Origin of the sequence: Bacteroides sp. 519 (assembly GCF_010500955.1) — a bacterium.
In the GTDB taxonomy this organism is placed as follows: domain Bacteria; phylum Bacteroidota; class Bacteroidia; order Bacteroidales; family Bacteroidaceae; genus Bacteroides.
Window position 1 is genome coordinate 173015 of sequence record NZ_QVMJ01000007.1, and the last position, 57671, is coordinate 230685.

The 57671-nt window shown below is 40.0% G+C and carries 35 protein-coding genes, 1 other RNA gene and 2 pseudogenes (2 of these 38 running past the window's edge); 14 read left to right on the forward strand and 24 right to left on the reverse strand.

Annotation, left to right across the window (positions count from 1 at the left end):
* Nucleotides 1-600 carry the 3' end of a two-component regulator propeller domain-containing protein gene (locus D0T85_RS08980; protein WP_163212406.1) on the forward strand. Its footprint begins 3345 nt before the window's first position, so only the last 600 of its 3945 coding nucleotides appear in the window; the start codon falls outside the window, past its left edge; its stop codon occupies nucleotides 598-600.
* A 94-nt stretch (nucleotides 601-694) separates the two neighbouring features.
* Here the strand turns inward: D0T85_RS08980 and D0T85_RS23045 are convergent, their stop codons facing one another.
* Both D0T85_RS23045 and D0T85_RS23050 read right to left on the reverse strand, forming a co-directional pair.
* Nucleotides 695-829 carry a hypothetical protein gene (locus D0T85_RS23045; protein WP_255495690.1) on the reverse strand — a complete coding sequence of 45 codons (135 nt, stop codon included), beginning with the start codon at nucleotides 827-829 and terminating at the stop codon, nucleotides 695-697.
* An 86-nt stretch (nucleotides 830-915) separates the two neighbouring features.
* The gene (locus tag D0T85_RS23050) at nucleotides 916-1041 is read right to left on the reverse strand and encodes a hypothetical protein (RefSeq protein ID WP_255495691.1); all 126 of its coding nucleotides are present in this window, start codon (nucleotides 1039-1041) and stop codon (nucleotides 916-918) included.
* 289 nt (nucleotides 1042-1330) lie between these two features.
* Between D0T85_RS23050 and D0T85_RS08985 the strand changes: the two are divergent.
* The 7 genes and pseudogenes from D0T85_RS08985 to D0T85_RS09015 form a co-directional block, all read left to right on the forward strand.
* Nucleotides 1331-1726 (forward strand): annotated as a pseudogene (locus D0T85_RS08985) (multiprotein-bridging factor 1 family protein); the annotation flags it as partial.
* Between the two features lie 272 nt (nucleotides 1727-1998).
* Nucleotides 1999-4485, forward strand: a complete 2487-nt coding sequence (locus D0T85_RS08990) for a hypothetical protein (protein ID WP_163212408.1) — start codon at nucleotides 1999-2001, stop codon at nucleotides 4483-4485.
* 42 nt (nucleotides 4486-4527) lie between these two features.
* The gene (locus D0T85_RS08995; protein ID WP_370459944.1) at nucleotides 4528-7485 is read left to right on the forward strand and encodes a SusC/RagA family TonB-linked outer membrane protein; all 2958 of its coding nucleotides are present in this window, start codon (nucleotides 4528-4530) and stop codon (nucleotides 7483-7485) included.
* A 45-nt stretch (nucleotides 7486-7530) separates the two neighbouring features.
* The gene (locus D0T85_RS09000; RefSeq protein WP_163212410.1) at nucleotides 7531-9108 is read left to right on the forward strand and encodes a RagB/SusD family nutrient uptake outer membrane protein; all 1578 of its coding nucleotides are present in this window, start codon (nucleotides 7531-7533) and stop codon (nucleotides 9106-9108) included.
* Nucleotides 9109-9164: 56 nt separating this feature from the next.
* Nucleotides 9165-10826, forward strand: coding sequence for a DUF5114 domain-containing protein (locus tag D0T85_RS09005; RefSeq protein WP_239060681.1), 1662 nt, complete (start codon nucleotides 9165-9167; stop codon nucleotides 10824-10826).
* A 28-nt stretch (nucleotides 10827-10854) separates the two neighbouring features.
* Entirely contained in the window at nucleotides 10855-11889 is a 1035-nt protein-coding gene (locus tag D0T85_RS09010) for a glycosyl hydrolase 53 family protein (RefSeq protein WP_163212414.1), read from the forward strand.
* 137 nt (nucleotides 11890-12026) lie between these two features.
* Complete coding sequence (locus tag D0T85_RS09015; protein ID WP_163212416.1) at nucleotides 12027-14477, forward strand: DUF4982 domain-containing protein; 2451 nt, start codon at nucleotides 12027-12029, stop codon at nucleotides 14475-14477.
* A gap of 272 nt (nucleotides 14478-14749) precedes the next feature.
* Here the strand turns inward: D0T85_RS09015 and D0T85_RS09020 are convergent, their stop codons facing one another.
* The 12 genes and pseudogenes from D0T85_RS09020 to D0T85_RS09075 all read right to left on the reverse strand — a co-directional run bounded on the left by D0T85_RS09020 (nucleotide 14750) and on the right by D0T85_RS09075 (nucleotide 37515).
* On the reverse strand, nucleotides 14750-18721 hold the full coding sequence (locus tag D0T85_RS09020; protein ID WP_163212418.1) for a hybrid sensor histidine kinase/response regulator transcription factor: 3972 nt from the start codon (nucleotides 18719-18721) through the stop codon (nucleotides 14750-14752).
* A 476-nt stretch (nucleotides 18722-19197) separates the two neighbouring features.
* A pseudogene (locus D0T85_RS09025) lies at nucleotides 19198-20628 on the reverse strand (sialate O-acetylesterase); the annotation flags it as partial.
* A gap of 75 nt (nucleotides 20629-20703) precedes the next feature.
* The gene (locus D0T85_RS09030) at nucleotides 20704-22326 is read right to left on the reverse strand and encodes a sialidase family protein (protein ID WP_163212422.1); all 1623 of its coding nucleotides are present in this window, start codon (nucleotides 22324-22326) and stop codon (nucleotides 20704-20706) included.
* Nucleotides 22327-22487: 161 nt separating this feature from the next.
* Nucleotides 22488-23960: a Gfo/Idh/MocA family protein gene (locus D0T85_RS09035; RefSeq protein ID WP_203558441.1), complete on the reverse strand. Its 1473-nt coding sequence runs from the start codon at nucleotides 23958-23960 to the stop codon at nucleotides 22488-22490.
* A 24-nt stretch (nucleotides 23961-23984) separates the two neighbouring features.
* Complete coding sequence (locus D0T85_RS23185; protein WP_370459945.1) at nucleotides 23985-25448, reverse strand: family 16 glycoside hydrolase; 1464 nt, start codon at nucleotides 25446-25448, stop codon at nucleotides 23985-23987.
* 46 nt (nucleotides 25449-25494) lie between these two features.
* Nucleotides 25495-27615 carry a hypothetical protein gene (locus D0T85_RS09045; protein ID WP_203558442.1) on the reverse strand — a complete coding sequence of 707 codons (2121 nt, stop codon included), beginning with the start codon at nucleotides 27613-27615 and terminating at the stop codon, nucleotides 25495-25497.
* A gap of 4 nt (nucleotides 27616-27619) precedes the next feature.
* Complete coding sequence (locus D0T85_RS09050) at nucleotides 27620-28366, reverse strand: endonuclease/exonuclease/phosphatase family protein (RefSeq protein WP_239060682.1); 747 nt, start codon at nucleotides 28364-28366, stop codon at nucleotides 27620-27622.
* A gap of 100 nt (nucleotides 28367-28466) precedes the next feature.
* On the reverse strand, nucleotides 28467-30200 hold the full coding sequence (locus tag D0T85_RS09055) for a RagB/SusD family nutrient uptake outer membrane protein (protein ID WP_163212424.1): 1734 nt from the start codon (nucleotides 30198-30200) through the stop codon (nucleotides 28467-28469).
* 18 nt (nucleotides 30201-30218) lie between these two features.
* Nucleotides 30219-33365: a TonB-dependent receptor gene (locus D0T85_RS09060; protein ID WP_163212426.1), complete on the reverse strand. Its 3147-nt coding sequence runs from the start codon at nucleotides 33363-33365 to the stop codon at nucleotides 30219-30221.
* Between the two features lie 352 nt (nucleotides 33366-33717).
* On the reverse strand, nucleotides 33718-34896 hold the full coding sequence (locus D0T85_RS09065) for an AGE family epimerase/isomerase (RefSeq protein ID WP_163212428.1): 1179 nt from the start codon (nucleotides 34894-34896) through the stop codon (nucleotides 33718-33720).
* A 139-nt stretch (nucleotides 34897-35035) separates the two neighbouring features.
* Complete coding sequence (locus D0T85_RS09070) at nucleotides 35036-36433, reverse strand: sugar porter family MFS transporter (RefSeq protein ID WP_163212430.1); 1398 nt, start codon at nucleotides 36431-36433, stop codon at nucleotides 35036-35038.
* Between the two features lie 2 nt (nucleotides 36434-36435).
* On the reverse strand, nucleotides 36436-37515 hold the full coding sequence (locus D0T85_RS09075; RefSeq protein WP_163212432.1) for a DUF4434 domain-containing protein: 1080 nt from the start codon (nucleotides 37513-37515) through the stop codon (nucleotides 36436-36438).
* Between the two features lie 274 nt (nucleotides 37516-37789).
* On the opposite strand from D0T85_RS09075, the gene D0T85_RS09080 reads away from it, so the two are divergent.
* Together D0T85_RS09080 and D0T85_RS09085 are read left to right on the forward strand one after the other, a co-directional pair.
* Complete coding sequence (locus tag D0T85_RS09080; RefSeq protein WP_163212435.1) at nucleotides 37790-38995, forward strand: ROK family transcriptional regulator; 1206 nt, start codon at nucleotides 37790-37792, stop codon at nucleotides 38993-38995.
* A gap of 149 nt (nucleotides 38996-39144) precedes the next feature.
* Nucleotides 39145-39705, forward strand: a complete 561-nt coding sequence (locus D0T85_RS09085) for an RNA polymerase sigma-70 factor (RefSeq protein WP_163212437.1) — start codon at nucleotides 39145-39147, stop codon at nucleotides 39703-39705.
* Nucleotides 39706-40096: 391 nt separating this feature from the next.
* On the opposite strand, the gene D0T85_RS09090 is transcribed toward D0T85_RS09085, so the two are convergent.
* On the reverse strand, nucleotides 40097-41863 hold the full coding sequence (locus D0T85_RS09090) for a DUF4091 domain-containing protein (RefSeq protein WP_163212439.1): 1767 nt from the start codon (nucleotides 41861-41863) through the stop codon (nucleotides 40097-40099).
* A 129-nt stretch (nucleotides 41864-41992) separates the two neighbouring features.
* Here D0T85_RS09090 and D0T85_RS09095 point away from each other — a divergent pair, with 129 nt between their 5' ends.
* Complete coding sequence (locus tag D0T85_RS09095; RefSeq protein WP_163212441.1) at nucleotides 41993-42232, forward strand: GlsB/YeaQ/YmgE family stress response membrane protein; 240 nt, start codon at nucleotides 41993-41995, stop codon at nucleotides 42230-42232.
* Between the two features lie 150 nt (nucleotides 42233-42382).
* Nucleotides 42383-43597: an FAD-binding oxidoreductase gene (locus tag D0T85_RS09100; protein WP_163212443.1), complete on the forward strand. Its 1215-nt coding sequence runs from the start codon at nucleotides 42383-42385 to the stop codon at nucleotides 43595-43597.
* 96 nt (nucleotides 43598-43693) lie between these two features.
* Here the strand turns inward: D0T85_RS09100 and D0T85_RS09105 are convergent, their stop codons facing one another.
* Entirely contained in the window at nucleotides 43694-45892 is a 2199-nt protein-coding gene (locus tag D0T85_RS09105; protein WP_163212445.1) for a patatin-like phospholipase family protein, read from the reverse strand.
* A 61-nt stretch (nucleotides 45893-45953) separates the two neighbouring features.
* Nucleotides 45954-46796, reverse strand: a complete 843-nt coding sequence (locus tag D0T85_RS09110; RefSeq protein WP_163212447.1) for a lysophospholipid acyltransferase family protein — start codon at nucleotides 46794-46796, stop codon at nucleotides 45954-45956.
* Nucleotides 46797-46958: 162 nt separating this feature from the next.
* Between D0T85_RS09110 and rnpB the strand changes: the two genes are divergently transcribed.
* Nucleotides 46959-47316, forward strand: an RNA gene (gene rnpB / locus D0T85_RS09115) — RNase P RNA component class A.
* A gap of 104 nt (nucleotides 47317-47420) precedes the next feature.
* Nucleotides 47421-48740: a YihY/virulence factor BrkB family protein gene (locus tag D0T85_RS09120; protein ID WP_163212449.1), complete on the forward strand. Its 1320-nt coding sequence runs from the start codon at nucleotides 47421-47423 to the stop codon at nucleotides 48738-48740.
* A gap of 5 nt (nucleotides 48741-48745) precedes the next feature.
* Here the strand turns inward: D0T85_RS09120 and D0T85_RS09125 are convergent, their stop codons facing one another.
* The 7 genes from D0T85_RS09125 to D0T85_RS09155 all read right to left on the reverse strand — a co-directional run.
* Nucleotides 48746-49210: a hypothetical protein gene (locus D0T85_RS09125; RefSeq protein ID WP_163212451.1), complete on the reverse strand. Its 465-nt coding sequence runs from the start codon at nucleotides 49208-49210 to the stop codon at nucleotides 48746-48748.
* Nucleotides 49211-49221: 11 nt separating this feature from the next.
* On the reverse strand, nucleotides 49222-49806 hold the full coding sequence (locus D0T85_RS09130; RefSeq protein ID WP_163212453.1) for a Panacea domain-containing protein: 585 nt from the start codon (nucleotides 49804-49806) through the stop codon (nucleotides 49222-49224).
* Nucleotides 49807-49852: 46 nt separating this feature from the next.
* On the reverse strand, nucleotides 49853-50629 hold the full coding sequence (locus D0T85_RS09135; protein WP_163212455.1) for a hypothetical protein: 777 nt from the start codon (nucleotides 50627-50629) through the stop codon (nucleotides 49853-49855).
* 44 nt (nucleotides 50630-50673) lie between these two features.
* On the reverse strand, nucleotides 50674-53601 hold the full coding sequence (locus tag D0T85_RS09140) for a hypothetical protein (RefSeq protein WP_163212457.1): 2928 nt from the start codon (nucleotides 53599-53601) through the stop codon (nucleotides 50674-50676).
* 20 nt (nucleotides 53602-53621) lie between these two features.
* Nucleotides 53622-54530, reverse strand: a complete 909-nt coding sequence (locus D0T85_RS09145; protein ID WP_163212459.1) for a FimB/Mfa2 family fimbrial subunit — start codon at nucleotides 54528-54530, stop codon at nucleotides 53622-53624.
* A gap of 93 nt (nucleotides 54531-54623) precedes the next feature.
* A complete protein-coding gene (locus D0T85_RS09150) occupies nucleotides 54624-55997 on the reverse strand; it encodes an Mfa1 family fimbria major subunit (protein WP_163212461.1) in 1374 nt (457 codons plus the stop codon).
* Between the two features lie 57 nt (nucleotides 55998-56054).
* On the reverse strand, nucleotides 56055-57671 hold the 3' portion of the coding sequence (locus D0T85_RS09155; RefSeq protein WP_163212463.1) for a hypothetical protein. The gene runs 177 nt beyond the window's last position; the window shows 1617 of its 1794 coding nt (coding positions 178-1794); its start codon lies off the right edge, out of view; its stop codon occupies nucleotides 56055-56057.

Below are 57671 nucleotides of genomic sequence, written 5' to 3' on the forward strand. Positions count from 1 at the left end.
AGCGATATAATGATGCCGGTTATGGATGGTATGGAATTGTGCAGGGAAATTAAAACTGACATCCGGTATTCTCATATCCCTGTTATACTCCTTACAGCCCGTACTGCTAGTGAGCATGTGGTCAATGCTTTAAAAGAAGGTGCCGACGATTATATAACCAAACCATTCAATCTGGATATCTTATTATTACGTATTCAAAAGATTCTTGCATGGACAGAAAATAATCACCGAAAGTTCAACACAATGGATATTTCTCCGGGTGAAATTACCATCAGCAGCCTCGATGAACAACTTATAGAAAAGGCTATTCAAATTGTTGAAAAGAACATGGATAATTCGGAATTTTCCGTATCCGACTTAAGTGAAAGTATAGGAATGAGTCGTGGACATCTTTACCGGAAACTGACATCCATCACAGGAAAGACTCCTATTGAGTTTATTCATACTTTAAGAATAAAACGTGGTAAGCAGTTATTGGAACAGAGTCAAATGAATATTTCACAGATTTCTTATCAGATAGGATTGTCTCCAAAACAGTTTACCAAATATTTTAAGGATGAATATGGTTGTCCACCTTCTGAATATAAAAAAGGAAGCTAAAAGCTTCCTTTCCCCGGTCATTTTGTTTTCTAAACAACCAAAAATAACCCCCGACCGAAAAGTTATTTCCAGCACTCATTGAATAATAGGCTTGTTAAAGTGAAACCGTCGGATTTATTGATTTTTTATCACCAAATAATCCTGTTTCTATTTGTTCATAATACACTTCTTTCTTTTCTACCTCTTCATGTGGAAACAATGCCGCCTGTACACATCGTTTGTTTTTCAAGTTACAAAAAATTGTTCCCATATCAATTAAAATCTCAACTTGAATTTCATCTTTAAATGAATTTACGTTGGCATGTGGATACGAATTCAACAAACATCTAAAGCTAATCCTTCAAGTTCTTTTATTGGAATGTGATATTCTTCAGACTCGTCTAAAACAGCGGCGATTTTAAGCGCATCTTCAATATCCTTTGTATTAAGTTTGTCGTTCATTATGCCGTGAGTTTTTAAGTATCGGTGCAAAGGTAAAGCTTTTTCCTTATTTACAAAAACAATCAACAATATTTTATATATAACTGAATATCAAATAATTATATTATTACATAGATTTTACAATAGTTTCACGGTGCATTTACTGGAAATATTTACAAAAATATTTGTCTGCGCTTAGAAATGAAAAAGAAAAGAAATTAGGATAAAACAATTATGGAAGAGAACAAAAAAAAGGAGATAATTTCAAAAGAAAGAATCCCAATCACGGTCAAAACATAAATGGTTTAGAAAAACGATAGGGTATTCACAAGAATGTCTGGCAGAAATGATTGGTGAAAAACAACAAACCATTTCCGATTGGGAAAAATGCGAACATCTGGATAATACAATTTTAGAAAGAGTTGCTAAAGCTCTGGAAATTGGTGTGATTTGGTTAAAAGATATCGTAATGGATTCTAGTAACAATCAATATTATGTTCAAAATTCAGGGACTAGTTTTATTGAAACCGAACATGTTGCTTATGCCATTCATAATCCATTGGAAGCGATGGATGAAATATACCAAAATAGTATAACTACTATCAAAAAGAATTGCGAAGATACTATTAAATCTCTGCAAGCCTCCTTAGATGCAGAAAGAGAAGATAAAAGAAGAATTCTGGATATACTTTTAGGGAACCTGTGAAAAGATACAATCAGATGATGACAGACAATCAGATTTTAAATGAAAGTCCTACCGAATATAAGACTACTAATCCTGATAAGCACACTGAAAAAGAATAGTATTATATAAAGGATAAGAGAGTGCCAAAAAACATTCTCTTTCCACATTGCTTCTCCTCGAGTGTATTAAGCAATGTCCGAAATCTATCCTTTTATGTCCGAAATGTGCTTTTACCCCTCCTTAACGCCTCCTATCTTTGCATACATCAATTATAACCCCAAAATTTGGTACCTATGCAAAGACTTGTTTTAGCATTTGTTTTTTGTTTGATTACTGCTGGTATAGCAGCACAAAAAGCTCCCACAATCTATGTAGATAAAAGTGGAGTGATGCGTTGGAACAACACCCAACAAGAAGCATCGTTCTTTGGAGTAAACTACACCCTACCCTTTGCCCATGCATACCGGGCCATTGGATATCTGAACAAAGATCACAAAGAAGCCATCGACAAAGATGTTTACCACTTTGCCCGATTGGGTTTCAATGCCTATCGCATCCATATATGGGATGTAGAGATATCCGACAATAAAGGAAATCTGCTTGCAAACAACCATCTGGATTTGATGGACTACCTTATATATAAGCTAAAAGAGCGTAACATTAAAATTGTGCTCACTACCATGACCAACTTTGGGAATGGTTACCCCGAACGCAATCAGCCTACAGATGGTTTCTCTTATTTATATGATAAGTGCGAAATACACGATAACCCGCAAGCACAAAAAGCCCAGCAAACCTACATAGCCCAACTGGTAAAGCATGTAAACCCATATACAGGCAATGTCTATATGAACGATCCGGACATTGTTGGGTTTGAAATAAACAACGAACCATGCCACGCCGGCACCCGGCAGCAAACCCGTGAGTATATTAATGGTATGCTCTCAGCGCTTAAAAAGGCAGGAAACCGCAAACCTGTATTTTACAATGTAAGTCACAATATGCATCAGATTGAAGCATACTATGCCACAGATATACAGGGAACAACTTACCAATGGTACCCAATAGGACTCGTTGCCGGGCAAACCCGCAAAGGAAACTTTCTTCCTTATATAGATAATTTCCATATCCCGTTCAGCAATACAAAAGGGTTTGCTTCAAAAGCCCGGTTGGTGTACGAGTACGATCCGGCAGATATTACCTATTCTTATATGCACCCTGCCATGGCACGCAGTTTTCGCACAGCAGGATTCCAATGGATAACACAGTTTGCCTACGATCCTATTGACATGGCACGGTATAACACTGAGTATCAAACACATTTGTTAAACCTTGCTTATACCCCGCAAAAAGCCATCAGCATGAAGATTGCTGCCGAGGTTGCTTACAACGTTCCACGTAACCAATCATACGGAGTATATCCGGCAGATACCATCTTCAATGATTTTAGGGTAAGCTATATGCAGGATTTAAGCGAGATGAATAATAGTAAGAAGTTCTTTTATTCTAATCATACAACCACCTTACCTGCTGCCATAAACGAGCTGGAAGAGATTGTCGGATATGGCAATTCGCCTGTTGTATCTTACGAAGGAACAGGAGCCTATTTTCTTGATAAGTTAGAAGAGGGTGTATGGAGACTGGAAGTTATGCCCGATGCGGTTCAGATACGCGATCCTTTTGCCAAGCCTAATCTGGAAAAAGAAGTGATTACCATTATGTGGAATAAGTGGAACATGCAAATCAATTTGCCCAATCTGGGTAACAAGTTCAATATATCTGCTCTTAACAAAGGAAATAGTTTTAAAGCCTCGTCAACCAACGGGGTGATAGAGAATATAACCCCGGGCGTATATTTGTTGCAAAAGAGTAATCACAAAGCGCTACAGGTATGGGATGCAGATACGCACTGGAAAACAATTACGTTGGGCGAATATGTAGCACCCGAGGCGCATGCTGATACATATTTTGTATCGCATACAGCCAGCAAGGTTATTGAAAGCGACAAGCCATATATTGTTGAAGCCGAAATCACTGGTCCGGCACAACCGGATTCGGTTATCATCTACACCGATAAAATCTCTTTCTGGAATAATAACAACCCATATTATAAAATGGAAAGAGTACACGGATATACATACCGGGCAACCATACCCGCCAAAGAAATACAAAAAGGAGTTTTCAGGTATAACATCATCGTCTGCCGGGATAACAACTCGCATACTTTCCCTTCGGGAGTAAACAAAAACCCACTCGATTGGGATTATATTTCGACCGAATATTGGAATGCTAAGGTTGTTGACCCAGGCAGTGCGATAAAACTCTTCGAAGCATCTAATATGTTTTATACAGGAATGGAAACTTACTCTATCCCCGAAGGGAGCTGGCTAAAACAGGATAATAAAGAAGCATATACTTATTTCCTTAGAAAATATATTGTTGATGATATTTGTCAACGGAAGGAACGCCTTACAAACAGTACATTACTTTGCTTGAATATGCAAAAGGCTCCACTAAATATATCGGTGGGATTTGTAACCTGTATGGGATACACTTATAAAACCACCATTCAGCCTCAAAAGGGAATAAACAAGATTCCTTTAAATCAATTAGAGCAAACAGCTACGGCATTACTGCCACATCCATATCCGGTATTTCTTAAAGAGTATTTTGAGCCGGAAACTAATCTTCCTTTCCAACTAACGGATATTGAAAGAGTAGAAATTTCGTTCGAAAACAACGCTGGTGAAATAGAAATTGATAGTATATGGATAGAGTAACCAGCTGGAATTAAATAATTTTTCAAATAAATCAATACCATTATGAACAACAACTTCTTTTGCTGCCGTTTTATTATGATATGCATAATTCTAATTGGCAGTATGAAAACCTTTGCCCAAACAGGCGAACGTAGAGTTACCGGAACTGTTACCGACGAAACCGGTGAACCCATGATTGGTGTATCCATTTTGATTGTAGGAAGCACCACCGGAACCACTACCGATTTTGATGGTAATTATAACGTAAGTCTTCCGGCCGGAAGCACTCAACTGCAATTTTCGTACATCGGTTATAACGCTCAAACATTACAGGTTCCTACCAGCAATGTACTGAATGTAAAGATGCAACCGGATGCACTTACTTTGAGCGATGTGGTTGTAATTGGTTATGGAACTCAACGCAAAAGCGACCTTACCGGTTCGGTGAGCAATGTGAGTAGTAAAGACTTTAACATGGGACTAATCAGCTCGCCCGAGCAACTTATTAACGGAAAAGTATCCGGGGTACAAATTATGTCAACCAGTGGTTCGCCTACTGCCGGAAGCACAATCCGTATCCGCGGAGGTGCTTCTTTAAACGCCAGTAACGATCCGCTTATTGTACTCGATGGAGTACCTTTGGAAAGTGGTGGAATCAGTGGAAATTCGGGAAACTTCCTGAGCCTTATCAACCCTTCGGATATTGAAAGTATGACTATCCTGAAAGATGCTTCATCAACAGCAATCTACGGGTCGCGTGCATCAAATGGGGTTATTATCATTACCACAAAAAAAGGAACGGGCGATAAGTTGAAGGTGAGTTTCAATACCACCAACTCGTTTCAGACACGTGCCCGCGTAACCGATATGTTAAGCAGAAGCGAGTTTATTGATGTGATTAATGCAAATGGTACAGATGCCCAAAAAGCACTTATCGGAACGAGCAATACCGACTGGAACGACCAGGTATATCATACTGCATTCGGAACCGATAATAACCTGAGCCTTGCCGGACGCATCAACGAAAATTGGCCTATCCGTGTATCGGTTGGATATTACAATCAGGATGGTATTGTACGCACTGATAATGCCGAACGTTATACAGGAAGCGTAAACCTAACTCCTTCTTTCTTTAACGATCATTTAAAGATTGCATTAAATGCTAAAGCATCACACAACAACAACCGGTTTGCCAATGGAGATGCAATATGGGCGGCCTCAACTTTCAATCCTACGATACCTGTTTATTCCGGTAATAATCAGTTTGGTGGTTACTACGAAAGTGTTGATGCCAATGGTGGTCCGGTAAATGCAGGTGTACGCAATCCGCTTGGAGTATTGAAACAATACAACAGCACCAGTAAGGTATCGCGGTTTATCGGAAATGCTGATATCGACTACAAATTCCATTTTCTTCCTGAACTTAAGTTTCATGCAACGCTTGGTTATGATTATGCCAAAGGAAAAGGATCGGTATATGTACCTGCCGAGGCTGCTCAAAACTACACAACTAAAGGGCGCGATTACAACTATGGTCCACAGAAAAATACCAATCGCCTATTAACTACTTACCTCAACTACAACAAGTACTTTGAGACAATAAAAAGTAGTATTGATGCAACAATGGGATACGATTATCAGTTCTGGAAAAGTGTAAGTTCGCAATATAGTGAACTAAATACCGAAGGCGATGTTATGTCTACTTCTGCTGCTACCGACCAACGTCATGTATTGATATCGGGATATGCCCGTTTGAATTATACACTAGCCGACCGTTATATGCTTACCGGAACTGTTAGACGAGATGGTACAAGCCGTTTCCACAAAGATAATCGCTGGGGAACATTTCCATCGGTTGCTTTGGCCTGGAGGGTTAGCGAAGAGAGTTTCTTAAAGAACAATCCGGTTATCAGTAACCTAAAGTTAAGAGCCTCGTATGGTATTACCGGACAGCAAGATGGTATTGGCAACTACAACTATCTGCCTGTATATACCCAAAGTCAAACCGGTGCAGAAGCATTGATTAATGGTGGATGGATTTCGACTTACCGGCCCGAAGCGTATGTTGAAAACTTGAAATGGGAAACGACTACTTCATGGAATATTGGTTTCGATTTTGGTATCCTGAAAGATAAAATATCGGGTAGCTTTGACTTCTATACCCGCGAAACCAAAGATTTGCTGGCAACAGTGCCCAGTGCCGCCGGTACCAATTTCGACAAACGTATTCTTACCAATGTGGGAAATGTAGACAGCAAAGGTATTGAGGTAACATTAAACGCTACCCCAATAGATTTACCGGATTGGACATGGAATTTATCGTATAACTTCACCTGGCAGAAGATGAAAGTAAAGAACCTTTCGCTGGTTCAGGGAGGCGAAACAACCAATACACTTGTAGGCCCATCTATCGACGCATACCAATTCCAAATATTATCCGAAGGATATGAACCATACATGTTTTATGTGTACCATCAATTATACGACGAAAAAACCGGAAGACCAATTGAAGGCGCTTATGCCGATCTTAATGATGATGGTGTAATTAACTCTAACGACCTTTACCGTTATAAATCACCCTCGCCCGATTTTATTATGGGATTCTCAACTTCGCTGCGTTACAAGAAATGGACACTAAGCACTGCTTTGCGCGCTAACATAGGGAATTATGTATATAATGGTATGGGCATGAACACAGGTGCATGGAGTACAGTGAGCTACAATGCTTATCAATTGAATAACTTAAACCGCAGTTATTTAAAAACGGGCTTTGTGCAACGTCAACATCTATCCGATTATTATGTAGAAAATGCATCGTTCCTGAAAATGGATAACCTTTCGTTAAACTATAACTTTGGCAGGGTAAATAAATGGTTGGCACTTAATGTTAGTGCTATGGTACAAAATGTATTCTGCTGGACTAAATACACCGGTGTAGATCCTGAGGTGCCCAATGGTATGGACTCATCGTTTTATCCACGTCCACGCACTTTCAGCATGAGTATAGGACTTGAATTTTAATATTCAATCGTAAATTGTTTAATCGTAAACAGAAATTACATCACAATGAAAAAACTTATCATAGTATTATTGGCAGGTATGTTTGTATTCAGCTCCTGTCTGGGCGATCTGGATCAGATGCCAAATACCGAAACAACATCGAACGATGTATATGCCAAAGCCGAAAATTACAAAGCAGTATTAGGTAAACTTTATGTAGCATTTGTTATTAACGGACAAGAAAAAGGCGGTGGAAATTCCGACCTCGACAGCAATAACGGGTACGATTACCTTCGCTCTTATTTTAATTTACAGGAAAGCGGTACCGACGAACTGGCTCCAACCTGGCTCGAAGGAGACAAGGTTACCGACATAACTTATCTTACCTGGGATGCTAACGATCCTTGGGTAGCCGATATGTATTACCGCATATATTATAACATTGCATTGTGTAACGAATTTCTTCGCAATGCAACCGATGATAAGATATCGGGTTTTACCGAAAGCGAACAAGATGAAATCCGCACTTACCGTGCCGAAGCACGTTTTCTGCGTGCATTAGCCTATTATCATGCAATGGATTTCTACCGTAATATTCCGTTTATTACCGAAAACGATCCGGTAGGTGCATTTGTTCCCGACTGCTATACTTCGGCACAGATATTTGAGTACATTGAAAACGAACTTACTGATATTGAAGAAAGCTTACCTGCCCGTTCATCAACAGTGTATGGTCATGCCTCACAAGGTGCTGCTTTAGCTTTACTTGCCAAATTGTACCTGAATGCAGAAGTTTATACCGGAAAGCAATATTATACCGAATGTATCGGCACCTGCAAGAAGATTATTGCACAAGGTTATAGTTTGGAAAGCAATTATAAAAAACTTTTCAATGCCGATAATGATAAACGCACAAACGAAATCATTTTTGCTTTCCCGGTTGATGCTACACATGCTGTATCATGGGGAGCTACCACTCATATTATTTGTGGAGCTGTAAGTAATACATCCGATTATCAAAAACCGGCAGACTATGGTATTGCTTCGGGTTGGGGTATGTTCCGCGTACGCGGTGAAGTTCCTGATATGTTCGACGAAGAAGATGGCAGAGCACTCTTCTTTACCGAAGGACAAACACAATACCTGGATGCCATTGATAACCAAAGTTATGGATATTTTGTTGAGAAATGGACTAACCTGAATGATAATGGTGAAGCAGCATCGAACAGCGATGATGGTGGGGTAAATACCGACTTTCCGGTGTTCCGCTTGGCCGATGTGTATCTGATGGCCGGCGAAGCCATTGCCCGTGGCGGATCGGGCATGAGTAAAAGTGAAGTACTGATATATTTGAACGAACTACGCGAAAGAGCATTTGGTGATTCGTATCTAACAAAAGGAAAACTAACCGAAGCCAATCTGACTATCGATTTCTTCCTTGACGAACGTGCCCGCGAACTTTATTGGGAAGGTACACGCCGTACAGACCTTATCCGATACGATAAATTTACAACTGCCACATACTTATGGCAATGGAAAGGCGGCGTTAAAAACGGAATTGCAGTAGATAGCAAATACAATTACTATCCCATTCCGGCCACTGAGTTAACGGCTAATCCTAATTTGTCGAATCCTAATTATTAAGATACAAGAACAAAAGAATATATATGAAACCATACAAAAAAATTATATATAGTCTCATGGCAATCTTATTACTGGCTGCCTGCGAGAAAGATGGTGATAAAATATACCTGAACGGACACGAAAGCAATGAACTTATTGCTACCGAAAGTGATATAGTACTTCAACAGGAAGAAGCAAGTAAAGTTGTACTATCGTTAACATGGAGTAAAAGTACTCTTTCCGTAAGCAACCCTGCAATGGATGCTCCCGATCTTGAATTGGTTTACACACAGATATCTACTACAAACGATTTTTCGGCTAATGTAGTTGAAACATTGGAAACAGGCCTGTCAAAAGCATACACCGGTGCCGAACTAAATACTGTTGCCAAGAATCTGAGTATTGCTGCCGATGTTGCAACTCCGGTATATATCCGCCTAAAATCAACAATAGGTAATAATACGCAACCGCAGTATAGTAATGTAGTAACAGTAAACCTCACTGCATACGACATTGATATGACTGTTGGCTTTGTACTCGATAGCAAACAGGAAAGTACCTCCTGGACACTTATATCGCCCGAAGCTAATGGAATATACACCGGATTTATGGGTGCAACAAGCTGGTACAACTTCTATTTGCGCGAAGGCGATGGTACTGTTTGGGGCAACGATGGTGTAAACGGTAGTGCGTTCTTGCTTTCACAGGAAGATAGTAAGTGGAATTGCTGGTTCCCAGGTGTTGGCGGTTGCCATTATGTAGAATTTAACACTGTTAAGAAAGAGTGGTCAACAATCTATATCCCTGTATTAAATGTGAGCGGTGATATTGAAGGTGAAATGACTTTCGACCGTCCTAACAACAAATGGTATATGGTATTTGAAGCCTCTTCTGCCGGAAGCCTGAAGATAAAACTACAGGGAGATGCTAAACTGTATAACCTGTCAACAGGAGATGGAGACGATACAGCAATAGACACTTCTATAGCTTTTGAACAAGAAAACGGAAACATTGTACTTGCTCAACAAGCAGGAGAGATTACTGTTACAGTAACCGAAGCCGGAGAATATACACTAACTGTTGATTTAAGCGATCCCAAGAAATGGACATGTCAGGCATCAAGCGGTTTGGCAGAACCCGAACCAATTAACCCGTTTGTTTATTTACCCGGCATTGATGATGGTATAACCAATAGTGACTGGAACTTTGATCATACTCTTTCTCTTTATAACGAAGACGAACTGGCTTATGCAGGAGTTATTAATGTAAACTCATTATGGGGATACAGTATTAATACCGAAGAAAACAATTGGAATGATAAATATACGTTGGGCGAAGGCGATGCTTATGCAGGTACATTGGCATGGCAAGGCGAAAATAATCTTCCGGCTCCTGCCCCAGGTCTTTATTTATTCGAGGTGAAGTTGAAAGAACCAACCTATAACTTATTCAATATCACCGACAAAATATTCTTGTCTGGTATTAATGATGTTTGGGACTTTGAAACAGTACTCAATGCTACTGATACTCCTGGAATATATGCAGGTAATATAACAATCACTGTTGCTTCTGAATGGGGTTTTCAAATACATACCGATGATACATGGAATCACAAATTTGGTGGTAGCGAAGGTAAATTGTATTATCAGGGAAGCAATATTACAGATGATGATTCGTTAGAACCGGGCACATATACCATGACTGTCAATCTGATTGAGGGAACGTATATATTAAATTAAGAATTAGGAATTAAGAATGATCAGAGTTATGAATTTAAAATATTTCTTTATATATGCGCTGCTGATAGTTTCTATTTGTGCTTGCAGTGATGATGATAATCCATCTCCGGGCAAAGAACCTCCTGTTTATGATATGACAGGCTTTGCCAAAGGAGCTGATGTTAGCTGGCTTACCGAAATGGAAAAAGCCGGGAGAAAGTTCTACAGTGCAATAGGCCGCGAAACAGAGTGTATAACATTATTACGTGATTTGGGAATGAACTCTATACGCTTACGTGTATGGGTAGACCCTGCCGATGGTTGGTGCAACAAAGGTGATTTGTTGGTTAAGGCAATCCGTGCAAACCGTCTGGGTATGCGTTTAATGATAGACTTTCATTATAGTGACTCGTGGGCAGACCCCAGTCAGCAAACTAAACCAGCAGCATGGAAAGATCTTTCTTTTAATGAGTTGAAAGAAGCTGTATCAACACATACCAAAGAGATACTGTCCGAACTGAAATCTCATAATATCAGCCCTGAATGGGTTCAGGTGGGTAACGAAACAGGAAACGGTATGCTTTGGGATACTGGAAAAGCATCCGAAAACATGGAAAAATATGCCGGATTAAACAATGCCGGTTATGATGCTGTGAAAGAAATATTCCCGGAAGCTAAAGTTATTGTACATTTGCAAAACGGAAATGATAATAATCTGTTTCGCTGGTTGTTCGACGGTTTAAAGAACAACGGTGGAAAATGGGATATCATCGGCATGTCGCTTTATCCGGAAGTGGAAACCTGGCAAAACATGAATAATGATTGCATTACGAATGTAAATGATATGATTAACCGCTATAACACAGAAGTGATGATTTGCGAGGTTGGTATGCCTTATAGCGAAGCCGAGGCATGTAAATTGTTTCTCAGCGACTTGATTACAAAGGCTAAAGCTGTGGCAAACGATAAATGCCTGGGAGTGTTTTACTGGGAGCCACAATCGTATGCCAACTGGAAAGAATATACATTGGGGGCTTTCGATAATAACGGAATGCCAACTGTAGCACTGGATGCTTTTAAATAAAAAATAGACACGGATTGCGCGGATGACACGGATTTTATAACACGGATTTAATAACACGGATTAATACAATAAAATTAATCCGTGTATTTTAAATCCGTGCAATCCGCGCAATCCGTGTCTAAAATAATACAGATATTATGAAACTTAAAAACTTAATTATCCTTGTTATGCTTGTTAGTTCAGCCACTGTGCAGGCACAACGCCAACAAGTACTTCTGGATAAGGATTGGAAATTCACCAAGGAGGATAACCCGAACTCCAGTGAACCCGGATTCAACGATAGCAAGTGGCAACCTGTGAGTGTCCCTCACGACTGGGCTATTTATGGACCGTTCGATCGTAACAACGATCTTCAGAATGTTGCCGTAACCCAAAACTTTGAGCAGAAAGCCTCTGTTAAAACAGGGCGTACCGGTGGCTTGCCTTATGTAGGAACTGGTTGGTACAGAAGAAGCTTTGACGTTGAAAACTATACTCCCGGCAAACAAGCTACCCTATTATTCGATGGGGCCATGAGCGAAGCACGTGTTTATGTTAATGGAAAAGAAGTTTGTTTCTGGCCTTATGGCTACAACTCCTTCCATTGCGATGTTACTCCGTTCCTTACCGAAGACGGCCGTAATAATCAGTTATCGGTTCGTTTGGAAAACAAGCCACAATCTTCACGTTGGTATCCCGGAGCCGGATTATACCGCAATGTACACCTGATTGTTACAAACGAAGTACATGTACCTGTTTGGGGTACTTACTTAACTACTCCTCATGTATCGAGTGAACTGGCTTCTGTACGGTTACTAACTAACATTAAAAACACAGGCGACAAAGACATCCGGGTATATACGGAAATCATTGATCCTGATGGAAAAGTTATTGCCACCAAAGACAATACACGGAAAATAAACCACGGTTTACCGTTCGAGCAAAATATTCTGGTAGATAATCCTAAGTTATGGTCGCCCGAGACTCCATATTTATACAATGCTGTATCTAAGATTTATGTAGATAATAATCAGGTAGACGAGTACACCACCCGTTTCGGTATCCGCCACATTGAGATTATAGCCGACAAAGGTTTCTACCTGAATGGCAAACACCGTAAATTTCAAGGAGTATGTAATCACCACGATTTAGGTCCGTTGGGGGCAGCTATTAATACAGCCGCCTTGCGCCGCCAACTTACTATGCTCAAAGATATGGGATGCGATGCTATACGCACCTCGCACAACATGCCTGCACCGGAACTAGTTGCCCTTTGCGACGAAATGGGCTTCATGATGATGATTGAGCCTTTCGATGAGTGGGACATAGCCAAGTGCACCAACGGATACCATCGTTTCTTTAATGAGTGGGCCGAAAAAGACATGGTAAACATGTTGCATAATTACCGCAACAACCCATGTGTTGTAATGTGGAGTGTTGGAAATGAGGTACCTACCCAATGCAGTCCGCAGGGCTACAAAGTAGCTTCTTTTTTACAGGATATCTGCCACCGTGAAGATCCTACCCGTCCGGTAACCTGCGGAATGGATCAGGTGAGTTGCGTACTCAGTAATGGATTTGCTTCCATGCTTGATGTTCCCGGACTTAACTACAGGGCACACCGCTATCAGGAAGCTTACGAAAAACTTCCGCAAAGCATTATTCTAGGAGCAGAAACAACCTCTACAGTAAGTTCAAGAGGAGTTTATAAGTTCCCTGTAGAAAAGAAAGCAAGTGTTACTTATCCCGACCATCAATCATCCTCGTATGATATGGAGCATTGTTCATGGTCAAATTTACCCGATGATGATATGATTCTTGCTGATGACTTCAACTGGACCATCGGTCAGTTTGTATGGACCGGATTCGATTATCTGGGCGAACCGTCTCCTTACGATACCGATGCATGGCCCAACCACAGTTCATTATTTGGTATTATTGATTTGGCAAGCATTCCCAAAGACCGTTACTACTATTATCGTAGCATCTGGAATAAAGAGGAAAACACCTTGCACATACTTCCACACTGGAACTGGGAAGGACGCGAAGGAGAAATTACTCCGGTATTTGTATATACCAACTACCCAACTGCCGAACTGTTTGTTAATGGCAAAAGCTATGGTAAGAAGCAAAAAAGCAATGAGTCTCCCCAACATCGCTACCGTTTAATGTGGATGGATGTTACTTATGAGCCAGGCGAAGTTAAAGTTATTGCGTACGATAACAGCGGAAAAGCTGTAGAGGAAAAGATTATTCGTACTGCCTCCAAAGCAGATCATCTGGAAGTTATTGTTGACCGAAAAGAACTTGCTGCCGATGGTAAAGACCTTGCTTATATTACTGTTCGTGCAGTTGATAAGAACGGTAACCTTTGTCCGCTTGATAATCGTATGGTGAACTTCACTGTTAAAGGAGCTGGTAAATATCGTGCGGCTGCTAATGGTGATCCAACAAGTCTTGATCTTTTTCATCTTCCACAGATGCCACTATTTAGTGGTCAGCTTACAGCAATTGTGCAGGCTGGCGAAGTTGCCGGGGATATTACTTTTGAGGCAAAGGCTAAAGGGGTGAAAAGTGGGAAGGTTGTTTTGAGGGCAAAACTACACTGAAAGTCTGTAACTAAATTAAAGTTTTGACCCTTTCAGTTAAGCACTGAAAGTGCGTTCGATTTAGCCCAGGGTTTTTAACCCTGGGTATGTACGATATCTACCAATCAGAGTGCTGTAAGCACGAACGAATAGCCGAGGGTCGTGCTTACAGCACTTCATTGCTAGAGGGTGATAGCTTACCCAGGGTTAAAACCCTGGGCTAAATCGAACGGGCTTACAGCCCTTGATTACAAACTCACGGGGGCAACTGCTTACAATTCGTAACAAAAATATTATTTATTCTTCTGGATAAACTCCTTAGGCGACATACCATATGCCTTTATAAAAGCCTTGGTAAAGTAAGAAGCCGAGTTAAATCCCACATAAAAAGCAACCTCATTTATCCGCATTTCACCTTCCAGAAGTAGTTTGCAAGCATGCTTCAACCGATAGTTACGAAGATAATCGCCTGGAGTGGTTCCACAAATTCCTTTTAGTTTGCGTTGAAGGTTGGAACGGCTGATACTTAATATATCTGTTAACGACTCTACAGAGAATGTTTCATCAGAAAGATGTTTCTCTATTTCCTCGTTTAGCTTACTCAGGAATGTTTCATCGCTTTTATTGGTAACCAAAGTAGCGTACGATGCCAATGGAGAACGGTTAAAAGCCTCAAGTATAGTTTTCCTGTTTTCGAGTAAACTTACTATCTGGGCTTTCAGGAAGGAAGTTGAGAATGGCTTTTCCATAAACACTTCGGCTCCCGACCGCAATCCCTCTACTTTTACTACATTATCCGTTTTGGCTGATAAAAGAATCACAGGGATATGACTGTAATTTAAATCGGCCTTTATCTTCTTGGTAAAAGATATTCCATCAATATCGGGCATCATAATATCCGAAATAATAAGATCGAAATTCTTTTCTTCCAGTAATTTCATTGCTACAGTTGCATGCAAAGCTGTATCTACCTGATACTCGTTTTGCAAACAGTTTTTAATAAAAGAAGTGATATCCGGATTATCGTCGACAACCAAAATGCTGTTTTTATGCAGATTGTGGGTTTCTTTTGGCAATGTATCAACAAGCGTCTTCTTTTCTTCTTTACTTGCCTGTTCTATCGGAATAGAAATATCGGTAAAAACAAAACGAAACAGTGAACCACCCATGGCACCATCTTTAACTTCTATTTTACCTTCGAGCATTTTAGCCAGATTCTTAACTAAAGATAATCCAATACCAGACCCCTGTTTGTTGTTATCCGGTTGGATTTGATAAAACGGATCAAATATAATTGATTTAAGATCATCAGGAATTCCTTTCCCATTATCTTCTACACTCACAGTATAGAAATTATTATCTACCTCTAAGGTTAAGTTTATTTTATCTGTTGTAAACTTAATGGCATTGGTAAGCAAATTGTCTATTATCTTAGTCAAAGCATCCGGATCGGATACCACAAACAGTTCCTCGTTGGCAGGCAGATTCAATATAAAATCTATTTTATTACTCTGTGCAGTTTTCCTGAACCGATAACATAACTCACTGATATGTTCCTTCAAATTTATTCGTTCTACATTAAGTACATATTGCGAGGCATCCATCTTTCTGAAATCCAGCAACTGATTAATTAACACATTAAGCCGGTTACAGTTCCGTTCTATGATTGAAAGGTTTTGTTTGGTTTCTTTTCCACCTTCGCCCAACAGAATAACTTCTTCCAATGGTGCTTTAATTAAACTTACCGGAGTACGTATTTCATGAGCTATATTGGTAAAGAAATCAATTTTAGATTTAAATGCCAATGTTTCTTGTTCGGCCTTAAAAGTTTCCAGGTCTCTTTTTTGCTTCTCTTTGTTTTTGTTCCAGTAAAAAGAAAACAGGAAATAAGCAAATAATATAAACAACAACAGATAAAGTATCCGGGCCGACAGTGACCACCAAAACGGAGGCAGTATTTCTATCTCAATGCAACTACCTGTTTCGTTCCATACACCACTATTGTTGGATGCTTTTACTTTGAATAAATAGTTTCCTTGTGGCAAGTTTACATACGTCACATTTTTATTATTTCCGGCATATATCCATTTGTTATCGGCTCCTTCGAGCATATAAGCATATTCGTTCTTTAACTGCGATGGATAACTAAGGCTTACATACGAAATGGTAAACGAAGAGTTAGTATGAGGAAGCACTATTTTTTGTTTCTTATTGATCTGTGTCTGAATTTCGGTTTCTAACTCCGGGTCGGTATTACTCAACAATTTAAGATGTGTTATTTCTACTGAAGGAATTACCTGATTCTGAATGGCTGTGAGGTCTTGCGGATAGAAACAGTTAAAGCCGTTGATACCCCCAAAATAAAATTTCCCATCCCGGGTTTTATGGCACGACTTGTAATTGAACTGATTACTTTGCAATCCATCTTCTTTTGTATAGAGCCTACAAGCGGCCGGATTTTCTATGTCGAAGTTCACAATACCTTTGTTGCAGCTTAACCATAAATTTCCAAAAATATCATCCAACACACCATACACTACACTATTGGGCAAGCCGTCGGCTTCGGAAATGTTTGTGAAACTATCTGTTTGATGGTTATATAAGAAAATGCCTCTTCCTTCGCTGGAAAAAATCAACCGTTTGCGGCTATCAATATAAACATGGGTTAATTTACTGTCTACAACAGGATTATCTGGTGGCAGTATGGTTGAGTAATTTATCCATGATGCTGTAGAAACATTATACCTGATCACTCCCTTCCCATAAGAAGCTATCCACAAATCGCCCGTATCGTCTTCTTTCATATCATAAACAAAACCATTTACTTCATGAATCCGTTGAAATGTTCCGGTATCTTGGTTATATTTATTGAGTCCGGCAGGTGTTCCGGCATAAATATCTCCCGAACGTGTTTTATAAAGAGAAAAAACACAATCATCATTCAAGCTACTCGCATCGCCGGCATTATTCCGAAGATTTATAAGTTTATGGGTACGTGTATTATAAATATCAATTCCGCGCGAAAAGGTTCCTATCCATAAATTGTCTCCATCTAACAGCAAAGCATGGGTATTGTGATAGCTTGTTTTAATGGGTTGAGTTATCTGCTTGGACTTCACATTGAAATAGTTAACACCACCATCTTCTGTTGCAATCCACATATTGCCTTCTTTATCTTCGCAAAACTGGCTCACTGCTTTCCCCGAAAGCATTCCGGAACTTATATCGGAATAGTAAGTTTCAATGGGTTGTAAAGATACATTGAGATAGTTTATACCACCAAAATAAGTTCCTATCCAAATTCCTCCTTCTTTATCTTGTGCAATAGAGTATACATTCTGATCGCTCAGGCTACTTTTTGATTGTGGTATATCAATGCGGCGCGATGTTAATTGATCGGTATCAAACAAATAGAGTCCGTCGTCCGAACCCACAAGCAATGAATTGTCGGTATATTGAAACAAGGCTCTTACATGGGTTACATAATAAGATGAATCCTGTAAACCCAAGTAGGTTACATTATCGTACGATTGCTTATTATAGCACCGGATACCATTCAGCCAAGTGCCCAGCCAAAGATTTCCTTTTTTATCTTCCAACATTGTAAGCACTTCGTGTTCGGTATTTAGCGGACTAAACAGATTTTCAACTGCCTCAAGTTTATCTATATTAGAGTTGTAGCGTAGCAGCCCCAACCGGGTACCAACCCACATTGTTCCCGACCTGTCGCCGTATATATTCCAGATAGCGGTATTGTCCAGATTGTACCGTACAACCTCTACTTGCCTGAGTTCCCGGGTTTGTGTATTGTAGTAATATATTCCCTGATGTAGTGTGCCAATCCATATATTCTGTTGTTTGTCAATATATAAACTCGTTATTGCCGAAGACAATGTTTCACCGTTTAAGCGTATAAAAGTTTCATTATCGGGATTCATTACATACAGTCCAACATCGGTACCTATATAAAAGGTTTCATCGTTTGTTTGAACAATACTCCGAATGAAATTATTTCCCAATGATCCCGGATCGTTTACTTTGTTTCTGAATGTCCGAAAGCCTGCTCCATCGTATCGGTTCAGTCCGTCTTTTGTTCCAAACCAAAGAAACCCTTTGGAGTCTTGTAAAATACAATAAACGGTATTTTCGGATAATCCTTCGTCAACTTGGGTTCTTTTGAAATGAAAATTGGTGTACTCTTGTGCAAATAAAGGAATACAAAAGGATGATATTAATATTGTAAATAGTAGTTGTACTGTTTTCATGGCAGTAAAAATACAACGAATATCTCAATAAATAAAAATCACTCCTCTGAATTTCAAAACGCGGAGTTACGCTAAGTTACGCGGAGTTTCCAAAACTCCTCTACACAGAAGTTTAAAATGCAAATTTTGTCGTCATTCAACACGCGGAGGTTTTATTCTACTGATTAACAATATGTTAAATGCGTGTTGAATGGCGTGTTGAGAAACGTTGTTACAAATATTTCGTCACGCTTTGATGAGGGTAAAAGTGTGATCTCTAAAGGACACCAACAGAATCTCGGTAGGAAACCAACGGTTTCACGGTAGGAAACCAACTGTTTCACGGTAGGAAACAAGTTGTTTTCTACATAGGAAACGACTTGTTTTCTACATAGGAAACAGTTGGTTTTCTATATAGGAAACTACTTGTTTCACTGTGCAAAACAAAAATGAAACTAGTTGTTTCATGCGCATCTCGCGTGCTGTTAAGCCAACGGCTAGTGTAGGCCTTCTATTTCTATTTTGAAAGTAGAAGCAGGTAAACCTGCCTCATTAACAAGGTTTGCCCGTGTATAGGGTTGCCACCCATAGCGTACCCACTGTGGAGTAGTTACATGTTGATGCCATATCATCAACTTGTTTCCACTAATAATTTTGTATTCAGCTGGATAATATTGTTCGTCTTTTCCGGCTATCTCTAAAGTACGTATCTCTTTTCCGTCGGAGGTTGACAGGCCGTCTCCATAATTGAATAAAATTACTGCTGTATCTTTTATGCATTGAGCTTTTTTAACCAGCGGTCCGGATGGTATCAGTTGTTTTTGATACGTTTCGTGTAATGCCCACCGGGCCAGTCTTTCGCCAATATCTTTTTTATGTTTGGGATGCACATCCAACGAATCACCCCGGTCGCTACTGACAGCCATCTTTACATTTGGTATTTTATCCATAAACAATCGCTGACTGTTACGAAACCAAGGCCAACTTGGACGATTTATACTTGATAACTGCACATAATAAAACGGGATATCCTGTTGCCAGTGCGTACGCCAGCTTTTTATCAGTAAAGGAAACAATTTTTCGTGAGCCTCTACATTGTGTGCATTCGATTCGCCTTGATACCAGATAACCCCTTTTACAGTAAACTGATTGAGAGGAAGAATAGCCGATTCGAATAAATATGTCGGTTCGTAAGGATGTCGTTGATACTTATTGTTGGACTTAGCCATATTTTGTTTTGCACGTTGCCGCACCCATGGTTGAATAAAATCATTTTCGGTCCAGTTATAAAGTATATCCGGGAACTCTGTTTCCAATGTTTTCCTGTCAATCCATGATTCGGTTGCCGATCCACCCACAGCATTAATTATCAGTCCCACAGGTACATTCAAACTATCAGCCAGCATATTAGCAAACGAAAAAGCCACAGCCGAAGTTCGGGATGCTGTTTCTGTATTACAAACAGTCCATGTAGTATGATGAAAATAATGTAAATTGTTAATTGAATCAAGTGCAGGCTTGCTCCACTCAACAGCATTGGTTCGCCACCGAGCTTTTGTATCATAGATACGGATGGGCTGTTGGTTGGCACGGTTTAATAAATATTCTTGTTCGCTTTTTACGGTTTGACGTACTTCGAACTCCATGTTCGACTGTCCTGAACAGAGCCATACCTCGCCAGCCAACACATTTTTATAAACCAGTTTACGGTTGTGCGACGAAACTTCCAGTTGATACACTTTTCCTGTTTGTAGGGGAGCCAATGTAACTAGCCATTTACCCTCAGAAGAAGTTATCGTTTCTTTTTTCTGATTACCGATAGATACTTTTATTGTTTCTCCTGCATTGGCTGTTCCGGCAATAGTAAGTGGCTGGTTGCGTTGTAATACCATATTATCTGAGTAAACCGGCGGAAGTTGCAGGTCGCCAGAAGTTTGAGCTTGCAACGTAAAAGTAGCTAGTAAAAGAAGAACTAACAAATAGGGTTTCATTGCTTTTATATTCTATTTTATAATATCCTTCAGCTTCACTGCCTGAAATACCATGTGTGCAGTACTGCCTTCGTATAAAATGCCAACCGTTTCTTCATCAATCATGGTTAAACAAGAGTATCCCCATCCATGATCTTCGTCGAGCAATACCTGATATTCTGTTGGAAAAGATAACCCTCCGTCAAGACTGGCTTTAATAGTGATCATGTTTCGATCTTTTGTTGTGTTAGGGTTAGAAAAAAGCAGAATATCTTTATGAAGACAATTATCTTTTGCATTTACCTGAATTAAACTTGCCATACAAACCGACTCACGAAGTACACTACGAGATGAAGGATGTTTTTCCCATGTTTGGCCCATATCCTTGGTGGTGTATACTGCCCGGCTTCCTCCCCGGTCGTCTCGCATGTTCAACATCAATACTCCGGGTGATACTTCGGCAACTTGTGCTTCGGTAGTGTTTTCGCGGGGTGCATTGTGTAAGTGCCATGTTTTACCCCGGTCTTTGCTGTAAATAATGCAAGAGGATGGATCGCGGTCTTCGTTTATAAACTGGGCTGCAAACACCAAGGTCCCATCTTGCATAGTGATTCCCATACCGGGTCCCTGTAATAAAAAGTACCACTCGGGTTTCTTCACCTGATTGGTAATATTGATGGGTTCCGACCATGTTTGTCCGTCATCGTCGCTATAGACCAACATTAATTGGGCGGTTTTGGCATCCATTCCCTGCTGGGAGTTATGCCAGGCGCGTCCATTACCCATTCCCTGTGTCCAGGCAGCAATTACCCATACACGCCCAGTGAGTTTATCTACCAGAATGGCAGGATCGCCTACTCCATTCTGTGCACGGGGCAGTCCGTTGTTCTCACCAAAGCTCATGGCTATTCGCATAGGTTCCCATGTTTGGCCTTTATCGGTACTGCGGCTAAGGCCTACATCAACATATTCTTGTAAGTCGGCACCGTTGTTATAACGTACATCGTACACGCCAAGAAGTGTTCCTTTATTGGTAGTTACCAGTCCGGGAATACGGTAAGCAGCCACTTCGTCGTCACCTGCATAACGAACGCCAACACCCATACGCCGTGTTATATTCGTTTCATTGTTTTCTATTGCAATAATTTTGCCATCAGCTTTTGCTTCTGTTAATCCAGCTGTTAATACAGCTGTTATCGGAGTGTTGGGCTTTACTTCTATACTTACCCAAAAGTAATTTATTCCTTTACATAGCTTTTGATCGGCTTTTAATACAACTTTTTTTGTTATGTTGCTTACTTCCGACTTTTTTATAGAATATGATTGGTTAGCCAACCGGGTATAGAGCGGATTGTTTCTTGATAGGTATTGTACCGGAGCATAATAAGTGCTTCCTTTTTTTTGTACACTTTCTGTACCACCATAGTATAGTTTCAAAGACCTTATGTCCGAAAGCCGAATATCTCCATCTAAATCAATAGTAATTTCATCTAATTTATGTTTACTTTCTGCATTAAGACGAATGTAAAACAAGACGTTATCCTGCCGATCTACAAGAATTGGTATTTGAGGTTGTTTTATTTGCACAACATCTTGTGCAGCAAGATTAAAGACACAACAACATAATAAGATCAGAAAAGAAATGTTTTTTTTCATACGAGTATTAGTTTATTTAGATGGTCGTAAAAGTACAACTAATATCTTAATTAACAAAAACACTCGCACAAACCAAATAGCATGTTGTGCGAGTGTTACAAAGTAAAAGTGGTATCTGTATTTGTGGTATCTATATTTGTGGTATCTGTATTTGTTTTTGATTATCGTGGCATATCCGGAAGTTTCCAACCGTTACAATAGGTATGTTTAATCATCTCATTTGCGAATTCAATAGCATTAACAGGATCTGTCACTGCTTTATCAAACGACGGATGCCCGTCTTTAATGGTAAAACCGTCTCTGATAACCGATGTTACTGTTGCATTTGGGTTGATGTTTGTAAACTGCATGTTCTGTCCATCCCACTCCAACACCTGATTTAATCCTTGCAGGCGAACAGCCATAACACCCATTACTACCATTTCATTGAATGGACCTGCTTCGCTGAAAGGAGAAGTAGTTTCAATACGGCTTCCTACCGATTCTTTACATGCACGCACCCAATCCATTTCGTGGCTTTCGCGTACTTCTCTCAGCACTTTAGGAGCACTGGGTACACGTCCTGAAAGCAACCAAGGTTCTACACCGTAGCTACCACATATCAGTGTATCTTTTGTTCCATGGAAAATTACTCCCCCACCGCTGTTGTAAAGGTCTTTACCTTCGGGCATGCCTTTAGGACGCATAGGTCTTAAACCACCATCGAACCAAACAACTTCTACTTCGGGCATTGCCACCTTTGGCATATTGTCTCGTGCTGGGAAAGTAAATTTAACTGTCTGAGCGCTAGGTGCACAATCGGAAAGTAAAAGAGTAGAGCTTCCTTGTACTTTTGTTGGGTATCCTAAGTTCAATGCTTTAAACACCGGATGCAAGATATGACAAGCCATATCGCCAAGTGCTCCTGTACCAAAATCCCACCAACCTCTCCAGTTCCATGGGGTATAAATAGGGTTGTAAGCGCGGTGTTTTGCCGGGCCTAAAAAAAGATCCCAGTTTAATGTTTTAGGAACTCTTTCTGCTCCCTCGGGTCTGTTTAATCCTTGTGGCCAGATGGGACGATCGGTGAAACTTTCAACTTTAGTAACCTCACCAATCTCGCCATTCCATATCCATTCGCATACTTTGCGTACTCCTTCGCCCGAAGCACCTTGGTTACCCATTTGTGTGGCTATTTTGTATTTATCGGCCAACCGGGTAAGCAAACGCGATTCGTAAACTGTATGTGTTAACGGCTTCTCACAATATACATGTTTACCCATTGTTATGGCATCGGCTGCTATAATAGCATGTGTATGGTCGGCTGTTGCAATCATAACAGCATCGGCCGACTTGCCCAACTCTTCAAACATTCTGCGATAATCGTAGTATCTTTTGGCATTTGGATATTTTTTAAATACATGGTCGCTGTACTTCCAGTCTACATCTGCTAAACCAATAATGTTTTGGCTTGATAATGCGTTAAGTACTCCGGCTCCACGTCCACCAATACCAACACCCAGAATGTTTAGTTTATCGCTTGGTGCAACATGCCCAAACTTACTACCAAACACCGTGCTTGGCACTATTGACAAACCAGCGGCAGCAATGGCTCCTGTTCTAAGGAACTTTCTTCTTGACATTTTTGATGACATAATATTTTTCTTTAAAGTATAATACTAATCCAACATTTTCACTTTTATATTGCGAAACCACACATCGTCTCCATGATCCTGAAAGCCGATATAACCTTCTCGGTTAATGCCTCCGCAGTTGGTCATCAGATAGTAAGCATCTTCCCACTCGGTTACTTTGAACTTACTATTTTCCAGCATTTCTATCCATTCGGGTGTCCAAAGCGTATATTCTACTACCTTCTTGCCGTTTTGGAAATGCGTTACTGTTCCATTATCAACTCTAATTTTCACCTTATTCCATTTGCCATACGGTTTGGCATTTTGTGGTTTAGCTGCAATCAAGTCGTACAAGGAAGTTGCTTGGCGGTTCCCATCTTTTCCCATTTTTGCATCGGGGTGGTTGGCATTGTCTAATACTTGTGCCTCGGGTGCGGATGCCACTGCATACTGTCCGGGAATTTCCTGAATCATATACAGTACACCAGAGTTTCCTCCTTTCGATATTTTCCACTCCAATTCCAACTCAAAGTTTTTAAAACGATGTCCGAAGATGATTTCTCCGCCTTTGCCTGCTTTCTTTGAGTCAAACTTCAAGGCTCCATCTTCAATAATCCATTTGTCGGTAACTTTATCCAAACAATAACCTCTCCAACCATCTAATGATGTTCCGTCGAACAAGGTTATAAATCCATTCTTGTCTTTCTTGTATTTCGACAAATCTACCTGTGTCTTCTCTATTTGTGTGTACTTATTTGTATAATCTTCAATCATTTTCTGGCATAGTTCAGGATTATCGGTAGTAATATAATCTGCTCCCATACCAATTAACCGTTTCATTCGTACAGCATCATTTACTGTCCAAACGTTTACATTGATTCCTAATGCGTGTGCCTGATTTACCCAATCCAGATTTTTATCGAAAGCCCCGAAGTGATAATCCATGGCAATACCTATTTCTTTCAGTTGTTTGGGCGAAAGATTTCCATTTAGGTAAGCAACCTCTGCCCCAGGCCTCACACGAATAATTTCTTTGCAGATATCTAAGCTGAAAGCAATATACTCGGTTCGTGATTGTAATTTGTATTTATCAACAAGTGCTAATACTTTCTCTACCATAACCGGAATATCAACTTGCCGACAGCTCTTAAGTTCCAGTATAAGTTTTATATTGGGGCAATTTTGTGCATGCACTAAGTATTGCTCCAGGCTTGGAATAATTTCGCCTGTGCTCAGTTGTATGTCTCGCAGTTTATCGTAAGGTGTATCGGGTATATACAGGCCATTTATCTTGTCGTCGTGATAAACAATGAGGTTTTTGTCGGCGGTTAACCAAACATCGAATTCACAACCATAACAGCCAATCTCATGCGCTTTGTAGAGCGAAATGATTGAGTTTTGTGCAGAGCCCGGCGTATTCCAATAACCGCGGTGAGCAATAACTTTGGGTTGGGCAATAGCCAAAATTGATGCACCGAGTAGTAAGAACGAAATAAATAATTGTTTCATGGTTTATAATATTTTAGAATAGAAGGAGTTATCGCTTCGCTAGGAGTTAAAGCATTTCACTTTTCACCGTTTCCCAGTCTTGTTTAATATCCATTTGGTTGGCTATGTCCCACAGCGAAGTTTCCATTTCGATAAGGTATTGGGTTGATACAATCCAGCTTTGAATCCAGCCGGTAAGCGTTGACCAAACACCCCATCCTGCATCAGCATTCGAAGCCCAGTAGTCCCACTCCTGATAGTTGAATGCACGAAACCAAGCGCCATCAATATCTTTAAAACGTTCGCTGCGTACTTGTGCCCGAGTCATAAAATCGGACAAACGAGCTACTGCCTCTTTGTGTTTTGGATTACCTGTTGCCTCTGCTGCTTCGTGCAAACCTATGAATGCGAAGTTGTTGGTATAGAGCAAATCGGCTACTGGATCTCCATTTTCGTGAATGAGTGGAGCCTCGTGCTTTCCATATTGACTGTTTGATTTAGTGCGTCCAAACATTCCACCAGCGGCATCTCCTAGTTCTTCGCGTATGGCTCCACTTTTTACCTGATTAATGAGCAATTCGTCTACCATAAAATTCAGCCATCCAAGATGTTCATCGGTGGGCTCTACTCTTACTAACCATGCCAGAGGTAAAATCATACGTGCACGTTCTTGTTGAATGCCATTAGTCCATTTCCATTGTGATGGATATGCTTTCATGGTATGCCTGATTCCTGTTTTTGCCAAGTTGAGCAGGGGCTCGTAACCTGTTTGATTATAGAGCCAAAGGTAACATGCCCACAACCACGATTCGAAGTGTGGATGCGGACTTACAAGCGAATGTGTTTGGTAATGCTTCAGTCCGTTGGCTACCATATCAGGCCCTTCGAGGCGGTCGCCACGAAATCCTTCTAAACCAGTGGTGCGGAAGTTTGCCACTATATTTTCTATCAACATCCGGTTCCAGCGATTCTCACCTAATGAAGGAGCAGCAGCTAACACCCCTAGAATGAAGCGTGCATTGTCATCGCCATAAAACACCTGAGGGGCAGTAATGGCCCAGCCCATTAGTCCATGTAGTGGACTTTGAGACTTATCCTCAATGAAAAATGTTTCGAAAGCATAGTCGAGTAAGTTTTTGGCTACCTGTGCGTGTTCGGTATTGCCATCGTGCCGGGCTGCTAGTGCAAAGGCCATAGCCGATTCGCCTTGTACATCGTTTCGTATCCAATAACGATACCTTTGCGATCCATCGTGATAGATAAATGAGCAATGTCCCTCGAGTACACCCATCGAACCGTCTCCATTGGGTGCATTGGCAGGTAGTGGAGGACCCACAGGCATTGAACCGTCACCAATATACTGGTCTACATAGTCTTTTTTCCATGAGGGATGTATCAGGAAATGTCCGTTATAAAACCACTCAATACCTTTACGGGCCGATTGTAGACGAGCATCTGTGGGCAAAGGCTGACTTTCATCGAAAGCCGACGATAAATACGACAGATGATTGTTTAGCAGCACCTCACCACTGGTAAGCGAACTAAGAATAGCCTGCCATACCAACCTCCACGAGCGTTCGGGGGTGAAACGCACAGAGGCAAAGCGGCTGAGAGGTGCGGTGCTAAGCAATATGTTGTGATTATATTGATAGAGTAAAGGATGTACCTCGGTATCAGAGAGTCCATAAACAGCCCGATCGAAACCAGCTACGCGAGCTACCACCAACAGTGGGTGTTCGGTTTGGGCAGGTAAAAGGTAACTGCCATTAATGTTCAACAGTTCCATAGAAGATAAACCTGGAAAGAAGAGACTGTCGGTAACTACTACGCGTTCCAGCGTTAGTGGTTTGCCAGAGATGGTATCGCTGTTTATCAATGTATATTCGGCATATACATGCAGATTCTTTTCGGCGATTTGTGTCACCTGATCGGCAGATAGTGTTTCGGCACATTGAGGATAATTGTGAGGAAATATTAGCAACACACCGTCTTTGGGGGTAGATTCGATAGCTTCTTGAATGGTAGGAAAAGAAGTCACCTTGTATCCTTCGCTATGGAGCAAATCAACAAGATCGTTCTTTGAAGCAGATACACAGTAGATTGTTTTTTCTGATTTGCATTGTGTAGTAAATCCTACAATCAGCAATAAACAGATAAGCTGCCAGAGGAAGAAGAGATTTCGCTTCATGATTCTATTTAAATTTAATATCCACATATATGGGCAAATGGTCGGAAGCCATTCGTTCTGTTACTACTACTTTGTTCAAGACTTCAAATTTATCACTATTTTTAATAAATATATAATCGAGTGTCCATTTTGGATCGACCGAAGGATGTGTTTTGATGGTAGTGTCGGAAAGTAATGCCCACTCAGCATTCATAAGTTTGAACTCATCACTCTGAGGTAACATATTGAAATCGCCGGTAATAAGTGTCGGTTTATTATATTCTTTTACTGCTGCATGAATAATCTGAATAGATTCTACACGCGAAGGTGCCCGTAGAGAGAAATGCGTATTACACAGAATGTAATCGTTGTACTCCATCAATAGAAAAGTACGCGGTTCTTCGATGCCCGGAAGGGCTATGTTTTTATAAGAAAGGGGTGCTTCTTTAACCAATGCAGCAATGCCATATAACCCTTTCGATCGTGGAGTTGCCGAAGCAAAAACTGGTTTCAATCCGGTTAATTTAGCCAATTCTCTAACTTGATCTACCCAGCCCGAACGCTCAGCAACACTATCAACCTCTTGAAGCCCAACATAATCGGGTTTTATTTTATTAATTACATCGGCTGTTCTCTGTAAACTGATAGAGTCGTCCATACCAATACCAATCCGGATGTTATAGCTCATCACTCTCATGGTAGTTTTTCCTGGAGCACAACTTATAAAAGAAATGAAAAGAATAAAGATTAATAAAGAAGTTTCTTTTCTCATATATAGAATATTTATTAAAACAAGTCTAACTGTATAGAGGGGTATAAACCTCTCGGATGATTTTACTTTCATCCAAGAGGTTTTGTAAAATGTAATATGATTAATATCCCGGATTCTGTTTCAATTCAGGATTCAATGTTAGTTCATTGATCGGTAACGGTGCCAGATAGTGTTTTTCCGGATCGAATCCCCAACCATCTTTAGCTGGCGAGTTCAGGTAAGGAGCTATATATCCATCTTGAACAGCTATTGCACTAGGGTTGAGTGCAGGTTGAAAATCATCTTTTGCCTCCACAAATTGTTGGAATTTAGCTCCCAGCATCGGTCTTTTAATAAGATGAGAAGCAGCCCAACGCATCAGGTCATCGAACCGATAACCTTCGCAAGCCAGTTCTACACGTCGTTCTCTTCTTATTTCATTTAAAAGTGGTGATAATTCCGGGAAGTCCCAGTTAGGATCTTCGAAACCAACATTTGTTTCCAATCCGGGCATATTTACCCTGCTTCTTATCTGATTGATGGTAGCGTCCAGTACCTCTTGTGTACACTCGTTCAGCTCGGCTTTTGCTTCGGCATAATTCAACAGTACTTCTGCATAGCGGAAGATGATGGCTCCCTGATCATTTTTTCCGTTATGATTTGCTGCCGGATCATAAAATTTATAGAGTCTGTATCCTGTAGTATTGCGTAAACGATCTTCCAGAGTCAATTCGGGTACTTTATAATAGAATGGCGTTCCATTTTGATACACAAGTATTCCTTTATGCGTGTAAATTGTTTGCGACAAGCGAGGATCTCTGTCTAGAACAAGAGAATCTACATAATCGTCTCCTCTATAAAGTTTGCTAAGGCTTATTGGTTTTCCGTCTGTACAGAGGTAAGACTCTACCAACGATTTCGAGATACCGGTATTGGCACTATTTACCATTGTGTTTTGTGCATAATGGAAATTCTCTAACGAGATATCGTATTTCCGCCAAAGCATAATGTCTTTAAAACCAGAGTAATCCGATTTGTTGAATAAAGACCTATAGGCATTATCAGCTTCCGAATCGGCTTTTTGAATGGCAAATAAACCTCCATCCATTACTTTCTTGGCTGCTTCGGCTGCTTTTTTGAAGAATTTATCATAGTCGGCATTGGCCACACCAAATTCAGTACCTTGATGATATTTTTCCCAAGTACCCTCATACAAGGCAATACGGCTTTGGAGCACTAAAGCTGCATCGCGGTGTAAACGGCCTTGTTCTACATGGGTCATTGGAGACATCAAACGTGCAGCACTATCCAAATCCAGAATGATATGATTGGCTATTTCGGCTCTGGATGCACGTGGTGCATACAATTCCGGCGAATTTGTTTCCAGAGGTTTATCATACCAAGGCAAGTCGCCAAACTTTTTCATCAATGAGAAATAGTACCAGGCTCTCCAAAAGTACATTTCGCCGATATATTGATTTACCAAACTGCGTTGTTCGGTTGTTTTGTGGTAGTTACATAAGAAGAAATTAATACCTCTTATGTTTCCCCAATCCCATCCGCCACCAGATGTGGGAACGGTTATTGTTCCTGCTATTCGCGAATCGTAAGCGTAGTTCCCCGATAGCATATTGTCCGAACTTTGATCGATCCCGGCAATACCCAAACCGTGTGCATTGCCAAATGTTGGCAGCGATCCATAATATTTATTGGAATAAAGCTTCATTTCTGTAACCGAAAAGGACATTTCTTTATCAGTAATGAAGTCCAGAGGTGGACGATCCAGAAAATCTTCACACGACATTAACCCAAGCGCCATAACGCTTATCATATATAATAACTTACGTGTTTTCATCTTATAATATTTTAGAAATTAAAAATCAATATTCAATCCAAAAGAAATGGTTTTATAATAAGGATAAGTTTTTCCGGCTCCGTAAGATCCATACGTTTGTTCCGGATCGAAGTTCTCGGCTATCGGAGAGAATGTTAACAGATTTTCTCCACTCAGATATACTCTAACCTTGCTCAAACCTATTTTGCTGGTAAGTGTTGGACTGATAGTATATCCCAACTGAATATTCTTCAGACGCAGATAAGCAGCATTTTGCAAGTAACGCGATTGTGTATGATGATTTTTAGTTGCTTCCCAATTGCTATAAGGTTTCGGGTAATATGCCTTGGAGTTTTCGGGTGTCCAAAAATCTAAATGTTCTTTATAAATATTCTGACCATATCCACCTGTTATCCCCCAGAATAGAACACCACCATTACCTGTTTCGGCAGGAACATAATTGCGCTTGCCTACACCTTGCCAAAACATATTGAAATCGAATCCTTTCCAAGTGGCACCCATATTCAACGAATAGCGGTAGCGTGCTTCTGTGTTACCTATTATTGCAAGGTCACCATGATCATCGAGGGTATTTTTACCTTTATTTACTTTTCCGTCGTCATTCAAATCCTTATATTCAACATCACCTAACGACCACTGTCCATAAATGTACGATTGATCCGGAATGTTATCCAGTTGATCTTGCGTTTGGATAAGTCCAGTGGTTTTATATCCCCAAACTTCGCCAATACGCTGTCCTTCGTAATAAGTAGACAATATTTTTGTCGGGTTATTGTATTTTGTTATTTTCGACTGATTGTCGGAAAGAATAAAGTTAACATTGTAAAGGAATTCGTCTCCGATTCTATCGCGCCATCCTATGCTTAATTCAAACCCATTGGTTCTCATATCAGCATTATTCATTTTAGGAACCGAAGCACCCAGTACCGATGGATATGCATTGGCAGGACCAAACATGCCCAAAGTAGAACGGGTATACCAGTCGAAAGAGAGGTTCAGGCGATTGTTCAACATAGCAACATCAAGTCCAAAGTCGAGTGTACGCGACTCTTCCCAAGTTAGGTTTGCACTAACTAATCCGGGAGCTCCCAATGTGTTTGGCAATTCTCCATTCAGTAAATAGCTATATTTTGTACCAATGTTCACTTTGTTCAGGTACAAATAATTGTCTACATTTTGATTTCCTAATGATCCGTACGACCCTCTCAGTTTGAAAGTGCTGATATCTTTGATTGGCCAGAATTTTTCTTTTGCTATGTTATATCCGGCCGAGATGGATGGAAAAAATCCAAAGCGTTTGCCTCTTTGAAACTTCGATGTACCATCGTATCTACCATTAAACTCAATCAGATAGCGTTCATCATAGTTGTAGCTGAAACGCATGAAGGTACCAGTGGTTGCCCAATGTGATAATGATCCTTTGGTTGTTTGGTCGCCAACAGCAACACCAAAAGAGGGCAAGTCTAAAGCTACCAGATTTAAAGCTTTGCCATACAAATATTTGTATTCGCTTAGTTCGGCCTGCTGACCAACAGTGGCACTAAAGAAGTGTTTTTTTATCTGCTTTTGGTAAGAGGTGTATAGGTTGGCCACATAATAGTCCGATTGTGTCATCGATTCTTCATACCAGTTAGTGGTATTCATCACCGGATCGCCCGACACAGTGTATTGCCATGCAAAAGGTTTTATCTGGTCTGCTATTCTGATAGCTGTATTCCGGTACGAAAGTTCCAGATTTATTTTCCAATCTTTCAATGGTTCTATCTCCAATGCTCCCATAATGTTGACCTGATTGGTGCGTTCGTTTCTGCGTCCTTCCCATTGACGAGGCATATTAGATGCTTGTGACCAATTTCCGTTCGGGTCTTTCAACGACCAGTTAGGCCAACGTGTAGAGGCTTGATGCCACCAGTTTCCAATATCGTTATTATGACCAGAAGAGGGTAGCCCCATATCATCTCTAACCAAACGTGTACGTAAATCTGCTCTCATCCACGATAGCGGTGTCAGGTGCAAGTTTGCTGTGATGTTGTAGCGCTCGTGGTTTTCGTTACCATAACGTAAAAGCCCACCTTCTTTAAAGTAACCAACACCAACGTAATAGTTTGTTTTCTCATCCCCACCACTTATAGTCACATTATGTTTCTGGTTGATTGTATTCGATTTGAAAAAAGCTTCATACCAGTCTACATTATCGTTTGCCAATGTTGCATACGACCATTGACTAGGATTACTTGGATTAGGTACATTGGAAGGAGTATTTTTCGGATCGGCCATGTAAGCCTTAATTCTGTTTATATGATCCTCGCCGAAATAGGGATTTTGTCCGGCATTCAAACAAGCAATATTGTAGGCTTCAGCAAATTCCAATGAGTTTGTCATTTTAGGCATCTGTATGGCACTCGACGAACCAACCAAAGCACTATAAGATATTTTAGTTTTTCCCTTACCCTCTTTTGTTGTTATTAAAACAACACCATATGCTGCACGTGCACCATAAATGGCAGCCGAAGCAGCATCTTTTAAAACGGTAACAGTTTTAATATCTGCCGGGTTAATGTTGTCGATAACATCTACTGGAATTCCATCAACTACAAATAAGGGCGAAGTAGCACCACTAATACTTGTAGCACCACGCACATTGTAGTTGATTGTTCCACCGGGTCCTCCATTTGGAGCAATATTCAGGTTCCCAACAGCACCTTGTAAAGCCAAACCAATATTTGCTACAGGACGGTTAGCCATAATCTTTTCATCTACCTGTTCAACAGCACCTGTTAAATTGATTCTTTTCTGTTTACCAAATCCAACAACAACAACTTCATCCAGAAACTCTGTATCAGAAGTTAATACAATTCTTAAATTAGAGTTGTTTTTAACAGGAATCTCTTGTGTTTTATAACCAATATACGAAACAACCAAAATATCGGTTGTTTTTACTTGTAACCGAAACTGTCCATCTATATCGGTTATTGTACCTGTACTTGTATTATCACCTTTAACAAACACATTTGCCCCAATGACAGTTGTAACACCATCTTCATCGAATACGACTCCTGAAATGGTTTGCGTGTTTTGAGCGGAAACTGTCCCAGCAAAAAACAGAAGGCAGATAATTGCAGTTAGATTATAAACTGCCTGTTTTAGAAAGCTCTTTTTTTTCATACTTTGTTGTTTTTTAAGGAATTCATGCGATAATAAGGTGTCGTGCCCTTCTCTTCAAGTAGAATGATTGTGGTATCCATTCTCTTTTTAATGTTAATTAGTTTCATAAAATAAATTTAATTTGTTAACAATAGTTTTTCTTACATAGTTTTGTTCATAAGCATTGATTTTGTATTAATATTAAATGATATTAGCCTGAATTATTCATATTCCAGAATGGAAGGAGTTAAAGGGAGTTATCAGGAGCTTTGCTCCTTAGGAGTTATAGCTCTAACATCTAAAGCTTTAACTCCTAGCGAAGCGATAACTCCTTCCATTCTATATGAATAATGTAAGTTAGATCTCTCGTTCTTTAGCTTCTTGCTTTCGCTATTTCTTCTATTGTTTTCCAACACTGATACAACCCGCGTGGAATATGGAAACACCCTTTCCACTTACCACCTTTCAAGGGGAGTAACACTTCGCCTTGGCGGTTCAGATAACCAAACCATTCGGGGTACTGGGGATCTTTAAAATGGCTCCAGGTGTAGTTGTGTACCTTTTCGAACCATTGCAAACAAGCTTCTGAAGAGGTGTGCCGGTATGCTTTCAATAAAGATATCAACGTTTCGATATGCACCCACCACAGTTTTTGATCCCATTCTAATTGTTGTGGAGGGCAACCCAAACGATCTAACATATAGAATATGCCACCATACTCTTTGTCCCAACCATATTCAAGCATTTTAAGGGTGGTGGCGGTGGCTTTTTCAATCAACTCCGGTCTGTTCAAGCGCTCGCCCAAATCCATAATAAACCACATGGCTTCTATGGCATGGCCGGGATTAACAGAACGTCCTTCGAATGTATCCGATAGTTCGCCTTCTACAGTGACGTTTTCAACAACTAATCCACCTAATTCCGGACGACAAAACACATCCATTACTTCGTGAATACAGGTTTCTATAACCTCATTCAGATAGTCTTTGCTCAGGAGGTGTTCTATTTCCAGCGCCAGGTTACAGAGAATCATTGGCAAAGCAAAGTTCTTCAGATTGCGTGTTCCCGGATAAGCTTTATTCCATTTATCCTTAGGATTATCGGCTCTGGATAAAATTATCTCAAAGGTTTTCTTTGCAATATCGGCGTACTCTTTGTTTCCGGTAGCAAGGTTGAGTTGTCCAAAAGCCATAGCTGCAAAGGTGTACGAAAAAATGTTGTAGGGTTCTACCAACGGTTGACCTTCGCGGTTAAGTGAAAAATACCAGTTGTAGTTACCATCGTGCCCATATTTTTTCAGAAACTCGCCTCCCTGAACGGCACAATCCAACCATTCTTTACGCTGTTCTACTTTGTTGTAGAGCATGGAAAACATCCATACTTCACGCCCTTGCATCCAGATAAATTTGTCGGTATCGTACACATTACCTTCTCTGTCCAGACAAGAGAAATATCCCCCCAACTCTTTATCCTGAGAGTGGTTTAACCAAAAGGGAAGAACATTGTTTATTAATTCTTCTTTGTACTGATTTGCTATTAAATTAAAATCCATATGCATATATAATTATTAAGGTCAGTTTGATTTCGAAAAAGGATAAAAATGCCCCGTAAAGAGGTATTTTTCACCTCTTTATATGAATGTTTATAGCATTTAGGAGCGTATCTCTAAAGTCTGGTTGCTTTTATTTAATCTATTCTTTTATCCAGTATTTTTCTATTTCCTCTAAAGATTTTCCAGTAGTTTCGGGAACTAACTTCCAAACAATTAAAATATAAGGTACGCACATTACTGCGAACAGCAAAAATGTTCCGGCTGGAGTAAGATTCTGTAACATCCAGGGAGTTAACTGTCCGATAAGATAGGTACCAATCCAAAGAGCAAAACCGGCAATAGACATGGCCAATCCTCTGATCCGGGTTGGATACATCTCGGAAAGTAGTACCCAGACCACTGCACAGATTGAAACCGCACAACAAAAGATATAGAGCAAGAAAAAAATGAGTAAGAAAATGCTGGGGATACCCACAACATCACCATATATAAAATAAATACCTATTAAAATCAATGTAACAATCATGCCCGACACACCGTAGTAAACAAGTTTTTTACGGCCCACTTTATCAATAATAACCAGTGCCAAAACAGTGGTAAGTACATTTACAAGCCCTACAAGCACCTGATAAAAAAGAGAATCGCCACCAGTAAGACCTGCATTTTCAAATATAGAAGGTCCATAGTAAAGTACGGCGTTCACCCCCATAAACTGACCCAGAATAGCAATACATACACCAATAAGAACGGCTTTGCGAATGCCCGGTTTAAGTAAAAGAGACCATTCCGATTTAACCTCTGTATGTACAGATTGTTGGGTTGCGGCAAGTTGAGCCATTGCTTCGACCGAAGATTGATAAATTCGTTTCAAAATACTTACGGCTTTATCATCCTTACCTTGTAATATCAGCCAGCGGGGACTTTCGGGAATAAAGAATATGATGATAAAGAACAACAAAGCAGGTAATGTTTCCATGCCAAGCATTCCACGCCATACTTCGGATACAAAAATAAGCTGAATCCACTCGTTAGACGATGATCCGCTTTCCGACCATCCAAGTAACTGGTAATTAACCAAGTAAGCACCCAGAAAACCAACAGTAACTGCCAACTGATACAAAGAAACCAACCGGCCCCTGTATTGTGCAACTGCCATTTCCGAAATATACAAGGGAGAAATAATAGATACAATACCAATTCCTACTCCTCCTATAATGCGGTATATAATCAGTTGATTGAAATCTGCCGAAAAAGCACATCCTACTGCAGAAGCAGAAAACAGAATAGCCGATAGTATCATGGTGCGCTTGCGGCCAATCTTATCGCTTAAAATACCGGCAAAAAGAACACCTACTATAGAGCCTATCAGTGCACATCCTACATACCACCCCTGTTGAAGGGCATCTAACTGAAAAAGTTGGGTTACCTGTGCAATGGTTCCGGATATTACAGCCGTATCATACCCAAAAAGGAATCCTCCCAAAGCTGCTACGAGCGATAAGAAAACAAGGTATCCAAAGTTTATTTGTGTTTTCATATTCATTTTATTTCAAAGTATTCCTTATACCTATTATATAAGTGACCAGCTTGCAGGTATGCCGACTGTGGACTCATAAAGTGCGAAAATTCAAAGGTGATGGCTTTATCGTATCCGGCACGTTTAGCTGCTTCTAATTTCATCCGTAATTTATCAAACTTTATAGGTAAAAACCTGATTGGCATATCACGGTCAAAAGATTCGGCGTTGGTCCAGCATTGCATACCATATTTATCAGCCAGTTTTTTATTTACCTCAAAAAAAGCATCCAATTCATTGTAATCAATGTGCCCATCCTGAAAAGCACATGCATCTACTACTCCATGTATGCCATCGAATATTTCATTCCACTCTTCTTCATGTTGCTGAACAGATACAGCATCTTCGCGCGAGAGCTTGTCTGTTCCCATAATTGCTTTTTTACCGTCAATCCAAGGTGAAATAAAAGTAGGAAGTCCGCCCGAAACATCTTTGCACTGTTTGCCCATAGCCCGGAAAGCATCTATAACACCTTTGGTTTTGCGGCTGATTTCGCCACTTATATACCAACCACCAAAGCTTTTATATTTCTCACCGTAACTATGCCAAACTTCATCTATTACATATTTGTTATCCTGTATTTCGTTGGTTAAATCGCCTGTATCCCAATATTTTCCCGAATCGTAGAGACCGAAGTAGAATTTCATTCCATACTTTTCGGCCAATCGTAAATACATATCAACCAAATCTGTTGAAGGCATATAACAACCCTTGCCAAGCAAGTATTTGGATGGATAGGTAATAAACTTACGATAGCCGGAACGAATCATGATTACCGTATCAATCCCAATACGTTTCATGTGTTGAAAATCCAGATCCCATTCTTTTTCGCCCCAATTTTGATGGGGGATATCATGAGATATTTCATCAAGAAAAGTACCAGTAATCATTAATCCATTGTTTTTAGGAACAATAAGTTGGTTTGTATAAGTATTTGTGGTATCTGATGACTCGCTACAGCCCAATAATGCTGGAGTTGCAAGTACAGAGGCTCCTGCCATACTTGCTTTTTTTAGAAAGTCTCTACGTGTATTTGTTTTCATTTATCTTAGAATCAAGATTAACCATTTATAAACTCACGCCACAAATATATGAACATTTTATAAACTACCCAATATTTATTAAAGATTTTATTTAATATGCGATGAAAAAACTTATTTTTAACCTATATCACTCCTATATTAACAGATTTAACCCCATATTTTTCATTGTTTCATTTACTTCGACCAAGCTATTTACAACAAATACAGTAATAAGAAGTCTTAATTGATAAAATTATTAATTATATTTGCGATATTATATTAATTATAAAAGGATATGAACCAGCAATTCTTAAAAGAAATAGAGAAGGGATCTAAAAATGCCTTAATAAAAAAAAGAATTATCAACTACTATATATATAATGGAAGTTCCACGATCCCCGATTTGGCTAAGGAACTCGATTTAAGTATTCCAACCGTAACCAAACTTATCAGTGAAATGTCCGACGATGGATACATTGACGATTATGGTAAATTAGAAACCAGTGGCGGCCGCTATCCTAATTTATATGGATTAAACTCGGGATCGGGATACTTTATCGGAGTAGAAATTAAAAGATATGCCGTTAATATGGGGCTTATTAATTTTAAAGGCGATACAGTAGAACAAAAGATGAACATCCCTTATCTATTTGAAAATTCGATAGAAGGACTGAACGAATTATGCAAAATCATACTTAACTTTATTGATAGCTTAAGCATTAACAAGGAGAAGATACTAAATATTAATGTAAATGTATCGGGACGTGTAAATCCTGAATCGGGCTTTAGTTTCAGTCAGTTTAACTTCGAGGAGCGTCCGTTGGCCGATGTAATGACCGAAAAGATTGGGTACAAAATTACTGTTGAAAACGATACCCGGTCTATGACTTATGGCGAATATATGCAAGGCCAGGTAAAAGGAGAAAAAGATATTCTTTTTGTTAATGTTAGCTGGGGGCTAGGCATTGGAATTATTATTGATGGTAAAGTTTATACCGGAAAATCCGGATTCTCGGGCGAGTTTGGCCATGTAAGCATATACGATAACGAAATTATATGCCACTGCGGCAAAAAAGGATGTTTGGAAACAGAAGCATCGGGCTCGGCATTGCATCGGGTTTTGGTTGAACGGATTCGGAACGGAGAAAGTTCAATCTTATCGAACCAGGTACTGGCAGGAGAAACCATTACACTCGACGATATTATTCAGGCTGTTATAAAAGAGGATATGCTTTGTATTGAAATTGTTGAGGAAATTGGCCAAAAACTGGGTAAGCAAATAGCCGGACTGATAAACATATTCAATCCTGAACTGGTAATTATAGGAGGTACACTTTCGTTAACCGAAGATTACTTGACGCAACCTATTAAATCGGCCGTCCGAAAATACTCGCTCAACCTGGTAAACAAAGATTCGGCCATTGTTACTTCTAAACTAAAAGATCGCGCCGGAATTATAGGAGCTTGCATGCTGGCACGAAGCAGGATGTTCGAGAATTGATTTAAGAATGAAAAGGAGGTAAAGTGAGGTAGAGGTAAAGTACTTTACCTACTTTACCTCACTTTACCTCCTCTACATGAATATTCAGTTTAAAATATAAGTTATTATTCATATATTTGTCGCAAAGTTCTAAAGCCACAAAAGGGTAGATGATTAATGACAACAATAAAATTAGTTTTGAAGAAATATATATCACTTATTTCTCCAGAATGAAAAACTTTGCCCTTGAATATATCTATTCCGAACAGGATTCCGAAAACATTGTTCAGGATGTATTTATGGAATTGTGGGAGAAAAAAGAAGCACTTACCATTCACACTAATCTTATTGCCTATCTTTTTACTGCTACAAAAAACCGTTGCATAGATTTTTTGCGCCATAAAGTTCTAGTGAAAGAAGTTGCCGATAAACTACAGGAAGAACATCTACTGATGCTAAAAATGAATTTTCATTCTCTGGAAGCACTCAATCAGGATATTTTTTATGAAAATAACATTGAAGATATCATAGCCAAAGCTATAGATACTTTGCCCGAGAAATGCAGAGAGATATTTATTAAAAGTAAATTTGAACAAAAAAAGCAGAAAGAAATTGCAGCCGAGCTAAATATAACCATCAATACGGTTGAAACACAAATGGGAATAGCTTACAAAAAACTGAAAGCTGAATTGAAAGAGTACTTTCCTTTATTGGTTTTTCTGTTAGGGTAGTAACAGGAAATATCTATTTGTTCGTTTTTATCCATCCACAAATCATTACTGTTTTTTATGCTGCAAAACGCGATTTCAAAATGCAGCATTTCACACTTTCGAAATGCAGCATTTTGAATGAACGAAATGCAGCATTTCATCAATGCAAAATGCAGCATTTTGAATTTGCACACTAAAACAGGCCTTACAAAGCGTATAACGGGGGTTAATCGGACAACTTTTCGTATTTACTGCTTTTTAGAGGCAATAAAATTACTAAACAAGCGGTTATTTATTGGAAAGATTTTTTAATTATACAAACTGAGTAGTGAGTAGTGAGTTTCCATGCGGCATCGCAACTCATAACTCACTACTCATTACTCAAAACTCATTACTCATTACTCAAAACTCACTACTTGAAACTATTCAGTACCCTTCTACCCTCATTTACCATTTCGGTAGCATTGGTAATAGTCAGGTTTACAGGCATAAACTTACCCACTGCTTTATTAAGCTTATCCAGTTTTGCTTTCTGTCCTTTGGTTGTAAACTCCTCCCGAAGAATACGAATCTTCTCGGCATCCTGAACACCTTCTACCAAACGTTCGAACCGGATACTACTACGATCAGGATAAACGATATATGTATCACCAGCTGCCCAAGTGCGAAAACGGGAATCACGAAGCGGATCTATAGTCCAACTGTTGAATGCCCAACGAAGATAACCATCATAATTACCGGCCATAGCATGCCACATGGTCCATGCTGCTTCGGCAGGAGGCGAGAATGTAAATACATTGGGGAAAGGCTCACTGCAACAAGTATATACAGTAGATACTTTGCCCGCTTTGCGACGTGCAGCAAGCACATCTTCGGGGAAGTTTTCACCATAAGCCAAACACATTTCATGCATCATAGGTTCTACTTCGGGGTAGTAATGTCCCTGTCCGGATACTTTGTAATCAGGATCGGCACGGAAAATCAGGTTGAAGGCATGCTTCATTACATCAGCCCCGCGTTCGTCCATAGAAATGGTTGTTTTGTGAAACCAGCCTTTCTGTTTCAGGTGACGGGCAAAATCTTTCAAGAAACTAAACCAGTAGTCTTCATAAGCAGCTTCACCCGGTTTGGTGTGTACATATCGTATCTGGTTGGATGCCAAATCGTAATAATCGAAATTCAATGCCCATGGAATAAGCGTGAAACAATTTATTTGCTTGTCAATACCCACACTCATCATAAATTCTACCCAAGTGTCGAACACTGTATAATCATACTCCCAGCTACCGTCGAGGTTCTTTTTCTTCATTACCATACTTTCGAAAGCATCCTCTGTTTGCTGATTCCATGGTTTATTCATAATGGTAGCAGTAATAACTTTCTGTCCGGCATTGGCAAGTTGTTTAAACAGCGGACGCATAATATCGAAGTGTTCTTTGCTCCATAAAGTAACATTATACATTCGCGCCACAGCATACGGGCTCTGCCAAAGGTCTAAATGGAAAGCCCAGTCTTTAGGCTGTGGTAAAGTGTGGTTCAATACCTCTATTTCCATTTGCAGATTCATGGGAGAAATACCATCGGCAGTAACAGTAAGTGTACCTTTGTACTTACCCGTAACGGCATCTTGCGGAAGCCACACATTAACCCAAACTGGCTGTGTAACACGTTCCTGCAAATCAATCTTTGTTTGAATATCAAGGATATCGGCCACCATAGACGAATCCCATTCGGCCTTATTAGGGCGATGACCACAGGCACCTTTCTTGTCCTTGTTTAACTCATCGGTCATGATGTTACGCACAAAGTTGGTAGTAACAACCGATGATGGAATTACCCGCGAACCATTCTTGAGGTCGGAAACAGTTACACTAACGTTTTTGAGTTCCTTGTTTGTCCACAAAACAGCCTGTGCATTAACACGTTCGCCTTTCCAGCCACGGGTTGATAACCGATTGCCCGAAACAGCTGTTGGTACACTTAGCTTCTGGTAGCGGGTATCAATATTACCCCATTGCAACTGTACGGCCAACTTTTGTTTATTCCATACTTCTTTGGAATCGTGCGGTTTAGTGTCTGTTAATTCAATGAAATCATCTCCCGGTTTGTAGTTTTGCGCTGTAAGCAACGAAGGGAGACATAAGAAAAAGCCGAAGACGGCAATAAATGTAATCTTCATAGAAATTTGAGTATTTAATTTAAGAGATTTAGTATCGATTACAAACTTAGATAAAAATGTTCGATAAACAAAACCCACATTCTGTTGTTATAGTAAAGTAGATAAATTACAAACTTAAATTATACGATTATGGGTATTTTATGGTCAATTATTATCGGTATTCTGGCAGGTGCCATTGCTGGTTGGATTATGAAGGGTAGTGGTTTTGGAATTATCATCAACCTTATTATTGGTTTAGTTGGTAGTGTACTTGGTGGTTGGATTTATACTTTGTTCGGGCTTTCTACTACCAGTATTCTTGGTTCATTATTAATGTCGGTTGTAGGTGCAATTGCATTACTTTGGATAGTTTCGTTTTTTAAGAAATAGCTGATTATTTGAACACAGAAATAAGGACTTTTCACCACAGAGGACACAGAGGGGCACAGAGGTTTAATTCTCTGCGACATCGCAATTTAATCCTCTGTGTCCTCTGTGTCCTCTGTGGTGAAATCCAATTCGTAACCTAATTTTAAAATCATGGATTTATATTCAGGGCTTCCCTATTGGATTGCTAAAAATCCAATGGAGAACTATTTCAATCCGTTATTAACAGATATCACTACAGATATTGTGATAATCGGTACTGGAATTACCGGCTCATTGGTAGCACATGAGTTGTGTAATGCTGGTATATCGTGTATAATGGTCGACCGGCAGAGTATTTCATCGGGAAGTTCCATTGCCAGTACAGCATTGCTGCAATACGAAATAGATACTCCTTTAACTGAATTAATTGAGAAGATTGGCGAAAAAAATGCCGCGATGGCATACGCCGCTTGCTCAAAATCAGTTGATGATATTGAAAATGTGTTCAAGTCCATAGATTATAATCCCGACTTTGAAAGGGTTCCAAGTGTTTTTTATGCAAGCAACCGGAAGGGAGCAGATCTTATTGAAAAGGAATATGCAATCAGGAAAAAGCTCGACTTACCTGTTAAACTCCTGAACAAAAAAGAGTTGGAAGAGAAGTATGGTATCAAAGCCCGTTGTGCACTCGAAAACAATTCGTCGGCACAAATGGACCCGTATGCAGGGGCTACCCACCTTATTAATTATCATATGGAAAAGCACCAGTTGCAGGTGTACACCCATACTATGGTAGAAAGATGCGAAGAGATTCCTTCTGGTTATTTGCTTGTAACAAACAGAAGTAACATTATTCAATGTAAATATGTTATCATTGCTGCCGGATTTGCAGCCGGCCGTTTCTTACCAGAGAAAGTAATACAACAAACATCGCTAACAGCAACGTATGCTATTATTTCTCAACCGCTAGATCCTAAATATTTATGGCACAACCGTAGCTTAATATGGGAAACTAATAATCCGTACTTATACATCCGTACAAGTAACAACCGCATTATTGTTGGTGGTGAAAATATTGAATTCAAAGACCCTGTATTGCGTGATAAATTGCTTCGACAAAAAGTAAACAGGCTGGAAAAGAAATTCAGAAAACTTTATCCTAACATACCATTTGTTACAGAAATGGCTTGGTGTGGCACTTTTAGTACTTCCAAAAACGAGTTTCCTTTTATTGGAAACCAACCAGGCAAAGAACGTATGTTTTTTGCACTTGGATATGGTGGTAATGGAATTATATTCAGCATGATAGCTGCACAAATAATAAAAAACAAGTTGCTTGGCATTAGCGATGAAAGAGAAAAATTGTTTGTAAAGGAGGTAGAATGAGTTGAGAGTTGAGAGTTGAGAGTTGAGAGTTACGATGCCGCATGGTAACTCTCAACTATCAACTATCAACTCTCAACTATCAACTATCAACTCTACCTAAAACCTATACCCTATATTTAAATAGAACTCTACATTTTTTGTACTATTCGAGAAATTCAACGATGCTTCCAGCGGCCCAAACAAGCTATCGTATCCATAGCCAATACTACCACCGGCCAGTTTTCTTCCATTAAATACATCTCCGACTTTATTATTTGTTAAACCATAATTGAAGTTTGCTATTGCATAATGTTTTTTAAACATTCTTTGTCGCAACCGAAGATTAACTACAAACAACGAATTATCAACTATTTCCATATAGTTAATTCCTATAAATGGAATTTGTTGTGGTACATACCGCCCAGGTGTATCTCCGCCAACAGTATTAAGGTACGAATAAGGAGAATCGTTACCAAACAATACCCTGGCATATCCCGAAGGAATAAATGCTAACCGATTGGTTATTGAAAAAACAGATTTCCACCAAAGACTCACAGCTGTGATAGGAGAATCATCGTTGTAGCTATATAAATTGTCGGTATAAACAGACGCATCAGCCTGCAACGAAGTACCTCGGGTTGGATATACTTTCTTATCCATTGTTTCGTAACGGGCTAAAAAGTAATAGCTAAAAAAGCCTTCGGATTTTATCACCTGATTGTTTTCATTCCTATTATACAGGAAGTTATCGTAATGAAAATACTCATAACGAACCCCTAAGCCAATTTTCAGATCCTGACTAAAAATATTGGAATAGCCAATATCTCCAAGATGATGATGATAGGTAGCGTTATATTTTCTATCACCACGGCTATACATGTTTATATCATTATAATGATAAGCATACGAAAAATTAAAGAATCGCAAAGGGTTAGGCAAAACCATATAATCCAGTCGGGCACCCGACCGTTTACCAAACCTAGCAGTTAATGTGGCTGTGGTAGGTATTTGGGTATTAAAATTATATGTTGCATTTAACAGTATGGCTGCAATTTCTTCGGAGTCGAACCGAATGCCCAAACGAAACAAGTTTACTTGGTTATCTTCCATATAAAATACAAGATTATACCCATCGGAAACCTCATTTAATGTATAACTGATATTAGCATATATCTGTTTGGCATACAATCTTTTTACAGCAGTTTTTAGTTGTTGCATGGTAAGATAACTGTTTTCTGTTAACTTACAAATTTCAAGAAGATGTGACTCGTCCGGATTTTTAATGCCAGTAAAAGTAATATTGTGAATGTGTACCACTGTGGTATCTGTTAGGAAATGATAAGGCACACGCGGTTCAGGAGTATAGTTCTTTCTTACCCCTATCTTTTCTTTAAAATCAATCAGTTCATCCCACTTCTGCCGGGCAGCATATTCGCCCCTGGTCATTAGGGTATCTAGTGCGGGTAAGGTAAAACTGGCTGCATTATATCCCTTAACGTTTACTTTTATATAGAGATCAACATGCTTCATGTTTTCGTTATACTTATCGCGGCTCAACATGTCCGACATTTCGCTTACCATATCAGGAACAGTTGCTAAACTTTTGTTTTCATCAGGATCGTTCTGCACATCAACACCTATCACAAGGTCGGCCCCCATCTTCAATGCTACATCTACAGGGAAATTATTTATTAATCCCCCATCTACCAACACCATACTATCAGTACGTACCGGAGTAAATGCAGCCGGTATGGCCATACTTGCACGCATAGATTCACTAATCTTACCCGAATGAAAAACTACTTCTTTGCCTTTGCGTAAATCTACTGCTACACAAGCAAAAGGAATGGGCAGTTTGTTGAAGTTAATAGAATCATGATACCCAATTGTTAGTTCGTTAAAAAGAACTGCCAGATTCTTTCCTTTTATTATACCATCGGGAATCGCTTCTTTGGGAGTTTCGTTAAAGGGCAATGTAATCACATATTTGGCATCGTCTTCTTTTTCGGTAAACGTTTTAGTACTTCTTTTGGCGGCATCGCTCAGCAAAAAGCTCCAGTCTTGCACCATAATCATACTATCTAATTGGTGTGGAGTATAACCCATTGAATATAAAGCTCCTACAAGAGCACCCATACTGGTACCTGCTACATAATCAATTGGTATACCGGCTTCTTCGATTACTTTTAAAGCTCTTACATGGGCAACTCCTTTGGCACCACCACCACTTAACACAACAGCCACCTTTTTACGCTCTTGCGTATGGGCTGGTAAAGCACAAAGAATTATCAAGATAACAGAGATTATCGTTTTCATTTTTAAGTTTCTGTTTTGGTTTTTAAAATTAGTTATGAACACCTTAGTTATATAACTAATTTTATACGTAATTGTTTAGCCCCGAAAGCTCATACGTTTTTTGATAAAGAAAATCGGCCAACAGTCTATCGTCTTTTATTTCATTTACTTGCTCAACAGATATTGGTTTACCAATATAGATGTCGGCCTTTTTCCCTTGTTTATTAAAAGCTTCGCCGGGAATACGTACAGTGCGGATTCTCCAGTTTACTTTACCCAACCAATAGAAGAAACGAGAGTTGAAGAAATCAAAATAAACCGGATATATAGGAACTTGTGTTTTACGAATCAACCGAATAATGCTAAGTGCCCAAGGTATATCACAAACTGCTTTTTTCTCACTGTTATATGATGAAATACCACCTGCTGGGAAAAATCCCATTGGATGTCCTTCTTTTAAACGGGCAAGTGAGAGCCGAACGCCATTCACATTTTTCAGATTACCTCCTTTTTTCTCTGAATCGGGCTGTACGGATATAAAGTTATCGCCCATTGCTTCTATCATAGCTAACACACCATTTACCATCACCTTAAAATCGGGCCGAAGTTTTGCAAAAACATCAATCAACATAACTCCGTCTAACGAGCCAATAGGATGATTAGAAACCGTTACAAATGCACCAGTGGGTAGTGTATCCAGGATTTCTTTATTGTGTATCTGATATGATGTATCTATTAAGGGATCGCTTAAAAGCGCTGTGGTAAATTCGGCTCCCCGTAAGTGGCACGAATTTGCATAAGCCTGATTTACCTTATCTATAGAAAGCCACGTCATAAGGCGTTTCCCCATAAATGTTCCAAACTTACTTCTAAAGAAAGGAATCATTCGTTGTAAATCGTGAATATCAACAACTGTCTTTTTCATTATAAAAAGTTTTGAATAATGAGTTTTGAGTAATGAGTAATGAGTTTTGAGTAATGAGTTATTGATACACAGTTACTCAAAACTCATTACTCATTACTCAAAACTCATAACTATTACAAATATACGGCTTTCCTCGTATTTTTTTGTAATTTTGCAGTTCAAACAGTTAACCGGTTTGTCGCTTGCATTTATGCAGGAGGAAAGTCCGGGCAACACAGAGCATCCTACTTTTTAACCGAAAGCTATCCGTGAGGGTGGAGTAACGTAGAAGAAAAGAACCGCCTGTTGCAAAACAGGTAAGGGTGAGAAGGTGGGGTAAGAGCCCACCAGTCGCGTGGTGACACGTTGAGCTGTACGTCTTAGGAGTTGTAAGGTCATGTATACCGGCGCTATGAGGGCTGCTCGCCCCATGTTGGAGGGTAGACCGCTAAAGTGATATGGCAACATATCACTCAGATAAATGACAAACGCCTTAATTTTTATTAAGGAACAGAACCCGGCTTATAGGTTAACTGTTTTTTTTAATTAGTAGTTAGTAGATAGTTAGTAGCTGGTAGTTAGTAGCTAGTAATGCGGCATCGTTTTCTACTATCTACTATCTACTAACTACTATCTACTTAAACCATGATTAATAAAATAAAACGATTCTGGAATTTTATTACCGAAGATATCTGGCGGGTTACCGAAGGTGAAGTTACTCAGAACAGATTCTTTTTATATACTGCTTTAAAATCCATATACCTTACTGCCGATAGATTTGCATCAGATAGAATAGGTCAGAGGGCATCGGCCTTGACTTATAGTACACTGCTGGCTATTGTACCTATACTGGCAATTTTATTTGCAATTGCCCGCGGGTTTGGTTTTGAAAATCTGGTAAGAAACCAACTCGACGGATTTATGGGAGGTGTAAACGAGAACACAGGAACCATTCTGCAATTTGTTGATGATTACTTAAAGCAGGCACAAAGCGGAGTATTTGTTGGTATAGGATTGGTTATGTTATTGTGGACGGTACTCAACCTAACCGATAATATTGAAAGTATTTTTAACCACATCTGGCAGGTTAAAAAGCAACGAAGCATGTACCGGAAAATAACAGACTATTTCTCCATGTTTTTGTTACTACCCATTCTTCTGGTGTTATCCGGAGGGGTTTCTATATTTACCAGTACCATATTAAAAGAAATGGAAAGTTATATTCTCCTAGGTTCTTTTATGCGTTTTCTGGTAAAATTAATTCCTTTTATTTTGGTTTGGTTTATGTTTACTGGTTTATACATCTTTATGCCAAATACCAAGGTAAAGTTTATGCCTGCCTTTATTTCGGGCGTTCTTGCGGGTACTATTTTCCAAACATTCCAGTTCCTGTATATCAATGGACAGATATGGGTTACCAAATACAATGCTATATATGGTAGTTTTGCTGCCATTCCTTTATTGCTTTTATGGCTGCAAATGTCGTGGACTATTTGTTTAATTGGTGTAGAGCTAACTTATTCTATTCAAAATGTTCATGCTTACAGCTTTGATAAAGATACCCGGAATATCAGCCGACGGTTTAGAGACTTTATTTCTATCCTTATTATGTCTCTCATTGCCAAACGCTTCGAAAACAACGAGCCACCTTACTCGGCCGAAGTGATATCCGAGCAATACCAGATTCCTATCAGTTTAACCAATCAGGTTCTATTTCAACTACAAGAAATCAACCTTGTTCATGAAGTTATGTCGGACGAAAAAAGTGATGATATAACATATCAGCCTTCCATGGATATCAATAAACTAAATGTGGCTGTTTTACTTGAAAGACTGGACTCTTATGGTTCGGAGGATTTCAAGATTGATACCGAAAATGAGTTTAAAGATGAATGGAAGGTACTGCTTGATATCAGGGATGATTATTATGGCAAGGCTAGTAATGTTTTGCTAAAGGATTTGTAGTAGATTCATACACATAACTCATTCAAAATTTTCTCAAATATTTTTTTGTATCTGATAGGAGTATATTTAGATCTATACATTGAATAAAGAATTTCAATATATTCTTCTTCACTTAAAACGAAGCAAATACGAGGATTATTAAATCCATCAATAAGTTCTTGCTGACTCTTGTTTTGGAAACAATAGTCAAAAGGGATTATTGTTCTTTTTGGAAAAGCAAATGGAATATTACCGGTAGTTTTACCAACTACATGTCCAATATCAAAAACATAAGCAACGATTTCTCCTTTCTCATTTTTAACTTTTCCATGAGTAATGTGCGGGTACTTTGTAATATGATATTGTTGCGATGTAGAGAAACACGCAATAATATCAAGATCAGAACCTCTGTACAAAGAAATTAGATACTTATCTTTCTTAGGTATAGTAAAAAGACAGAAGCCATAAATAACATTTTTAGGACTTAGCATAATCCCAAATATCAAGCTTGATTTAAACTAGCTGTGAACATGATGTTATCCAAAGCTTCAATATATGAATTATACTTTTCTTCATCGTCCTTTATCAAAGAAATCAAATCCAATTTCACGGTAGATTTTCCATTGTCTTTAAAATCCAATCCTTTTTCTGAAACGGTTTTAGACCAAAGGCTTTCTGATTGATGCGTAATTTCAGATAATTGATCGGCTGTAAAGCTACCATATTCATTAATTATTGAATCAATGACTTCCAAATGATATTCTCCAAATAAATCTAATCCTGCATCTAAGTTAAACTCATTTACTGGATAAACATAGTATTTTCCATCCTTAATACTTTTGTGTGCTTTAACATATTTAGAAAACGTTCCATTTTTTATATCATATATTTCAGGAGCCACAGGTCCTTTTTTCCAGGCAAAATAATCTAACCAAGTTAAAGGGTAACCATTTTCCTTGATATAAAGTTCGTCAATAAGAAAAATTATTTTAATTAACTTTCTTAAATTTAGATTGGAGATCTTTGAGCTTATATAAGCTAACAATACTCCTATTTTTTCTTCATTTGCTTCAAATCCTATAGACATAATTACGCATTCAAACTATTTATGGCGCAAAGATACAAAATTTCATCTACATATCCCGCACACACCGCACCGCAAACGCATTCTGCCACTCATGAATCCCTTTAATAACCCTGCTACCATACACTAACATATAATAGCTATACCCGCCACTGTACCCTGAGCCCGACCAAACATAGCCGAACTTACCCACAGCATTGGCCACACCATTGTAATATTTACGGTAACCGCCGGCCGGAAAACGTAAGCCGCCGGCCAACTCCTGCCCTGCCGGTACTTGGTAATACCCATAATGATTGTTTGCCGATCTGCCAGAAGTTACAAGTGTATTGGTAAAGCCACCACCATAGGATACACCGGGCTGCTCGGCCAGCAGCCGGATGTATTCATTGATTGTAGGTAGCCGCCAATTGCCATCTACCCAGCCTTGTGCCGATATGTATTGACAAATATCGCCTGTACCGGCACGGGCATCGAAGCCGGTAATATGGTCTATAGTGTCATTCACAAACGGAATATCTGCCCACTTATAATCGTAAACGCCGGTTGGCGAATAAATAATATGCCCCTGTGGGTATTGCCCGGCGGTATAAGTAGCGTTATTTCCCGAAAGGGCTGCCGGACTGATAGCCACCAACGAACCCCATTGAAACAATACGCCTTGCGAACGGGCAGGGATAGCGGCATTCCCGGCCGGAGTGGTGGCAAAGGTTAGCTTAGTTCCATCCCATACAATGTTGCTGTGGGCAAAGGAGGCGGAAACGGGGAAATCCTGCCCCAGTAGTTGGAGGGGCAGGAAGAGAAAAAAGAATAGTTTTAGTTTCATAGTTGATGCTAAATGGAGTGTTATGCCTATTAAACACAGATTGATTATTCTCGAATACAGCGCACCGGTCGAGCGTGATGCCTGCCTTGGACGATAACAATCATTGGAGCCCCAGAACCATATTGAATATGCGCATAATTTCTTCCTCCCATCGAACTACCACTCACTACATCGAGAGCATGCCCAAAATAGTAAGGTAATCCTCCTACTTCTTTATTATAAAAAGTGCGATATCCTGATGCAGGAACGAACATAGCATACTCTGGATTTTGTTCATTTGCAGCCAACCGTGTACCCGCACCAAACCACACACCAAACGCAGGTTGAGCATAACCGTAATGATTGCTTTCAATGTTAGGGGCGAAAAACCTATAGGAATCCCACGTATACGGTGGTTCGTTAATCGGCTTATACTGTTCTTCGTTTAACAGTTGATGGAGTTCATTCGCAGTAGCCATACGCCAGTTCCAGTTACCTTCTACCCAACCTTTGGAGGAAATATACTGGCAAATATCTCCTTTACCTTCGGATCCACAGAAACCGCTACCATCATAATCAATGAAATCGTTTTCAGCACCGCTGGCATTGCCAAATACACCATCAGTACTATCAACATAAGGAATACTTTCCCAATCGTAAGTGTAAATTCCAGTTGGTGAATATACAATATGTCCGCTTGGGTATTTTTCTGCTGTATAAACTCGTTGTGGGTCTGGGGGATTTTGATCCAAGGGGTCTGGGATATAACTCGATGGTAATCCCGCCGGACTAATAGCCACCAACGACCCCCATTTAAAAAACAACCCTTGTGAGTTAGCTGGGATAGTAGCATTATCGGCTGGAGTAACAGCAAACGTTAGTCTTTGATTTGCCTTGTCCCAAACAACATTACTACGAGCAAAGCGAGCTGCAATAGCGCCTGTTTGTTTAAAAGTTCTGATATCCTGCCAATTGACACCACCATCTATGGAACACTGAATAGTAATATCGCGTTCCAGAACAAATGATTCGGGAATAACTAAACCTGTAGTTTTTACTGTTGTTGGTGTAGCTCCGGCTGCCACAGTGCCACTGGCCAAAATAGTGTTTCCGGTAATAGCACGCACATGTAATAAGGGATGATAACCGGTAACAGTAACAACTGATGTACCGCCGATTCGGGCAGTAACTGCTGTTGCCGAAACTTTAGCAGAATAGCCGGGTTGTGCAAACACAGTTTCCCTCACTACTTTATTATTATTTGTTATCAATATTTTTCTACCAATAGTATTCCAGGTTGTATTGGCAGGGAAGGTTGCTGTTAATGTGTAATCTGCCGGTGTTTCTAAAGCGGGCTCTGCCATATATAGTTCTTCGCCAATATTGGTTTGTAGCCCCCAAGCCATATTGGTATTTACTTTTGCAGTAATTTTTCCACCGTTGTATGGTATGTTCGTTCCGGTACCATTTACATTGATATACTCAATAAAATTAAATGTGGCAACCCTTTTAGGCTTTATGTCTTGGTGCACAGTGAGTTTGGCTTGTAAGCGTCCGGCCTCTAAAAAAATGTGGCCGGTGCGCAATGCGCTTGTTGTGTTTTCGCTTACACGAATGCTTACATCTGTTGGCAGTTCGCCTGCACCATACAGGGTGCCGGTTGTTTTGTTGGTTGTTAACCATCCGGTGTTTGCTGTGGTACCATCGGCTTCGGTAATCTTTGTTATTTTAAATCCGGCCGGCACGTCGGTTTTCACTGTAACAGGTGTTGCATCGGCCTCTTTCCGGAAATTAAATACCATTTCGGGTTGTATGGAAAGGTAATACTGGTTGTCGAAGATAACATTGCCTGCCTGTCCATCGTCCCACTCAACAACGGTGGCAATCATGTTGAACGATTTAGAGTTGAAAGCTTCGTCGGGGGTGTTGTAACCCCTTCCTTTTACACTCAATATGGTCATGCGGTAAAGGTGGTTGCGCAATAAATCGCGGTAATAAGTATCGGTTATTTCTTTTTTAAGAAAATCCAAGCGGTAGTAAGTGGGTTTGGTATCGGCTCCGTAGGTTCCACCCACCACTATGCAAGTGGCTTCGGAGGCTTTATCTTCGGCTTTACCTGTTGCTTCGAACAAATATATGGTACGCTCAAAAGCTGTACGCATGGTTGTAGGCACAGTATACACCAGTGGACTGGTATTGTTAATATTACCCGTTGGCACGGTAGCAGCTTGCACCTTTGCACTGTGTTTCAGGTTGGCAACATCGGGCACAATACGACCTTGGTTCTTGCTATTATATACATACACTTGGTTTAATACAAAGTTTCCGTCGTCTATCACATCCTGACTCAACAATAAATCGAAACGGGCAATTCCCCGTACCAAACTTACGCCCGAAATTTCTTTCACCTGGTCGGTAAGCGTTTCTTTCACTTCGCCCCACATAGGGAAAGGCTTGAATGTTTTCGACGCATCATTTTCGCCTTTATCGTTGTTAGCATTCCACTTGTCCGCATTAGAGCACACCAGCCGGGCCAGCAATTCGTCTTTGTCGGCACCTGGGCCTATGTAGCCCAAAGCAGTCAATTCGTTACGGGCATTGGCCAGCACCACAAAGGTTTGCTCTGTGGTTGCCTTGATAAGCGTTACCGAAAACTGTTTTTTTGCTTTGGTAGGGTTGTCTTCCGTAACATCAATAATAGATCGGCCTTCGGCACTGTAGGCAAACGCCCAGCCCGATGCTTTGGAGCCATCGGCCTTAAAGGCCAATACATCTATTTGCTCTACATAGTTTTCGTCAATCACCGAAATGGCACGGGTAGATGCAGGTGTTGAAGAGGCGGGCATTTGCAGCGAAACTCTTACATCTACCTTCTCGGGCACTATTGGAGTGGGATATTCTGTACTATCGTCTTCTGGTGTGCAGGCAACCAACAGAAAGGCCCACAAAGTGGCCGGTAAAAGTAATCTGGTTTTAATCTTATTCATATTCATAAATAGCCAATTATCATTTTTTAAATCAATCCTATTTCGTCGTCTACCACCCACCAGCCATTAATGTAAACAGATACATTTGGCCCCATAAAGCGCAGGTGTATATTGAAAACATGGGTATTGTTGTAATCAATGTTTTTAATTTCGTTTATCAATGTCACCAGGTTTTCGCTGTATAATAGCGTGTTTGTTGTTTGGTTCTTTATTTTGATGATGGGGCTGCGGTGAGCGGCCAGCTTTAGTATATTGAGCGATGCCAACAGCTGGCCGTTGGGGTCTTTTTGGCACTGGGTGGTATATGCAAATTCGTTGTCGTTGTCAACGAAAGAATAATCAAAATCGTATATACTGTTATTGTCGTAAACCAACAGTTGGTAGTCGTTGTTGTTCAATGGCAATCCCTCGGTGGTGAGGTTTATGGTGTTGTAAGCTTTGTTTAGTGGCAGATAGATTTTCTGTTCGTCGGCATTGGTTACAAATTCTGTTTTCCCGGCATAAAATAGGGGCAACACGCCGTTTGTTACTTCATTTTCGTGTTCAAGGTAAAGCAAGGCGTCGGCCAGTTTGGTTTGGCCTATAACAAATTGTTGAGGAATAAATTTATAATGTGTGGGCACACCACACCAGGCAACAAAGTTATAATCGCCGGCGGGCAGGTTGTCTATTGCAATACAATAATTAAGACTCAGTGTCGGATTTTTATCTACATACACGCCCCTGAGTATTTCTTCGGCATCGAAAACGAAAAGGTCTATCCTTTTTACCTCTGTTTCGTTTATATACCCACGAGTGTACGTTTCCGGGGTGTATGAAAAATAGATTTGTAACCCTGCCAAACACCCTGATAAATCTTCTTTGATGCAACCGGCAAGCAGTGCAGAGAGCAACAGCAACGCAGGCAAATATGTTCGTGTAAATAGCTTCATCATTAAAATTCCTTTGTTTCTTGAAAATTAGAAAGGGAAAGTCCCCTCCCCTGATTCAGGGAGGGGGTGCCCAACGGGCGGGTGATTTAGAAAGTATCAGAGTAAATCGTATCCATCGGCAACGTTGCTCCAAGTTTCTACTTCTACATTTACAATAAGCGAAGTATCTTCTGTTACCTCGGCTTCGTCAACCGGTTTACCCGGTGCTTTGATGCTGTTAATGGTAACTTTGTAATAGTTGTTACGCAATACATCAAATTTAGCAGCTACAGAACCGGGGATGTGAGCATCGGGTGCTCCTGTTTTATTGAGGTAGGCACGGTAGTAGCAAAGGCCGCTTTTGTACTCAGTACTTTTTGTTGAGCCTGCGTTTGCAGTACTAAAAGTAGTTGCATCGGCTTCTACATCAAAGAAATAGATTGAACCATCGGCTTTTACAACTGTCCAAAACGATTTTACAGCAGTGTTTGCGCCTTTACTGGCTCCGCTGGCATTACAAAAATAGGCAGGTGCATACTGTGCACGTACCGAAACGTAAGTTAGGTTGTCACCGTTTACGTTATAGGTTTTTGTAGTGTTCTCGGGCACATAAACTGCTTTGGCAGTAAGGGCGGTAGCTGTATTAGCATCTACTGCAAAATACTCGGTAGAGTTGGGCAGATAACTGCTGATGGTAAAGAAATCACCTGCAACATAGTTTTCCCAGTTGGTGTCGTGCACCACAATGTTAGGAGTAGTTCCTACACGGTTTTGGATAGCATACGTTTTTTTATTGATGTTACCAAGGGCAAACTGAAGGTTGGTAAATACACCACCCAAGGTGGTAATTTTACCTGCACCATCGCGTGTAATGTCTTCTTGTACAGTTACTTTAGCTACCATACGTTTTACACTTACTGTTACAACATTGGCTGCCGGAGTAGTACCCGGAGTGGTTTCGACCACCAGTTTGGCTTGTTTTGCCTCGGTGCTTGCCATAGCAAGCCCATTGCTCGACAGGCTATTGGTTGCGGTAAGCGTATAAACCACTTTTGCCAAATCAGACAGCGGAGAGTTTAGCTCGGGAAACACACCGGGGTAGTTCATCAAAATATAAATCCGTTTATTCCCTGTGGTTGTAGTAATTTTACTACCATCCATCATGTAGGTGTCGGGGTACTCACGATCTACTTTAAAATCGTTTCTTTTTAACGCCACATTCTGTTCCAGTATATAGAATCCATCAATAGAGGTTTCGGCGTAGATCAACACATTTACATCGTTCATCTCAACTTCGGCATCTGTTGCATTACCATCATCGGCAGCACGTCCTTGCAAAGCACGAGGTGCAGTAATGGCCAGTTCCATTGCTGTGGGGTCTCCGGCTACAATTTTATATTCACCACTAAATTCGTTGTTGTTCGAACAACTTGTTAAGCCCATCGTTAGGGCTACGACTGCTAGAGCCGCATACTTAAACTTAATTTTCATTTTGTTTTTAATTATAATTAATAATATATTAAAATTGAGAATTGTAATTTTCAATTGTCAATTTTCAATTTTCAATTTACTAATCTCCGGATCACGTTCGGCTCGATCAACCTTATCCGGATCCAGCCGGAAAGCCTCCCTCAAATGATCGGCAGCTGCTTGCATTTCTTTCATTCTTGAACACAGGATAGCTGCCAGATAATGCGTATTGGCATTTTGCGGCAAGGCTGCCAGGATATTATAAGCTTTACCATCATACCCCAGGCAAGCTAGAGCCACTGCTGTGTTATAGTCGTTGTAATTGTTCAATATATTCAAGGCCTGCTGATATTCACGGTTTGCTAATTGTTTCAGGGCTAATGCATACTCGCTACGCTGCACATCCGTAAAGTTGGGGTTGGTTAATAAATTACCGTCGGCCAATTCGTCTGTCGACGAAACAATGTAGTTCAACGTGTCTACCTGTTGCATTTTAAAGTAACTACGGTCGGTAGCCGTAATGGTTCCTGTTAGTGTTAGTTTCAATACCTTCAACCCCGCTGTTACCGGATAGGTACATGTATAGCGATAAGTGTAATCCTTTCCGGGAACAATTTTTGCATTGTAATGTGCATCTGCACGATATGGGCTGGGTACCATATATCTAAAAACTTCTTGTTGCCGGGCATTTTTCAACTTGTTACTTTCTAACTGGCTGTGCAACATATAGGCTGTAGCAATCTCTACAGAGTCTTTTTCTTTAGGTAAAAGCGGACCAAGATCTTCGGAGGCAATGCTTTTCAGATAGAAATTGCGATACCTGACCGGTACTGTTTCTAATGTAATTTGCTTGCGAACAGAAGTTCTGTCGATAATTTGCTTACGCTCGTTCCGGTACTTCCTGTTCAATAAACTGGTATCCTGGCGTGCAGCCAGTTTACGTAAAAACAGGGCGCTATATTTGTTGTCGTGTTCCTGTAACTTCTTTCTGAGTTTTTCGGCACGTTTCACATTATAAGCATCGTACTTGGTTTGTTCGGCGTTGCGCCAGTCACGGTATTTTTGCATCAGTCGCCATTTGCTATAATATTGATTGAGTTTATTACGCCTGCGGCGTTTTAATTCGCGGTTCACCTCACGATGGTCTACAAACACCGAGTCGTAAGCAATGGGGTTTATAATGTCGTCCATATAGTTTTCAAATCGTTCATAGTCTTGCTTTTGAAGTTCAATAAAATTCTTACCACGCAACACCACATCTTCCAGTTTCACAACAGAGTCGTTATGAAAAACTTCGGGCGTAAGCACCAATTGATAATCGGCCGACAGGTAGGCCGCAGGTACACGAATAAGGAAATCGAGCGTTACTTGTTCTTTGTGTACAGATACAAACCGGGCACGAGAGGTAACTATAACCTGTTCAAGTGCATACACTTTATTGGTATCCAACCGGCGGTCTTCATGGTTTTGCGTTCGGGATGCAGAGAACTCGTTATATTTATTTACTTCTTCACTTAGCACCACAGTAGTCAATGTGTCACCTCTCCGAACAGTTGGATGAGTAATTCCAATTCTACTTTTTTCAAAAAAAAGACGCTCAGTGAGGTGACGTTTCTTGGAGTCACTACTCACGCAGGAACTAACCAATAATAACAAAAAAATGAATGAATATTTATATTTACGATTGAACGATGC

What these genes read in the sequence shown, in the direction of transcription:
- D0T85_RS23050 (WP_255495691.1), bottom strand. Translation starts at nt 1,041, where the DNA reads ATGAACGACAAACTTAATACAAAGGATATTGAAGATGCGCTTAAAATC.
- D0T85_RS08990 (WP_163212408.1), top strand. Translation starts at nt 1,999, where the DNA reads ATGCAAAGACTTGTTTTAGCATTTGTTTTTTGTTTGATTACTGCTGGT.
- D0T85_RS08995 (WP_370459944.1), top strand. Translation starts at nt 4,528, where the DNA reads ATGAACAACAACTTCTTTTGCTGCCGTTTTATTATGATATGCATAATT.
- D0T85_RS09000 (WP_163212410.1), top strand. Translation starts at nt 7,531, where the DNA reads ATGAAAAAACTTATCATAGTATTATTGGCAGGTATGTTTGTATTCAGC.
- D0T85_RS09005 (WP_239060681.1), top strand. Translation starts at nt 9,165, where the DNA reads ATGGCAATCTTATTACTGGCTGCCTGCGAGAAAGATGGTGATAAAATA.
- D0T85_RS09010 (WP_163212414.1), top strand. Translation starts at nt 10,855, where the DNA reads ATGAATTTAAAATATTTCTTTATATATGCGCTGCTGATAGTTTCTATT.
- D0T85_RS09015 (WP_163212416.1), top strand. Translation starts at nt 12,027, where the DNA reads ATGAAACTTAAAAACTTAATTATCCTTGTTATGCTTGTTAGTTCAGCC.
- D0T85_RS09020 (WP_163212418.1), bottom strand. Translation starts at nt 18,721, where the DNA reads ATGAAAACAGTACAACTACTATTTACAATATTAATATCATCCTTTTGT.
- D0T85_RS09030 (WP_163212422.1), bottom strand. Translation starts at nt 22,326, where the DNA reads ATGAAAAAAAACATTTCTTTTCTGATCTTATTATGTTGTTGTGTCTTT.
- D0T85_RS09035 (WP_203558441.1), bottom strand. Translation starts at nt 23,960, where the DNA reads ATGTCATCAAAAATGTCAAGAAGAAAGTTCCTTAGAACAGGAGCCATT.
- D0T85_RS23185 (WP_370459945.1), bottom strand. Translation starts at nt 25,448, where the DNA reads ATGAAACAATTATTTATTTCGTTCTTACTACTCGGTGCATCAATTTTG.
- D0T85_RS09045 (WP_203558442.1), bottom strand. Translation starts at nt 27,615, where the DNA reads ATGAAGCGAAATCTCTTCTTCCTCTGGCAGCTTATCTGTTTATTGCTG.
- D0T85_RS09050 (WP_239060682.1), bottom strand. Translation starts at nt 28,366, where the DNA reads ATGAGAAAAGAAACTTCTTTATTAATCTTTATTCTTTTCATTTCTTTT.
- D0T85_RS09055 (WP_163212424.1), bottom strand. Translation starts at nt 30,200, where the DNA reads ATGAAAACACGTAAGTTATTATATATGATAAGCGTTATGGCGCTTGGG.
- D0T85_RS09060 (WP_163212426.1), bottom strand. Translation starts at nt 33,365, where the DNA reads ATGAAAAAAAAGAGCTTTCTAAAACAGGCAGTTTATAATCTAACTGCA.
- D0T85_RS09065 (WP_163212428.1), bottom strand. Translation starts at nt 34,896, where the DNA reads ATGGATTTTAATTTAATAGCAAATCAGTACAAAGAAGAATTAATAAAC.
- D0T85_RS09070 (WP_163212430.1), bottom strand. Translation starts at nt 36,433, where the DNA reads ATGAAAACACAAATAAACTTTGGATACCTTGTTTTCTTATCGCTCGTA.
- D0T85_RS09075 (WP_163212432.1), bottom strand. Translation starts at nt 37,515, where the DNA reads ATGAAAACAAATACACGTAGAGACTTTCTAAAAAAAGCAAGTATGGCA.
- D0T85_RS09080 (WP_163212435.1), top strand. Translation starts at nt 37,790, where the DNA reads ATGAACCAGCAATTCTTAAAAGAAATAGAGAAGGGATCTAAAAATGCC.
- D0T85_RS09085 (WP_163212437.1), top strand. Translation starts at nt 39,145, where the DNA reads ATGATTAATGACAACAATAAAATTAGTTTTGAAGAAATATATATCACT.
- D0T85_RS09090 (WP_163212439.1), bottom strand. Translation starts at nt 41,863, where the DNA reads ATGAAGATTACATTTATTGCCGTCTTCGGCTTTTTCTTATGTCTCCCT.
- D0T85_RS09095 (WP_163212441.1), top strand. Translation starts at nt 41,993, where the DNA reads ATGGGTATTTTATGGTCAATTATTATCGGTATTCTGGCAGGTGCCATT.
- D0T85_RS09100 (WP_163212443.1), top strand. Translation starts at nt 42,383, where the DNA reads ATGGATTTATATTCAGGGCTTCCCTATTGGATTGCTAAAAATCCAATG.
- D0T85_RS09105 (WP_163212445.1), bottom strand. Translation starts at nt 45,892, where the DNA reads ATGAAAACGATAATCTCTGTTATCTTGATAATTCTTTGTGCTTTACCA.
- D0T85_RS09110 (WP_163212447.1), bottom strand. Translation starts at nt 46,796, where the DNA reads ATGAAAAAGACAGTTGTTGATATTCACGATTTACAACGAATGATTCCT.
- D0T85_RS09120 (WP_163212449.1), top strand. Translation starts at nt 47,421, where the DNA reads ATGATTAATAAAATAAAACGATTCTGGAATTTTATTACCGAAGATATC.
- D0T85_RS09125 (WP_163212451.1), bottom strand. Translation starts at nt 49,210, where the DNA reads ATGCTAAGTCCTAAAAATGTTATTTATGGCTTCTGTCTTTTTACTATA.
- D0T85_RS09130 (WP_163212453.1), bottom strand. Translation starts at nt 49,806, where the DNA reads ATGTCTATAGGATTTGAAGCAAATGAAGAAAAAATAGGAGTATTGTTA.
- D0T85_RS09135 (WP_163212455.1), bottom strand. Translation starts at nt 50,629, where the DNA reads ATGAAACTAAAACTATTCTTTTTTCTCTTCCTGCCCCTCCAACTACTG.
- D0T85_RS09140 (WP_163212457.1), bottom strand. Translation starts at nt 53,601, where the DNA reads ATGAATATGAATAAGATTAAAACCAGATTACTTTTACCGGCCACTTTG.
- D0T85_RS09145 (WP_163212459.1), bottom strand. Translation starts at nt 54,530, where the DNA reads ATGATGAAGCTATTTACACGAACATATTTGCCTGCGTTGCTGTTGCTC.
- D0T85_RS09150 (WP_163212461.1), bottom strand. Translation starts at nt 55,997, where the DNA reads ATGAAAATTAAGTTTAAGTATGCGGCTCTAGCAGTCGTAGCCCTAACG.